Genomic DNA, 57671 nt, shown 5'->3' with positions numbered 1-57671 from the left:
GATCCGGGAATCCCGTCGTGGATCACTGATCCCCAATATGGGTTCAATCAGATGGTCTGCCAGTAGACTGACATCCAACCGAGCCACAGGATCATCTGCAGGTATCTTTGCAGGGTCGAGGCGCAGTCTGTACCACTGTTGATCCAGATACATACCGAATTCAGCCGGTTCTGCAGGCTTCACTGACTCCTGCCTCTGTTCCACTTCAAATGACGCCTCTATCCTGGCGAGAAAATCTTCCTTACTGAGACCATTCAGATCCTTGACTACCCGGTTATAGTCGAGAATCTGCATCTGATTGTGAGGAAAGATGACGGTCAGAAAATAGTTGTATGACTCTTCACCTGTATGATCTGGATTAGCCGATTTACGTGAAGCCCCTACCCGAGAGCCTGCCGCAGAACGGTGGTGACCATCGGCAACGTAGAGCGCCCCCATGGCATCGAACAAGTCGGTCAGTCGGGTAACCGTCTCTTCATCATCCATAACCCAAACTTCATGCCGTACCCCGTCAGCCGCTGTGACATCCATATCGGCAGCTCCTTCTGAAACCTGACTTAAGATCTGATCGACTTCCGGTGCACTTGGGTAGACCAGGAATACCGGGCCGGTCTGGGCATTCAGCGCATCAACCTGACGTACCCGGTCATCTTCCTTGGCTGGACGAGTAAACTCATGTTTCTTAATACGATTTGAATCATATGCTTCAACCGATGCCGCTGCAGCGAGTCCGGTCTGTACATGGCTGCCCATGGTCAGACGGTAGACGTAGTAGCAGGGCTTGGTATCACGAATCAAGACGCCCTGCTGCTGCATCCTAGCCAGATTCTCAGCCGCTTTTTTATAGACCTCAGGCGCATAGGGATTGGTTCCCTGGGGTAGATCTATTTCCGGCCTGGAGATGTGGAGAAAACTCCACTCCCGTCCTTTAGACATCTCCCGCGCTTCGGCCTCATTCATGACATCATATGGCGGTGCAGCAACATCGGCAGCACGGCCCTCGGCAGGACGGAGTCCAAGAAAAGCTCTGATCAGCGACATGGGGTTTTCCTCATGGTCAGGGTGTAGCCAAAATGGCCGGAATGATTTGCGAGGTGGGATTGTTTCAAAAGAGTCACAGGTGAATCAAGGGAGTCATTCAATCGATGTCAGAAAAATCCTACTTTAAAATGAGAACAAACCTGCATCTTAAATAAGGTTATTCACTTAGACTTTACACCGTCGCAGAGACGGAAGCCAAGGAAGACCCCCAGGTACATGGAGGTATAGGACTGATACCAATTGCCAACCAATCAGTGCGACACAAGATCCTGGTGCCCAAGGAGCGGGTGCCGGGGTTTTTTTATTCCGGGGTCTGAAAAGGCCTACAGCACCCCTTCCAGTAGCTATCCCATCACCAAATCAGAATAGAGCTAAAGCGCTACAGACTGCTTTGCAGCGGCATATCCACTTGCCAGAGTGGCTGCGCTGACTGATCGAAGGCCTGCCACAACTGCCGATAAGTTTTTCCTACCCGAGGGTGAAACTCTTCTCCTGCCACCTCAGACAGGGGGAGCAATACGAAGGCATAGCGCAAAATTTCATCTCTTGGAAGCTGCATTTCACCCTTATCGACAACCTCTGCTCCATAGGTCAGCAGATCGATATCAATGGTTCTGGCATCAAATTTATCCCCGCCTCGTTGTCTGCCATGTCTCTCTTCTATCCCTTTCAGCCGTTCGTTCAGAGTGACAGGCGACAACCGGGTATGAATACCCACTACCAGATTTATAAAATTATCACCCTTGAATCCCACTGCTTCACTCTCATATACCGGAGATATGCAGAGATCCCCGAACATCGCCCGCAAATCATCAATCGCCTTCGGAAGATGGCGCATGGGTGCCTGGTTACTTCCCAGGCTCAACCAGGCACGGACCAACTGACTGGATTGAGTCAATGCCTGGTTCTCTCAATAATCACCCCCACATCACGGGCAGCACTGACAGCCCCAATCTTGTTTAAGGTCAATCTTACCCAGGGAACCTGAAACTCATTTAGCACTATCTCAGCACATCGTTCAGCCAGCGTCTCTACCAGTTGGAATTTGCTCCCGCGCACAAAGGAGACCAGACGTTTGCTTACAGCCTTGTAATCCAGTGCATCCTCAATTGCGTCCGACTTCGCCCCCTTGGCAATATCGGCTCCCATCTCCAAATCGATTACCACCGTCTGTGTAATCTCTCTTTCCCAGTCGTAAATACCGATCACAGTTTCGATGCGCAGATCACGAATGAAGACGATATCCATAATTTCAGAACCATAGCTTGTAAAAAATGCCAATGGTAGTTGAGTATTGATGAAGAACAAACCCCTAATCAGATGGGGAGTTGATGAGTTGCCGTCCCTTTGCTTCTATCCGCTCAACTCAAATGGAGGTCGAGCGCCTATAAAACCCAGCTTGACCTGAAGCGGTGACAAAGGTTCAAATTAGGCCATGATCATCAATTCAATATTAATTTTCAGTGCCTATCTACTCGGTTCAATCTCCAGTGCGATCATCGTCTGTCGTCTGATGGGCCTACCCGACCCACGAAGCCAAGGCTCAAATAACCCAGGCGCAACCAATGTGCTTCGAATCGGCGGTAAGAAAGCCGCTGCGATCACCCTTTTCGGGGATATGGTTAAAGGGTTGATCCCGATGTTGATTGCCCATCTGCTGGAGGCACCACCTCTAATACTCGCACTCACAGGTTTCGCTGCTTTTCTCGGCCACCTCTACCCACTGTTTTTTAACTTTGCAGGGGGCAAAGGGGTCGCGACTGCGTTGGGTGTACAATTTGGCCTGCACTGGGGAGTGGGTCTCTCAGTAGCCCTGGTCTGGCTATTTACAGCCAAAGTCATCAATATCTCTTCTCTCTCAGCCCTGATCTCCATGGCGCTGGCCCCACTCTTTGTTTGGCTGATATGGCCTGAACCTGAACTGATTATTATGCAAATCCTGGTAAGCTGCCTACTCTTCTGGCGCCACCGATCCAACATAACCAATCTTATCTCCGGCGCCGAAAATAAGATCAGCTAGCGAGTCTACGATGAGCAACACCCGAACCCTGGAATACTCACACCAAATCACCTGTATCGACACGTTTTATCAGCGTCCAGGCCTGGCGGCCTGCTACCTGTTGGAAGCGGAAGGTGAAGCGGTCTTTATCGATACCGGAACCAGCAACAGCGTGCCCCATTTGATGGCGGTCTTGGAAGCAAAAGGGCTCTCACCTTCACAAGTCCGCTATGTGATACCCACCCATGTACACCTTGATCATGCCGGTGGTTCGGGCAAGTTAATGAGTCTACTGCCGCAAGCCTCATTGGTGATCCACCCTTACGGGGCAAAGCACCTTATCGATCCATCAAAACTGATTGCAGGGGCAACAGCAGTCTATGGAGAAGCGGCATTCGAGGAGCAATTCGGCCAGCTTGTGCCCATTCCGCAAGAGCGGGTGATCGAAGCACCAGACGGTTTTCGTTTGACCTTTGGCAATCGGGAACTGCTCTGTCTAGACACGCCCGGTCATGCCCGTCACCATATCTGTATCTTTGATGAGCAGAGCCGTGGCCTCTTTACGGGGGACACCTTTGGCCTCTCCTATGCAGAACTTAATGGCTCTCAGGGTTCGTTTATGATTCCCGCCACCACACCCATCCAGCTCGACCCGGATGCCTGGTACGAAACCCTTGATCGACTGATGGACTTAAAGCCGGAAAAAATATACCTGACCCATTTCGGCGAAGTCACTCAACCCGATCTCCTGGTCAAGCAATTACGCAAACATTTAGAGGAGTTCACCCAAATTGCACTTGCCTGCGAGGCAGAGCCAGGTAAAGCAAGAAAAGCCCAGATCCAGGCTCAACTACAATCCTGGTTACTGCAGAAACTTCAGCAAAATGGCTCTACCCTGCCCCCAGAAAAGATCGTCGAGTTGATGGAGATGGATCTTGACCTGGATGCCCAGGGCATGGAAGTCTGGTTGGCCCGTCGAGAAGAGGCCGCAGCAAGCTGACGGTCAGTAACAGAGGCATCTATTCGTGTTTAACGAATAGATGCCAGTTATCCGAAAACCCTTCAGATAGGTGTGGATCCGCTCTGCTCCCAGGCAAACGTGCAATCGAGGCGAGAGAGTACGTAGACCATACCCTGCTCTCCATCACCCATCATCATCGACAAAGGGCTTCGCTTATTGAAGAGGTGGTTGCGTTGCCGAAGCCAGCGTTTACCCATGCTTGAATTGGTAGGGTAAGTTGTACGCAGGGCATCGTTGATACGTACCAGATACTCGATACGCCTCATCACTTCAGGACTATCAGGGAGCGCCTTGTTATGGCGATATCGGGTTATGTGGCGTGGCTTGCCATTAATCTGGAGCAGCGACATCATCTCCTCGCTGTGTAACCCCCAACTGTCTAATAGATCCATTACTCCCCGGGTGATTGCCATTTGCTCACCCGCAGAACGAACTGTAGTTTCTGGTATGGTTTCGGTCATATCTGCAAATCCCTAGTGTTTAACTTGGTTTTTTCAGAGTCTAGCACGATTCGCGGCACCAAAACCCAATATAAATCGTGGTAATTAGCCCGGTACCTCAACAGCTATATTCAGCCTCCAAAGTCACCCCTGCCCCTTCCACAGGGAGTGCCACCAACGCTTACGGTTATTAGGCATCGCAATGGCTGGCAGATCAACGGGCTTTAGCTTACTCAGTATCCATCCCGGCAGTGGCGGATTATCGCTATAGCCACAAGAGACCCCGAGATTGTTAGGATCGTAAATCTTGATAAATGCGGGTTGTTTCAGATCATCCGCATAGACGATACCGCAATACTCTTCGTCATGCTCACTCCGCAATAACTCATCAATCCGATCAACAAAGATCAGCAACTCTGCATCGTCAGTTGATGTTTCTGGCGGAGATTCTCCAACAGCATAGATATACCATCCCCCTGTGGCATCCTCTTTCAATGCCTGCCAAAGATCATCCAGCTGAGGCCATCTAAGTGCTGAAGTGAAGCTGCCTTTGAAGGCCAGCATAAATTCGCTTTCTCTATTCATCACCACACCTGAAACGGAGTTAACCGTATAGGGAACCTCACAACGGGTCATGCTACAACATTTCAGAGGTTCATAAATCTATTCGATTGAGGATCGACATGAGTTTCATACCCGATCATGGGTATAATGACCCTTTACCTCAGCTGGTTACAACCCATGACGAACGACAGCCAAACTCTTTTCGAATCGAATCTGGACCTAAAGCTCCTCAATCGGGGAAAAGTACGTGACATCTATGAGATAGATGAGCAACACCTGTTGATCGTCACCAGTGACCGTCTTTCAGCCTTTGATGTGGTTATGCCACAACCAATCCCAGGTAAAGGTGAGGTACTGACCAGAGTGGCTAACTTCTGGTTTGATCGCACACAAGCCCTGATACCAAATCACCTTGCCACGCTCTCCCTTGATAATATTGTGCCTGATTCCGAGCAACGCCGAAGCCTCGGTGAACGCGCTATGATTGTTCGCAAACTCAAGCCGCTCCCGGTTGAAGCGATCGTACGGGGCTATCTGATCGGTTCGGGATGGAAGGACTATCAGGCAAATGGTTCAGTTTGCGGTATCCAGCTGCCTGAGCATCTCAAACAAGCCGATCGTTTACCGAATGCCATCTTCACGCCATCCACCAAAGCCGAGGTTGGTGACCATGATGTGAATATCGATTTTTCTCAGGCCAGGGATCTGCTTGGCAGCGAAATGGCAGAACAGGTCAAACAGGTCAGCCTGCGTATCTATACCGAGGCAGCAGACTATGCCTTATCACGAGGTATTATCATTGCCGATACCAAATTTGAATTCGGTGTGGATGATGAGGGTCAACTACATTTGATTGATGAAGTTCTGACACCGGATTCATCGAGATTTTGGCCAGCAGATTCATATCGACCTGGCACTAGCCCTGTCAGTTTTGACAAACAGTTTGTCAGAGATTATCTGGAAACCCTTGATTGGGATAAAACCCCACCTGGTCCAGAGCTACCACAAGAGGTGATCGATAAAACTGCAGAAAAATACAGAGAGGCTGAAAAGCGTCTCACTAGTGGGTGATGATTTAATTTAAAGAACAACCAACTGAAGCACTGTATAAAACAAACTAATGTTGGGAGCCCATTCGCAAAGAGTTCAGTTCATGAATCCTGTTCGCTTTGTAAGACTATTATTGAGCTATGATACTCAGCTTTAGTGGATTTATATTACACTTAGGGCCTGTTAACACTAATCGAATCGGCCCTGTTGTCCCTGAAAAAGCACCAATCAAGGCGCGAGGAGAGAAGTTTGGTCATTCCAAATGAACGACGAGCAACGCCGAGTGGCGTTTTTTCAGGGGTAACCCGAAGGGCTGAGGCTATTATTAGTGTTAACAGGCCCTTGTATAATGGTTCTGATTACTCTAGCTAATATGACCCGACTCAAGGTTGATTTAATAGGCCACATGAAACTGATTTATTGTCAGCATCTCATCAGTCCCACAATAAAACTATGCTGGCCCTATCACTAGCATTGGCATTAATATGAGTTTAAGGTCACAAGCTGAAGTAGAAATGACTAACCTGAAAAATAAAGCTGCCAGAGTAGTTATCTACACTACGTTGCGATGCCCCCATTGTGTTCACTTAAAACGTTGGCTGAAAAGAAACGATGTGCCCTTTCTCGATTTTAATGTGGCAAAACCGGGAAAGATCCAGAAAAAGTTCTTTGAGATTGGCGGTCAGAGCGTGCCGCTGATTCTTGTTGGTGAGCAAAAATTCGAGGGATTCAATCCCAATCAACTGAAAAAGGCTTTAGAGTTGGAAGGATTACTGTAAAAAAGAGCATCCTCTTCATCCTGCAAACTTCGAATACCCAAAAATAACAAGGGGGCCAGAAGCCCCCTTGATCAAACCGAACTGAAGATTAACTTATCAGTTGACCTTCGGATCCAGCTCTCCACTATCATAACGTCCCTGCATGTCTTCAAGCGAGATCGGTGCAATCTTATCCGCCATACCTGCAGAACCGAAGGCCTCATAGCGTGCCTTACAGATATCAGACATTGCTTTGGTCGCCTCTTTCAGGAACTTACGAGGATCGAAGTTGGACTTGTTGTCGTGAAGGTGTTTACGAACGGAACCAGTAGATGCCATACGCAGATCGGTATCGATATTGACTTTACGAACACCGTGTTTGATACCTTCAACGATCTCTTCCACTGGAACACCGTAGGTCTCACCCATATCGCCGCCATACTCATTGATGATTGCCAGCCAATCCTGTGGCACAGAGGATGAACCATGCATTACCAAATGGGTATCAGGGATACGTGCATGAATCTCTTTTACACGATCGATAGCCAGGATATCTCCTGTTGGTGGACGGGTGAACTTATAAGCACCATGTGAGGTACCGATAGCAATAGCCAAGGCGTCCACAGCAGTCTTTTTCACGAAATCTGCTGCTTCATCTGGATCAGTCAGCAGCTGACTGTGATCCAGAGTACCTTCAGCACCGATGCCATCTTCTTCACCAGCCTGACCGGTTTCCAACGAACCCAGGCAACCAAGCTCGCCTTCAACAGAGACACCACCAGCATGAGCCATCTCGACAACCTTGGCAGTAGTATCTACGTTGTACTCATAAGAAGAAGGTGTTTTACCGTCACTCATCAGCGAGCCATCCATCATTACAGATGAAAAACCTGATTGGATGGAACGCAGACATACTGAAGGTGAGGTACCGTGATCCTGATGCATACAGACCGGAATATGTGGATACATCTCGGTTGCAGCAATAATCAGGTGACGCAGGAAGGGTTCACCTGCATATGAGCGTGCGCCGGCAGATCCTTGCAGGATAACCGGACTTTTTGCAGCATCCGCTGCCAGCATGATTGCATGCACTTGTTCCATGTTGTTGACATTGAACGCCGGCAGGCCATAGCCGTGTTCCGCGGCATGGTCGAGAAGTTGGCGCAGGGAAATCAGAGCCATGATAGCCTCCTTAGTTTTCTGTTTATATACTCGTTACAACTAATGACACTACTCACCAGCAGTGTCTTCAATCTGACTTTCAGTGAGTACATGTTCGCCGACACGCATCACTTTCATAATATTTGTTTGACCCTCTACACCGGAGCGATCACCTTTGGTGATGATCACCAAGTCATTTTCTCTAACCTCTCCACGGCGCAGCAGCTCATCGATGACCTCTTCATTGACCTGAGCAATGTTGGTACTGGAGACATCGAAACTGACAGGATAGACACCACGGTAGAGTGTCACTTTTCGGCGGGTGTGTACATGCCGGGTCAAGGCATAAATTGGGATATCCGAACTGATTCGAGACATCCATTTAACTGTGGAACCTGATTCAGTCAACGCTGCAATCGCTTTTACCCCGAGATGGTTAGCGGTATACATGGTGGACATGGCTATTGCTTCATCCACACGACCGAAGACACTATCGAGGCGATGATCAGAGCGTCTTGCGGTTTGATGTTTTTCAGCTTCGACACAGACACGGTCCATTGCCTTAACGACTTTGTGCGGATACTTTCCCACTGAGGTTTCAGCAGAAAGCATCACTGCATCGGTACCATCGAGTACTGCATTCGCAACGTCAAAGACCTCAGCACGGGTTGGAATCGGACTCTCGATCATCGACTGCATCATCTGCGTTGCAGTGATCACCACCGAGTTCAACTGGCGAGCCTTCTTGATCATCATTTTCTGCACTGCTGGAAGCTCAGCATCGCCGATCTCGACCCCCAGATCACCACGGGCGACCATGATGGCATCGGATTCCTGAATAATCTCCTCTATGTAGTCGAGCGCTTCCGCACGTTCAACCTTGGCAATGATGCCACCTTGTCCACCCGCCTCTCTCAGCAGGCGTCGTGCTTCTCTGCAATCTTCACCATTGCGAACAAACGAAACAGCCAGATAATCGACATCGATTTCCGCAGCAAACAGGATATCTTCACGATCCTTATCGGTCAGTGCAGGTGCAGATAAGCCCCCCCCTTTTTTATTAATCCCTTTGTTGTTGGAGAGCTTGCCACCGACAACCACTTTGCATCGGACTTCACTCCCTTCAACCTCAGAGATCCAGAGTTCAATGGCGCCATCATCGAGAATCAGAGTATCGCCCCGGGAGACATCTTTAATCAGCTCCGGGTAGGTCAGGCCAACCCGCTCGTCATCGCCCGCACTCAGTGCTAACGCAGCATCAAGAGTAAACAGGCCATTCTCTTCTAGAATGGTATAACCTGATTTGAATTTACCTATGCGAATTTTCGGCCCCTGAAGATCAGCCAGCACACCAATCTGGCGGCCACAGGCACGGGCACGGTTACGTATCCGATCCGCACGTTGTCTTTGTGCGTCATGGACGTCATGTGAAAGGTTGAGGCGAACGATATCAACCCCGGCGTGAATGAGCTTATCGAGAACCTTAGGGTCATCCGTTGCCGGACCCAGGGTTGCTACTATTTTGGTTCTTCTTGGCATATCTATCCGCTTACATGCTTGCTGCACGTCTGATTGGGCCGGACCCCTGTCCGGCCTCTGGGTTGTGAACAGCCCCACTATTTGGCCGCACAAGCCTCCAACATCGCAACCGCAGGTAGTGTCTTGCCTTCCAGGTATTCCAGGAAGGCACCACCAGCAGTAGAGATGTAGGTGACTTTGTCATAGATGTCATACTTCTGAATCGCAGCAATGGTGTCACCACCACCCGCCAGGGAAAATCCTGCAGAATCGGCAATCGCCATAGAGACAGTTTTAGTACCCTCTCCAAACTGATCGAATTCGAAGACACCAACTGGACCATTCCATACAATGGTGCCTGCCTTTTTGATGATTTCAGCCAACTCATTGGCACTGTCAGGACCAATGTCGAAAATCATTTCATCATCAGCTACCTCGCCAGCAGGTTTCAATACAGCGGGCTCTTCTTCTGCGAAATTCTTGCCTACCACAACATCAGTAGCGATAGGGATATTCGCACCACGGGCCTTCATCTTTTCAACCAAAGCCTGAGCCGTGGGTACCAGATCATCTTCACAAAGGGATTTACCTACATTGTGTCCGGTCGCCTTTAGAAAAGTGTTTGCGATACCGCCACCGACAACCAGTTGATCAACCTTTTCTGAGAGGGATTCCAGTACAGTGAGCTTGGTCGAAACTTTGGAACCACCCACGATCGCCACCATTGGGCGAGCAGGTTTGGCGAGCGCCTTGGCCAGATTATCCAACTCATCAGCAAGTAAAAGTCCGGCACAGGCGACTGGAGCAAACTTACCAGCACCATGGGTAGAGGCTTGAGCACGATGTGCAGTACCAAAAGCATCCATCACATAGACATCACAAAGTGCGGCATATTTTTTTGCCAGCGCTTCGTTGTCTTTTTTCTCACCTGCATTGAAGCGAACATTCTCAAGCAGAACGACCTCGCCCTCTGCCAGGTCAAAGCCACCATCAAGGTAGTCTTTAATCAGGCGTACCGTAGTACCAAGCTTGGCAGACATGTCATCTGCGATCGGCGCCATGGAGTTCTCATCCGAATAGACGCCCTCTTCAGGCCGTCCACGGTGGGACATTACCATCACCTTAGCACCGGCCTTGACACAATGTTCGACTGTCGGCATGGAAGCCGAAATACGTGCATCCGAAGTTACCTTGCCATCTTTAACTGGCACATTGAGGTCAGCGCGGATTAGTACGCGCTTGCCAGCAAGGTCAAGATCGGTCAACTTGATAAAAGACATAACAGACTCCTGCGTCGATTTTAATTTTGATTTATGAATTCTGAGTTATGGATTTTGTTGTTTCCGGTTACAACAACCTAAAAAATACATAACTCAAGATTCACTATTGCGAAATCACGGGACAGCGATACCTGTCCCGTGAATATCAGAGCTTACTTGGAGACGTGCTCAACCACACGCAGCATGTTGCAGGTGTAGCCGTACTCATTGTCATACCAAGAGACAACCTTGACGAAGGTGTCATCCAGAGCGATACCAGCGCCAGCATCGAAAATCGATGGGTTAGAACAACCACGGAAATCAGTGGAGACCACTTTTTCCTCGGTGTAAGCCAACACACCAGCCAGATCGCCTGACTCAGAAGCCGCTTTCATAGCCGCACAGATTTCGTCGTAGCTGGCACCACTGTTCAGTTCAACAGTCAGGTCGACCACTGATACGTCAGAGGTTGGCACACGGAAAGCCATACCGGTCAGCTTGCCATTCAGTTCTGGCAATACCTTACCTACAGCTTTTGCAGCACCAGTTGATGAAGGGATGATGTTCTCCAGAATACCACGGCCACCACGCCAATCTTTCATGGAAGGTCCATCAACAGTCTTCTGGGTAGCAGTCGCAGCATGAACAGTAGACATCAGGCCACGCTTGATGCCCCACTTGTCATTCAGTACTTTGGCTACAGGCGCCAGACAGTTGGTGGTACAGGAAGCTGCTGAAACGATGGCCTGACCACTGTATTCATTGTGGTTTACGCCATACACGAACATTGGGGTAGCATCCTTGGAAGGCGCACTCTGTACGACTTTTTTGGCACCAGCGTCGATGTGCTTCTGACAAGTCTCTTCGGTGAGGAAGAAGCCAGTACACTCAATCACCAGATCAGCACCAATCTCGTCCCATTTCAGGTCAGCAGGATCGCGCTCTGCAGTCAGGCGGATCTTTTTGCCGTTGACCACCATGTTGCTGCCATCTACTGACACATCACCATTGAAATTGCCATGAACCGAATCGTACTTCAGCATGTAGGCGAGATAGTCAGGTTCCAGCAGATCGTTGATGCCAACGACTTCAATACCAGGGAAGTCTTTTGCGATAGCACGGAATGCCATACGGCCGATGCGGCCAAAACCGTTGATACCTACTTTGATAGTCATAGCGATTCTCCGTTAAACAGTTATAGAGTTTTCATTTATTAGGGTCGGATGGAGGCGCGTATAACGCGCCTCTCAATCATCTCAAGCGGTCACTTCATTGATCGCAGCAATCACATTTTCAGCAGTAAAACCGAACTCTTTGAAGAGTTCGCCAGCTGGAGCAGATTCACCAAAATGATCAATACCAATGACCTTGCCGTTGATACCAACATATTTGTACCAGCCGTCGGTGACTGCAGCTTCAACTGCCACACGGGCGGTTACAGCTGCTGGGAGTACAGACTCTTTGTAAGCCGCATCCTGTGCATCAAACAGTTTGGTGTTTGGCATCGAAACTACCCGCACCTTCTTGCCGGAATCTGCAGCCGCTTTGACTGCCAGATCAACTTCAGAGCCGGTAGCGATAACAATTGCCTCAGCAGTGCCGTCACAGTCTGCAACAACATAACCACCTTTGGCGATGTCTGCGATCTGGGCATCAGTACGATCCTGATGAGCCAGACCTTGACGAGAGAAGATCAGGCATGATGGGCCGTCACTCTTTTCGACAGCTGCCTTCCATGCGACTGCAGTCTCAACTGCATCACAAGGACGCCAGACATCCATATTCGGTACCATACGCAGGGTAGGAATCTGCTCGACAGGCTGATGGGTAGGTCCGTCCTCACCCAAGCCGACAGAGTCATGGGTATAGACAAAGATCGATTGAATCTTCATCAATGCCGCCATACGCAGCGCATTACGGGCATACTCGGAAAACATCAGAAAGGTGCCGCCGTAGGGGATGAATCCGCCATGCAGCGCCACGCCATTCATAATCGCGGACATACCGAACTCTCTAACACCGTAAGAGATGTAGTTACCATCGGTATTGCCATCAGTGATCGACTTGGAACCAGACCATGCTGTGAGATTTGAAGGGGTCAGGTCAGCAGAACCACCCAGGAATTCCGGCAGTAGTGGCCCATAACCATTCAATGCATTCTGTGATGCCTTACGTGTCGCAGGTGATTCTGCTTTTGCATTGACCTCTGCGATAAACTTGCTTGCTTCGCTTTCCCAGTTATCCGGCAGATCACCGCTCATACGACGACTGAACTCTGCAGCCAACTCGGGAAATGCAGCCTGATAGGCAGCAAACTTCTCATTCCAGGCAGTTTCAGATTCGCTTCCGGAAGCTTTTGCATCCCAACCCTGGTAGATCTCATCGGGTATAACGAATGCATCGTGTTTCCATCCCAGCTGCTCACGGGTAGCAACGATCTCTTCAGCACCCAGAGGTGCGCCGTGACAGTCGTGACTGCCAGCCAGGTTGGGAGATCCAAAACCGATCGTGGTTTTGCAGCAGACCAGGCAAGGCTTGTCACTATCGGCCTTAGCTGCCTCGATTGCCTGATTGATGGCGTCGGCGTCGTGTCCGTCAACACCACGAATCACCTGCCAGCCATAGGACTCGAAACGTGCTGGGGTATCATCGGTAAACCATCCCTCGGTTTCACCATCGATACTGATACCGTTGTCATCCCAGAATGCTATCAGCTTACCCAGACCTAGGGTCCCGGCCAGAGAGCAGGATTCATGGGAGATACCTTCCATCATGCAGCCGTCACCCATGAAGACATAGGTATAGTGATCAACGACATCATGTCCGGGCTGGTTGAATTGAGCCGCCAGGGTCTTCTCTGCCAGGGCCATACCCACCGCATTGGTGATGCCCTGTCCAAGTGGACCAGTGGTAGTCTCAACACCAGGCGCATAACCATATTCCGGATGACCCGGTGTTTTGGAATGAAGCTGACGGAAATTCTTCAGATCATCGATGCTCAGCTCATAGCCAGTGAGGTGAAGCAAGGAATAGATCAACATTGAACCATGACCGTTAGAAAGCACGAAGCGATCGCGATCGGCCCAATCCGGGTTAGCTGGATTGTGTTTGAGGTGGCTGTTCCATAATACTTCAGCGATATCGGCCATGCCCATGGGCGCACCCGGATGACCTGAATTGGCTTTTTGCACAGCATCCATACTTAGGGCACGAATGGCGTTGGCAAGTTCTCTGCGTGAGGACATTGACCCCTCCTGATTTATTAATGATTTGGTTATTTGTTTCGAAACTCAGCGGTGTATTAACACTGCGGATTTCAGCTAAATTTCTAAATTCTTTGTTCTGTAACCCTTTGGCTGCCCCTCTGTCTGTCACTCCCCTTTACTGAATAGGACAAATTCAAACCGGCTCGGGCAAAGGATCGCTATTCTGACTCAAGCAATGAGCTTAGGGCAAAGCAGCTGGCTTTAATGGCCGATAAGCTGGCTTGATGCATAATAAAATACCTGCAATTAGTTAACAATTTCAATGGGTTGAATATTACCGCCACTTAATGGAACAGCCCATACTGGGTATCTGATCCTGTGGCCCCCTACCCGTCTCAGCCACCTGTTTCATCGCTTCGAAGAGGTCACGACGCACCTTGGGATCAGCTGCTTCCTTCTTACTTTCATCCAATCTGCCCCGGTATTGCAGCTTCAATTCAGCGTTGTACCCAAAGAAATCAGGAGTGCAAACCGCACCATAGGCCTTTGCCACATGCTGTGTTTCGTCAATCAAGTAAGGAAAAGGAAAGTTCAGATTCTCAGCGATGAGGCGCATATTTTCAAAGGAGTCTTCGGTGTAATCTGTAGGATCATTCGACATAATCGCAACACAGTTGACACCCAATTCTGCCAGATCCTTCGCATCCCGTATAATTCGGTCTATAACTGCCTTGACATAGGGGCAATGGTTGCAGATAAACATCACCATCAACCCTTTTTCTCCGGCGCATTGCTGCAGCGACCACTGCTTGCCATCGACGCCGGGAAGAACAAAATCCGGAGCCTCGGCATCAAAGTCACAAATCGGTGTCTGTAGGGAGACCATTATTAGTACGCTCAATACATTGAATTGAATCAGGGTGGGGCATTATGCAAAAAGCAGGCTGGTGTGTAAAATCCGGTTTCGCCTTGTGTTGGCCCGTTCATACATAGCTGTATCATATAGTCAGTGATACCAATGACATACAAAATATCAGGTAAACCATGAGTAAAGACTTCATTTTCACCTCAGAGTCGGTCTCTGAAGGACATCCAGACAAAGTTGCAGACCAGATCTCCGATGCCATGCTGGATGCAATTCTGCAACAGGACCCCCATCCGGACAGGGCTCGCGTAGCCTGCGAAACCCTGATTAAAACTGGCGCTGTCATGGTGGCCGGGGAAATTACTACAGAAGCGTGGATCGACCTGGACGAACTGGTTCGTGGTGTGGTTTGCGATATTGGCTACACCAGTTCCGATGTCGGCTTTGATGGTTCAACCTGTGCCGTGATGTCCCTGATTGGTAAACAGTCTGCCAATATTGCCCAGGGTGTCGACCGCTCAGCCCCTGAAGAACAGGGTGCAGGTGACCAGGGCATGATGTTTGGCTATGCAACCAACGAGACGGATGTGTTGATGCCAGCGCCGATCACCTACGCCCATCGGCTGGTGCATCGTCAATCAGAAATTCGTAAATCAGGCATTCTGCCCTGGTTGCGCCCCGACGCCAAAAGCCAGGTAACACTTGAATATGAAGATGGCCAGGTGACCGGCATCGGCGCTGTGGTGCTCTCCACCCAGCACGATCCTGACATAGATCACAAGCAGCTTCAGGAAGCGGTGATGGAGAACATCATCCAGCCCGTATTACCAAAAGCGTGGCTGGACAAATGCCCCGCTGACAAGATCCACATCAATCCCACAGGCAGCTTCGTGATTGGTGGCCCGGTAGGTGATTGCGGCCTCACCGGTCGAAAGATCATCGTTGATACCTATGGCGGTGCGGCAAGACATGGTGGTGGCGCTTTTTCTGGCAAGGACCCCTCCAAGGTTGACCGTTCTGCGGCTTACGCTGGTCGTTATGTCGCAAAAAACATCGTTGCTGCGGGATTGGCTGATCGTTGTGAAATCCAGGTCTCCTACGCAATAGGCGTGGCTGAACCCACTTCAATCATGGTCGAGACTTTTGGCACAGGCAAAATTCCCGATGAGGCCATTGTCGCACTGGTTCGCCAACATTTTGATCTACGGCCTTATGGCATCCTAAAGATGCTCGATCTATTGAACACAGATACAATTAAATACCGCAAGACTGCTGCCTATGGCCATTTTGGTCGTGAGGACGAAGGTTTCACCTGGGAGAACACAGACAAAGCGGATATCCTCAGAGAGGATGCAAAACTCTAACCGAGATTATTAACAAACTTCCATTCCGAGGAGCGCTGCAACGGATCCAGATCCGCCAGGCTCGGAGTTGAAGTGTGATGAAATTAAAACCGCGCTCACTCACGATATTCAGGAGATGACTACCATGAGTGAGTTCACCGATTATAAAGTTGCTGATATTTCCCTGGCCGATTTCGGCCGCCGCGAAATTGCCATTGCCGAGACAGAAATGCCCGGTCTGATGGCAATTCGTGAAAAGTACGCCCCCCAACAACCCCTCAAGGGAGCCCGTATCACCGGCTCTCTGCATATGACCATCCAGACGGCTGTGCTGATTGAAACCCTGGTTGCCCTGGGGGCTGAGGTTCGTTGGTGTTCCTGTAATATCTTCTCAACCCAGGACCATGCAGCTGCTGCCATCGCCGCTGAGGGCATTCCGGTCTATGCCTGGAAAGGGGAGTCACTGGAGGAGTATTGGTGGTGTACAGAGCAGGTTCTCAACTGGCCTAATGGCGAATCCCCCAATATGATTCTCGACGATGGTGGAGATGCCACCCTGCTGGTGCATAAAGGTGTGGAGTTTGCTGACGCCGGTGCCGTGCCTGAGCCAAAAGCCGATGATGCAGAAGAGTGGCAGGTAATCCTCGGTGTTCTCAAGCGCAGTCTTGAAGAGGATCCAAAGCGCTATCACCGTATGGCCGAGTCGATCAAAGGGGTAACTGAAGAGACAACCACGGGTGTACATCGCCTCTACCAGATGATGGAGCAGGGCACCCTGCTGTTCCCGGCAATGAACGTCAACGACTCGGTCACCAAATCCAAGTTCGACAACCTCTACGGCTGCCGCGAATCTCTGGTTGATGGTATCAAACGGGCGACTGATGTGATGATTGCCGGAAAAATCGCACTGGTAGCCGGTTATGGCGACGTAGGCAAGGGCTGTGCCCAATCCCTGCGTGGTCTGGGTGCAACGGTATGGGTGACAGAGATCGACCCCATATGCGCCTTACAGGCGGCGATGGAGGGTTACCGGGTGGTTACCATGGAGGAGGCTGCACCTCTGGCCGATATCTTCGTCACCACCACCGGCAACTTCAAGATTATCACCCACGATCACATGGCTGCGATGAAAAACCAGTCTATCGTCTGCAATATCGGCCACTTCGACAATGAAATCGATATTGCCGGCATCAAACAGTACCAGTGGGAAGAGATCAAACCACAGGTTCATCACGTCATCTTTCCAGACGGTAAACGGATCATCATGTTGGCAGAAGGCCGCTTGGTCAATCTAGGCTGCGCAACTGGTCATCCCAGCTTTGTAATGTCCAACTCATTCTCCAATCAGGTGTTGGCACAGATCGAGTTCTTCACCCGTACTGGTGATTACGAAAACAAGGTCTATGTATTACCCAAGAAGCTCGATGAAGAGGTTGCCAGACTGCATCTCGCCAAGATCGGTGCGAACCTGACCACCCTGTCGGATGAGCAGGCAGACTATATTGGCGTACCTGTGGAAGGCCCCTATAAGCCTGCGCACTATCGCTATTAAACAACCTGCCTCTGTCTGTTACAGCGAGATGGTTGACCGGCTTGAATCGGTCAACCATCTTCCAAACTACTCTTGTTGCGGTAGCCGCTTGTCATGAATGATCAATTAAAACAGCAAATCTTCAGCTTCGAACTCTTCCCTGCAAAAACGGAAAAGGGGTTTGAAAACCTAAAAACAAATGTAGAAAAGTTACAAACACTCAATCCAGCTTTCTTTTCTGTCACCTATGGCGCTGGCGGTTCCACCCAACAGCGTACCTTCGATACCGTAGACTGGTTGGTAGAGAAAAAGATCGACACTGCTCCCCATCTCTCCTGTATCGGTGCCGACAAGAGTGAAATCATCGAACTCTTGGAACGCTACCGGGATCAAGGCATTCGTCGATTGGTGGCACTGCGTGGCGATCTGCCTTCCGGGATAGGTCTTGGCGGCCTGGGTGAACTCAATCATGCCAATCAATTGGTGGAACTGATCCGTGAGACCTTTGGTGACTATTTTCATATTGAAGTGGCAGCCTATCCTGAATTCCACCCTCAGGCAGCCACTCCGGAACAGGATCTACAACACTTCAAAGGAAAGGTCGAAGCCGGTGCAAACAGCGCGATCACCCAATATTTTTACAATGCAGATGCCTATTTTCGCTTCCTCGATGAATGTCACAGACTACAGATAGAGATTCCCATCGTACCGGGCATCATGCCAATCACTAACTTCACCCAGCTGGCCAGATTCTCCGATGCATGTGGCACAGAGATTCCCCGTTGGCTTAGAAAGCGACTGGAAGGCTATGGCGATGATCTGGAATCGATCCGCAGTTATGGGGCTGAAGTGGTGACCGCGATGTGCGAACGCCTGCTTGCCGGGGGAGCGCCTGGATTACATTTTTACACCATGAACCAATCAGCACACTGTCTAAAGATCTGGCAAGCACTGCAGCTCTAGTTTGGAGCTTCATACTAGTGAGCCGCGTAGCCCACTAGAGCTGAGAGTGAATTTGGTAACACTCTGAGCCATACTACAGGCCGAATGCGGGTTAACCGCGTTCAGCCTGGGGCTGGCAACCAGTGCTTGGCATCGGTTCGGCCATTGAGGTGGCGCTCTATGATGCTGTCCAACACCTCAGGCTCGACCGGTTTTGTGAGAAAACCATCCATACCAACCCGAATACATAGCTCCATCATATCCTCGACACTATTCGCAGTCAGGGCATAGATAGTCATATATCGGCTTTGGGATTCCCGCTCCCTGTAGAGACGAGTGAACTCTATGCCATCCACATCAGGCATACACAAGTCGATAAACGCCAGCTCATACTCTTTCTCATTAAGTGCCTGTAAAGCCTCCTTGCCGTTTCTGGTCACTTTGACCTGATGCCCACGCTGCTTCAGTAGAGTTGCCAACACCTTTGAAGCAATAACATTGTCGTCTGCAAGTAATATGTTAATGGCGCGATCATTAATACCTTGATCACGATTCTCACTGATATCAGAACTCTGTTCATAATAAGGGACTAAAAGATCCATCACTGTCTGAGCCAGATCCATACTGAGAAAAGGCTTAATCAAGACTGGCGTACTGATCGAGGCATAACTGAGATTTTCAGTACGATAGCCCACCAAAATCATTGGAATCGAAGGTTCTTTTGTGTTGACGCAGCGGGTAACCTGCTTGATGGCGTTGTCATTGAACGAATCACAAACCAATAGAAAATCTGGATTCTTATCAAGCTGTCGGCAAAAGCGGTTCAACTCATTTGCTGATAGTGCCTTCATACCAAGCTCATCAACAATCTGCAGGTGTATCTGCATGGCATTGGGATCCTGATCATAAATCAGTACTTTTTTATCTTTCAGCAGTGGGTATTTTTGTGCCATCGGCACTACTTCCTGATAGGCCTCGTTAGTAGTTTCATCTCCCAGCAAGGGCAAACGAACACTGAATTTAGTTCCTTCTCCCGGGCTACTGATGACATTAACCTGCCCCTTCATCAAACGTGTCAGATCCCGAATCACCGAGGTACCAAGACCCGCACCTTCAAAACGTTTCTGCTGATTGCTCTCATCCGCCTGCCAGTAGGCATTGAAAATCTCAGCTAATTTCTCCTCTGGGATACCTATCCCGCTGTCTTCAACCTCAAACAGGATATGGCGGGCTGGAACTTCAGCACTCCCTTCTGACAAATTGACCCGCAAACAGACATATCCTTGGTCAGTAAACTTTATTGCATTACCCACCATATTGAACAGAATCTGAGTGACTCTGAGTCGATCACCATACAATTGTTGAGGTAGTTCAGGATCGATCCAACAGTACATCTCCAGCTTCTTCCCTTGGGCTTCTGAGGCCAGACTTGAGGAGATATTCTTTACCAATTCGTAGATATCGAACCATTCGTTAGTCAACTCCAACTTGTTGGCATCTATTTTCGACAGATCAAGTACGTCGCTGATCATTGACCTGAGCAGTCTCACTGAGCCATTAATGGATTGCACATACTCCTTTTGTTCCGCATCCAGTGGTGTATTTTGCAGTAATCTGGCCATACCCATTACACCAACCAGTGGGGTACGCAGTTCATGTGTCATGGTCGCAAGGAAATTACCTCTCGCCTTCTTGGCCAACATAGCCTCGTGCTTAGCCTGGTGCAGTTGGCGCAACAGGGCGTACTGATAGGCTGGAATGACAAGTAGCAATAGTACAAAAACAAAGGCTTCCAGAATGTGTTGTTGCCACTGTTGCAGATAGATAAGAAGCATACTGTAGGAGATGAAACTCAGTACCGAAGCGATCAACAGCTGCCTGGCGCCATATCTGATGCCATATGAGATATAGATCCAGTGATAAATCAGATAGAAAGGGCTGAATGCATCTGATGTCAGGAATATCGCCAGACTGGTTGCACTGATATCAACTATAAGATCGACATCTACCCGGTAGGGCATTTTTGGCCAGATCACAATACTGATCAAGAGCAAAATAAAGTAGGTAAAATAGGTGGAATAGAGGGCAATAAGCAGTGGCAAATCAACTGAATAGTGATTCGTTTTAATTGCAAACCACATTGAGAAACAGCAAAAAAACCAGATACCCAGACGAACTAACGCCTGTTGATACTCCGAATTGGCTAGTAAGCTCTGTTCGAAGAATTTTTTAAACATGGCATGTCTTCCTTAAATGCAAGACAGAGCAGCTCCCTGACACTAACACCCTCTCTATAAACTCCGCTCTACATGCTTTGCAATATTTATTAACCCGGCACAATCTGTCTACAAACAGCAGAACATCATATCCAGACACTTCTTATGCTGCACTAAATTTAATATCTCGTTTAAGATTTAATTTCCACTTTTGGACTTAATGGAATCTTATTTGAGCTTATTAAACAGACGACCAAATAGTTAACTCTCAGCCGCAGTGAGCCGCGTCATGATCAAGAACATGCTTGAAGCTCTGAAAGTAATCTATTTGCTCACCGGGTTAATAGTAGGATATTCCGATTGTTTGATGAAGATCAATTATCCTTGATTGCAGAATCTCTATCAGCCACTATCATACAGTGAGAGTCGATCCAATCTGGTTGTCCTGTTCAATCAATTTCCGTCGACGATCCAGCCAAACCATATCACTGATCAGGTTTAAAAGATGTATATAAAAACGCCCACAGAGCACATCCATGCGAACGAGCTGAAGCCCGAAGACCGACGCACAGTTAAACGTCGCCACCTGATCTACTACCTGAGAGTTTGGAATTCAGAAAACAATACACCTTTGGGCCAAGTGGTTGATATCAACGCCCAAGGCATGATGTTGATTGGTGAAAAACCGATACCGACTGGCGAAAAACTTAGCCTCAAGATCAACCTCCCAGAGAGCGAAGATGAACTTAAATTTTTGAATTTCAAAGCAATATGCCGTTGGAGCTCAAAAGATATAAACACAGCATTTTATGACTCCGGACTCGAATTTATTGATCATTCAGAGGAGAAGATCGAGGCCTTAAAGCGTTTGATTGAAGACTATGGATTTAACGACTGAGACCAAAAAGTAGTGATACCGGCAATACCCTGAGCACCATTTGATAGCGCTTGAGGCAGGTCATCTGCTCTCATACCACCCAAAGCATAAACCGGCAGGTTAACCTGATCCACCCAGGCAGAAAAACTTGACCAGCCAAGGCTTGGAGCTGCCGGGTGTGAAGCGGTGACCTGAACAGGTGAAAGCAGTACATAGTCGAGCCCAAGGCTTTCTGCCTTTTTCAACTCATCCATCTGATGACAGGATGCACCAATCACCCCAGATCCTGATGGTCGCCGGGAAAGTGACATTAAATTCCTAGAGGTTAGATGGATACCATCCGCTTCCCCATGCCAATCCAAAACCCTTTCAGCGCGATTCAGTAGTAGCTTAACCTCTCTCGACCGACACATAGCAAGCGCTTCACTCATCAATTGCCGATAAGCCGCATCCGATAATTGATGGGCGCGCAGTTGTACAAGCTGAATACCTTGTGTTATCGCATCAGACAGACTTTGCAGAAAAGCCGTGGAATCACTTGGATCTGATCCAGTAATCAGATAGCGTTTTGGCAGTTGCAGTGCGGTGATGACTGGACGGTCTGCGGCAGGGAACTCTTCAGGCACCATCTCGTCAGGTAGCAGCCAACGCAGAGGCTGACCTTCCAACCCTGCTGCCTCACCCCGATAGGTCGCGACACGAAAAAAATCGAGTACTACCTCCCGCTCATCATAAGCATGTCTTATTCTGATCAGCGGCTCATATTCAGTGGGAATAATTCCGAGCTCTTCTTTGAGTTCTCTGGAAAGTGCAGCTTCAGCGCTCTCCCCTGGCTCTAATTTTCCGCCGGGAAACTCCCATAAACCACCCTGATGCGTATGCTCAGCCCGCTTACTGACCAATACCCTGCCACAGGTATCGAAAATTGCAGCAGCAGCGACTTGAATGACCATCGATGTTAACTCAGAGTGGAACCAGGTTGATAATTGTTAACGAAGCACAATACAGGCTAACGGAGATTTCCTGCTTCGGTATGCGTGCCATGCTGGTTACTTCCAAAAAACCTGTCAAGTCCTAATAAGAAAAAACTACGATGGTAATTTGGCGCTCCACATAAAACTTCTCATATTCTTGGAATATGGTGGAATATTTTTACGAGTGTCCCACATCTTTGCTTTATAAGGTAGCCTGGATGAGCTTTAAAAATGGGGCTTTTGGACCAGCTGAGGGTTACCGAACTTTCCACACTAGGTACGATATTCTGCATTAATTTTCACATAATCGTAGGATAGGTCGCAGGTCAGTACCTTTGTTGAGGCATCACCCCGAGCCAGCTCGACACGAATGGTAATGTTAGAACGCTGCATCACAGCTTGACCCGCCTCTTCCGTATAATCGGATGCCCGTCCACCCTGACGAACGATACAGAGATCATCCAGCCAGATCCTCACGTCATCAATCACCAGATTCTCGACACCGGCACGGCCTACCGCCGCCAGAATTCTTCCCCAATTCGGATCAGAGGCGAACAGCGCAGTCTTTACCAGAGGAGAGTGGGCTATGGTATAGGCCACATCCTCGGCCTCTTTCACGCTGCTTGCGCCAACAACCTCCACTTCAACAAGTTTGGTAGCACCCTCACCATCAGCAACGATCTCCCTGGCGAGTTCCATGCAGATTTCAAGCACCATCTGCGCCAGTTGTTGATAGACAGGTGACTGCTCATCTGTCACTGGAGGCAAAGAACTTGCGCCACTGGCAATCAGCACACAGGCATCATTGGTTGAAGTATCGCCATCGACAGTAATGCTGTTGAATGAGGGGGCTACTGCAAGATTGAGACAGTTTTGCAACAGATCCGGGGAGACCTTCAGATCGGTGGCCACATAGGCCAACATGGTGGCCATATCCGGACGAATCATGCCAGACCCTTTAGCCATACCGGTTACCTGGACCTTGACACCATCCACGTCAAAACTACGGCAGGCCAGCTTTGGCCGGGTATCCGTAGTCATAATGGTTCGAGATGCCGACTCCCAACCCTCTTTGGTCAATCCCTCTAGAGCATTTGGAAAAGCTTGCAGCATCCGCTCAACAGGTAGAAGTTCGCCAATTACTCCGGTTGAAAATGGCACTACTTGGTAAGTTTCACAACCAGCTAGATCAGCCAGCTCCTGGCAGCAGCGTACAGCGTCATCAACGCCCTGTTGGCCAGTTCCTGCATTGGCGTTTCCAGAGTTGATCAATAGCAGCCTGGGGGCGCCCCGCTGTAGATGATCCTTTGCCAGCTGCACAGGTGCAGCACAAAATGCATTACGCGTGAATACTGCCGCACACTCCGCGCCATCTACCAACTCGATGACTAACAGGTCATTTCGGCCTTGATAGCGAATTTCTGCAGCAGTTACTCCAAGCCTTACACCTGGAACTGAAAACCCTGAATCAACCATCTCAACTCAATCTGCCATGACACTGCTTATATTTTTTGCCTGAACCGCAGGGACAGGGCTCATTACGGCCAATCTTACGCCCATCACGAACAAAGGGCTGCTGAGATGGGTCGTGCTCCTGCTCCGCCTCTCCAGACTCAGATCCACCAGAGAGCCCTTCAAAAGTCTCATGTTTGAACTCAAACTCATCCGCTCTGGATTGCTGCTCCTGCAAGGCCAACTCTTCAGGCATCTGTACCTGAACCTTGGAGAGCAAGGTTGTCACCTCCAGCTTGATGCTATCCAGCATGCTGGAAAACATGGCAAAGGCTTCACGTTTGTACTCTTGTTTAGGATTTTTCTGAGCATAGCCCCGCAGGTGAATGCCCTGACGCAGATAGTCCATCGCCGCAAGATGCTCTTTCCAGTGGCCGTCCACGGTTTGCAGCATCATCGCCTTTTCAAACTGGCGCATATTTTCTTCGCCAACCAGTGCCTGCTTCTCCTCATACCCTGAGATCAGAGTCTGCATGATCTTCTGCTTGAGGGTCTCTTCATGCAGATCACTATCTTCATCAAGCCAACTCTGTATCGGCCATTCGCCACTGAATGCCTCAGCCAGAGCCTCACTCAACCCAGGTACATCCCACTGCTCTTCAATACTGTCACGGGGAATATGGGCATGGAACACTTGATCCAGCACATCTTCACGCAGAGCTGTAACGGAATCGGAGATATCCGAGGTATCCATCAACTCATTGCGCTGCTCATAGACCACTTTGCGCTGGTCATTGGCGACATCGTCATACTCAAGCAACTGCTTTCGAATATCGAAGTTGCGTCCTTCCACTTTGCGTTGAGCATTCTCAATTGCTCGGGAGACCCACGGGTGTTCGATCGCCTCGCCTTTTTCCATCCCCAGCTTCTGCATCAGACCACCCACTTTATCGGATGCAAAGATCCGCATCAGGTTATCCTGCAAAGAGAGATAGAAGCGGCTTGATCCGGGATCTCCCTGACGTCCGGAACGGCCACGAAGCTGGTTATCGATACGTCGGGACTCATGACGCTCAGTACCAATAACGTGCAGCCCACCCGATTCCAACACTTGTTTGTGAATCTTACCCCACGACTCGGTATGCGCTTTCACTGCATCACTGCCTGGCTCTTCACCCAAGTCTTCGAGTTCGGTCTCCAGGTTACCGCCGAGCACGATATCGGTACCACGGCCCGCCATGTTGGTGGCGATGGTCACAGCACCTGGACGCCCGGCCTGGGCGACAATTGCAGCTTCCTGCTCATGATGTTTGGCGTTCAGTACCTTATGCGGTACTTTCGCTTTCTCAAGCAGCTCTGAAACCAGCTCAGAAGACTCAATCGATGCCGTACCAACCAGAACCGGCTGCCCCCGCTTCACACAATCCTGAACATCCTCCAGAATCGCCTGATACTTCTCCTCGGGGGTGAGATAGACCAGGTCGCCCATATCCTTACGGATCATCGGTTGGTTGGTTGGAATAACCACCACTTCCAGACCGTAGATCTGCTGAAATTCAAAGGCTTCAGTATCTGCAGTACCGGTCATGCCGGAGAGTTTTTTATAGAGACGGAAGTAGTTCTGAAAAGTAATCGATGCCAGGGTCTGATTTTCATTCTGAATCTCAACCCCTTCCTTTGCCTCAACAGCCTGATGCTGACCATCCGACCAACGGCGACCGGGCATGGTACGGCCGGTAAACTCGTCGACGATGATTATCTGACCATCTTTGACGATATAGTCCACATTGCGCTGAAACAAGGCGTGTGCGCGCAGCGCCGCGTTGGCGTGGTGCATGAGAATGATGTTGCCACTATCGTAGAGACTCGCGCCCTCTTCCAGAAGACCCGCTTCGGTGAGCATCTCTTCTACATGCTGGTGGCCCTCTTCACTGAAATAGACCTGACGGGCCTTCTCATCCACTGAAAAATCACCAGGGCCAAAATCGGGTTTACCCTCTTCATTGGTGATCGGGTCCTGACGAGTCAGGCGAGGAATTATATGGTTGACTGCCTTGTAGAGCTCTGAGGAATCATCTGTAGGCCCAGAGATAATCAGTGGCGTACGCGCCTCATCGATGAGTATCGAATCAACCTCGTCGACAATCGCGAAAAAAGGTGGGCGCTGCACCCGCTGATCGGCACTGAAGGCCATATTATCTCGTAGATAATCAAAGCCATACTCATTATTCGTACCGTAGGTGATATCTGCTCCGTATGCCTCACGGCGGGTCGCTGGACGCAGATGCAGGTAACCACCATTTGAACCATCGTATTCAGGGTCGTAGATAAAGGATGAGCTATCCGGCCCCATGCCACCGGACGAGTTGATTACCCCAGTGCTCAATCCCAAATGGTGGTAGATTCTGCCCATCCAGGCTGCGTCTCTACGCGCCAGGTAGTCGTTCACCGTCACCACATGGACACCCTTGCCGGGCAAGGCATTAAGGTAAGCTGCCAGGGTTGCCACCAGGGTTTTACCCTCACCGGTACGCATCTCTGCGATCTTGCCCTGATGCAGCACCATGCCACCGATCATCTGTACATCGAAGTGACGCATCTGCATCACTCGCCGCCCAACTTCTCGGACGACGGCAAACGCCTCCTGCATCAGGCTGTCCAGTGAATCCCCCGCTTCCAGCCTGGCACGGAAATCCGATGTTTTCTGTTGCAGCGCCTCTTCCGAGAGCTTTTCAATTTCGGACTCCAGAGAATTGATCTGGGAGACCGTTTTAGTCATTCGTTTTACCAGTCGATCATTACGACTGCCGAAGATCTTTGTAAAGATTTTACTAACCATTAATCGGGGCTTCCGTCAGAATGCGAAATGTTTGCGATCATACAGCATGCAGTGGTGATGAAGAAGGACACGCTTTGTATTATTAGATCCATAAGTGGGGGTCAACGGCTGGCAATTCAACCGCTGGTCTGGGTTAACCTGTCAAAGAGTGCCAAATGAGTGGCCTATTACAGCCATCACAGCTTCAGGGAGTCGTAAAACCAGAGAGAAACCCTGAGAATCAACTTTTATTTCGTTTCGATAGAATATATTTTGTGGGATCGACAATTTTGCCGTTACGCACCACTTCAAAATGGACATGAGGCCCTGTTGAACGACCGGTGGAGCCCATTCTGGCAATCACCTGCCCCTGCTTGACCCGATCACCAATCTCTACCACCACCTCAGAATTGTGTCCATACCTGGTGATATAACCCTTACCGTGATTGACTTCGACCAATTTGCCGTAGCCATAGCGATCATCGGCCCAGGTGACAACACCCGCAGCCACAGCGACCACATCTGATCCATCCTTGCCAGCGAAGTCCATGCCTTTGTGCATTGCCCGCTTACCGGTAAAAGGATCATTACGCATGCCAAAGTAGGATGAGATCCAGCCTTTTTTCACTGGACGACCTGCAGGATGAAGCGAATCCTCAAGATTCGAATTCATAATCAGATCCTCGACCAGATTAAGCTGTTGATATCGATGGTCGATCATCTCTTCCAGCTGTGCCATCTCCAGCAAAAGATCCGGGAGTGCCGAAGCCTGACTGAGTGAGGATTTTGCGTCAGGTCCACCAAGTGCGGGCGCAATTTCAAAACTGAACTCACCCTTATCCAACCCACCAATAGTCACTAAACGTTCGCCGAGCGCATCTAGACGCAGCAACTGGGATTGAATCTGGCCAACCCGGATCGCCAATGCATCTATCCCACTCTGGGTATCCCGTTTAGCATCCTCCAGAAGCAGACGCTCCCGGTCGAAACTGTTCTTCAGACTGGTAACAAGCTGATGTTCAGGGAATTCAGTATCACTGACCCCCATTTGATAACCAGCCCACAACATTGCCATGCCAAACAGGAGAGCAAGTCCCAGAAAAACAGCAGGCAGGAGCCACCTGGAGGCCACCCCATAATCTTGTCCAGCACCACGTAAATATATGATTTTCATTACTAAATAATCATCAAAGTCAGACTGTTCTACTACACTTCTTCGGTCAAAAACCTTCGAACTTTACCACTTTCCAAAGAAAATGTGATGTTTTTTCTTTAAATCTGCTCTAAGCTCGCGCTATGAAATCGCTGAGAAACATCGTTGATCGCAGCTCGACCCCTGCGAAGTTAGGTCGGAAACTGGCTGATTACGACGCACTCTGCAAGCGAGTCAGGTCGAACCTGCCTGCACCTTTGGATCAACAGTTAAAGGCTACCGTGCTACAGGCAGGCACCCTCAGTCTATTCGTATCTTCCCCTGTCTGGGCGAGCCGGTTACGCTATGCCACACCACAACTGATTGCTCAGCTGAAAAGAGAGGGCTTGACGATTGAAAGGGTACGCACACGCATACTACCCAACCAATCTGCCGCTCCGTCGAGGCCAAAACAGAGGATGCGCTGCTTGAGTAGTGAAAACAGTGAAATGCTGCGCCATACAGCGGCTTCGATCAGTGACCCCAAATTGAGCGAGGCTCTGCTGAAGCTGAGCAGACATGGGGAGTAGCGTGACGGGAGGTTGATGCTATCAAGCCACCCAGGTTAAACACCGGAGAGGCTTGATAGCCTGGTTATTTAAGTCGCGGTCAAATGTGCAGGCTGCATGTAAGAGATCGGTGCATTTTCAGGCTCATCAAAGGTGATCTCCTCCCAGGCATCTTCCTGCAGAATCAACTCACGCAGCAGGCGGTTGTTCAAGGCATGTCCGGATTTGTGCCCGCTAAAGGCGCCAACCAGGCTGTGTCCCAGCAGATAGAGGTCACCAATTGCATCCAGGATCTTATGCTTTACGAATTCATCTTCGTAACGCAGACCATCTGTGTTCATTACCCGGTAGTCATCAACCACTACCGCATTGTCCAGGCTGCCGCCCAAGGCCAACTCCTTCTGCCGCAACATCTCGATATCACGTAAAAAGCCGAAGGTTCTCGCCCGACTGACCTCTCTGACAAAAGAGGTAGATGAGAAATCAATCGTGGCAAATTGAGAACGTTCCTTGAATGCAGGATGGTCAAAGTCGATGGAAAAAGAGACTTTGAAGCCATCAAAAGGTTCGAAACAGGCGCGCTTGTCGCCTTCCTGCACTTCCACTTTACGTTTAATACGGATGAACCGCTTGGCCTTGTTTTGCTCTTCGACGCCCGCAGACTGCAGCAGAAAAACAAAAGGTCCGGCACTTCCGTCCATGATCGGCACTTCTGCAGCGCTGACATCCACATAGGCATTATCGATACCCAGTCCAGCCAAGGCTGAGAGCAGATGTTCTACAGTGGAGACTCTCACCCCATTCTGAACCAGGGTACTGGAGAGACGCGTATCTCCGACATTTTCAGCACATGCACGAATCTCAACCGGCGGATCGAGATCTACCCTCCTGAAAATAATCCCTGTATCAGGAGCAGCAGGTCGCAGGGTAAGGTATACCTTCTCCCCGGTATGCAGCCCTACACCTGTAGCGCGTATCACATTCTTCAACGTACGTTGCCAAATCATCGACTCGCAGCTCCCATTAACGAAACCGGGTATTTGCCCCAGAAAAAAGCGCGAATGCTACCACAGGTGGGAGAACTGTAAAAACAGTTATATTCCCAACCTATTGAAACACGCGACCAAAACCTGTCATCTCACTGTAACCAGGAAGATTCTACACTAATCTGCCTGGCGACGTAAAAAGGCAGGAATATCCAGGTAGTCCAGGTTGCCATCTGCAGTTGCCACCGCAGCACTGCGACCGCTGTTGCCATTTCGCAACACTGTGGGTCGATCAAGCTCCCGATAGTCATCCGGAACCTGCTGTGGATCTTCGCTATCGATTAATTTGACTGGTGCCAGATCCTCTACCTTTGCAGGTTTTGGTAACTCCGTTGTGGCTCGTTCACCCATGCCCAGCCCGGTTGCCACAACGGTCACGCGCATATCATTCTGCATATCCGGATCGATTACCGTTCCGACCACCACAGTGGCATCGTCATCTGCAAATTCACGTACAGTTGTGCCGACTTCATCAAATTCGCCAATTGCCAGATTGAGTCCTGCAGTGATGTTGACCAGTATGCCTTTCGCACCGGCCAGATTGACATCTTCCAGCAGCGGACTTCGGATGGCTCGTTCTGCGGCTTCCCGTGCCCGATTGTCACCATTGGCTTCACCGGAGCCCATCATGGCAGCCCCCATTTCGGACATAACCGTTTTCACGTCGGCAAAATCCACATTGATCAGGCCAGGGCGGGTAATCAGCTCCGCGATACCCTGAACAGCGTGCAGGAGCACATCGTTGGCAGATTTGAAGGCATTCAGCAGACTCATCTCCTTGCCCAGAACCGCTAGAAGCTTCTCGTTGGGAATGGTGATCAGAGAGTCGACATGTTTTCCCAGGTCTTCCATACCCTGTTCTGCAATCCTCATCCGTTTCCCCCCTTCAAAGCCGAAGGGCTTGGTCACCACGGCCACTGTCAGGATGCCCAGATCCTTTGCCACCTGAGCTACCACAGGTGCAGCACCAGTACCTGTTCCACCCCCCATGCCGGCAGTGATAAAGACCATATCGGCACCATCAAGTGCCTCCTCGATCCGGTCTCTATCCTCCAGAGCAGCCTGTCGTCCAATCTCCGGGTTAGCTCCAGCACCCAATCCCTTGGTGATATCTGAACCCAACTGCAGCAAGGTACGTACTTCACTATTGCGAAGTGCCTGGGCATCTGTGTTAGCACAGATGAAATCGACACCCTCAATCTCTCCCGTTAGCATATGGTTTATAGCGTTTCCGCCACCGCCGCCAACACCAATTACTTTAATCACAGCATTTTGACTGTGTGTATCCATCAATTCGAACATGGTCTACCTCCGCGTCTGTCGCGCCTAACAGATGTCAATAAAAAATCTTAAAAATTGCCTTGAAACCAATGTTTCATTCTTTCCCAAATTGCTTTCAGGCTTCCCTCATTTGCCAACTCCCGTCCCCCTTGGGCCCGGTTTCGTTGACCGAACAATAACAATCCCACACCAGTCGAATAGATAGGATTCCGCACTACATCAGCCAATCCACTGACATATTGCGGCACACCCAATCGCACCGGCATGTGAAAGACCTCTTCCGCAAGATCAATCACCCCCTCCATTTTTGAACTGCCGCCAGTCAGCACTACACCGCCAGCAATAACATCTTCAAAGCCACTACGTCGCAGTTCGGCCTGGATCAGGGTCATCAATTCTTCGTATCTTGGTTCAACCACCTCCGCCAGAGTCTGACGGGATAACCTGCGCGGTGGTCTCTCTCCAATACTGGGCACCTCGATGGTCTCATCGCTGGTTGCCAGCTGGGTTAAAGCGCAGGCGTATTTAATCTTGATATCTTCTGCATGCTGTGTCGGTGTACGCAGGGCCACAGCAATGTCATTTGTCACTTGGTCTCCCGCGATGGGGATCACTGCGGTGTGACGTATGGAGCCGCCAGTGAAAACAGCAATATCGGTTGTTCCACCACCAATATCGACCAGGCAGACACCCAGCTCTTTCTCATCATCACTCAGTACCGAGTAGCTGGAGGCCAGCTGCTCTAAAATCAGATCATCAACTTCAAGTCCACATCGCCGTACACATTTAACGATATTCTGTGCCGCACTCACTGCACCGGTAACCATATGAACCCTGGCCTCCAGGCGTACCCCGGACATACCGACAGGATCCCGGATACCCTCTTGCTCATCGATGATGAACTCCTGGGGAAGGATGTGCAGAATCTTTTGGTCCGCCGGGATCGCAACTGCGCGAGCTGCGTCAATCACCCGCTCCACATCGCTCTGACTCACCTCTTTGTCTTTGATGGCGACAATCCCGTGAGAATTGAGACTGCGGATATGACTACCGGCAATGCCTGCATAGACCGAGTGAATCTCACAACCCGCCATCAACTCTGCCTCTTCTACGGCACGCTGAATTGATTGCACTGTGGATTCGATATTCACCACCACACCTTTTTTCAAGCCACGGGAGGGGTGGGAGCCGATTCCAATGATTTCGATTCCATTGTCCGCTTTAATCTCGCCAACAATTGCCACCACCTTTGAGGTGCCGATGTCGAGCCCGATAATCAGGTTTTTCTCACTTCGTTTTGTCATTACATCTACCCGTGACTTTCGCCCGTTGTCCTCAATTTGTAGTGGGAATCTGTACTGCTCGATATCGCACCATTCCCAATAGATCCCATGCTCTGCGCGGTCTGCTCTTCATCTGGCACCCAATGCACAGAAAAGCCGTTCGTATACCTCAAATCGACTTCACCTGGCTGACGACCCCGCTGGGCTATAAGATCCGGATAGAGACGCACAAAACGCGTCAGTCTCGGTATTACATCCCGCCGCCCCAATTGCAGAGTTACTTCATTGTCTGTTTTGATACGCCATGCCTGTCGTGCATCCACCCAGACATGGGTCAATTTCAATCCGATGGTTTCAAGCAGGGTGTGCATGCGTTGAAACTCCCGGGTTATGGTTTTGGCATGCTGGGCTTCACCCACCAGCTTCACCAAACCTTTCAATTCAGGCAGTAGTTCTGGTGTGAAGACCACTCCCAACTGGCTGACCATCGCCTCTTTTCCCCAATAGGCCAGTGGCGTATGCTCGGTGACCTGAACTCTCAGGGTATCGGGCCAGACCCGACGTACACTGGCACGTTTGACCCAAGGCATACGTTCGATATGTTCCTGCATGCGTTTTAAATCGACACTGAAAAAACTGCCATTCACTGCCTGCGCCACGACCTGCTCCAAACGCTCTCTTTTGATAAAGCGCATCTCTCCGTCTACACCCACTGTCCGCACAGGCATCACGCCAGGATCATTGAGTTGTTTGCCTCCCCACACAAGTAGCGAGAACACGATCAAAGTCATCAATGCAGGTTTCAGCCAAACCATGCTCTTCTCAGTGAGAGTGACCGTTTTTTGCTCTTTTGCTCTATGGCGCTTTGTATTCATCTCTATCGCTTCGCCTCAAGCGTGGTTTCAAGAATATGCAGCACCAACTCATTGAATGAGTATCCAGCTACTTTTGCAGACATCGGCACCAGACTATGGTCGGTCATACCGGGTATGGTGTTGACTTCAATCAGCCAGGGTTGCTGATCTTGATCAAGCATCAGATCCACCCTGCCCCAACCGCTGGCATCCACAGCATCAAAGGCCTGTCTGCAAAGTGCCTGAAGCTTTTTCTCCTCTGCTTCAGGCAGACCACAAGGACAGTGATAACTGGTGGTATCCGCAGCATATTTGGCTTGATAGTCATAAAACTGATGTGGCGTTTCCAAACGGATCAAAGGCAACATCTCATCTTTCAAAACCGCGGCAGTATATTCAGCACCTTCCACCCAGCGCTCAGCCAGCACCCGTGTGTCGTACTCCCGTGCTCTCTCCCAGGCCTGCTGAAGTTGATTCCGGTCTTCCACCTTGCTCATACCAATACTCGAGCCCTCAGCGCTGGGCTTTACCATCAACGGGTATCCCAGTGCATCGGCTCGTTCCAGGTCTTCACTCTGTTGCATCAACACTGCATCCGGGGTTGGCAGGGCCATACCCCGCCATAGTGCTTTGGTGCGATGTTTCTCCATTGCAAGGGCTGACCCAAGCACCCCTGTTCCTGTATAGGGCAGTCCAAGGATCTCCAGAGCACCTTGCATCAAACCATCCTCTCCACCCCGTCCGTGAAGCATGATGAAGACCCGCTCATATCCCTCATTTTCGAGTCTCTTAAGAATGTCTTTGTCTACATCAATGCCGTGGGCATCCACTCCACTGGATTGCAAGGCTGACAAAACGGCATTACCACTTTTCAGGGAGATCTCCCGCTCAGCGGAACCTCCTCCCATAAGCACTGCCACTTTGCCGAACTTTTCAATCATGCTGACCATCTATTCTGGCACCCCAATCCTGTGGACTTCAGTCACCAAATCAACACCAGCATGGACTGCGACTTCGCGCTGAACCAGTGCTATCAAGTTCTCAATATCGGCGGCTGTAGCCTGGCCGGTATTGATAATAAAGTTGGCGTGTTTCTCTGAAACCTGGGCACCCCCAAGTGTTCTCCCTTTCAGACCTGCTGTTTCGATCAGACGTGCTGCATGATCGCCAGGCGGATTACGAAAAACCGAACCGCAGCTGGGCAGGCTTGTTGGCTGAGTTGCAGAGCGTCGCTCCAGCAGGCCTTTGATCTTCTGCTGGGCAGCCTCCACATTCCCCTCTTGCAGAGAGAGTTCTGCGGCAAGAAACCATTCACCAGCTGGCCCCTTGACCTGGCGATAGCCAACCTCGAAGTCAGAGATTTGCCGTTGATGCACTTCACCGAAACGATCCACTGTCTCGACTTTAAACACACGCTGCCATGTCTCACCCCCAAAAGCGCCGGCATTCATTGCCAGCGCACCACCCAGGGTTCCGGGTATACCCGCTAGAAATTCGACACCACAGCGACCCGCTCGCGCTGCCATCCGGGCGATCTTCGCGCAGGAAACACCGGCCTCGCTATAGATCCGCTTATCATCCAACAGTTCGCACACCCCCAACGATCCCTGAGTGGCGATTACAGTGCCATTAAAGCCACCATCCCTGACCAGTAAATTGCTGCCCAATCCCAACCAGAAGAGCGGCTCATCACGATCCAGCTGACTCAGAAAAGAGATCAGGTCTTCTCTATCCGCTGGCCGGTAGAAGCGTTTTGCGGGACCACCAACACGCCAAGTGGTATGCCGCGAAAGGGGTTCATCCTTTCGCAGTTCACCACGCAGCTGTTGTGGCTCCATAATTGGCATCATCCCCAGAACCTCATGGGCTTTTGATCCACTCTGTTCAGTTTCTGCTTCTGGCTGCCGTTTCGTTGCTCTTGCAGACTTTCCTGGCTGCCGGTTTTGTTCATAATCAGCAGATCAAGCAGGTTGCACTGCAAAGACTCACCGCACCCATGGTGCAATCGTTTCATGTCAAAGATCTGTGCCATCAGTTGGCCTCCTCACAAAGTTGCGTGGGCAATTCGGCTGCTACTGCACCGATACTGCCTGCCCCTATGGTCAGAACGATATCCCCATCCTTGATTAATCCCTGCAACAGTTCCGGCAACTCTGTCACCGGTTCCATAAAGATTGGATCAACCTGGCCTCGCACTCTCACTGCACGACTCAAGTCACGCCCGGTTGCACCTTGAATGGGCTCTTCACCCGCCGCATATACCTCGGTCAAAACCAGAAGATCAGCTTTCGAAAGAACCTGCACAAAATCCTCGAACTGCTCCTGAGTTCTGGTGTAACGATGGGGTTGAAAAACTAACACCAGACGCCTCTCAGGCCAGCCTTCACGCACTGCTTCCAGGGTTGCCTGAATCTCTCTGGGATGGTGCGCGTAATCGTCCACAAGCATTACATTCTTGCCATTCACCCGGCAGTCGCCGCGTGTCTGAAAACGACGGCCAATACCTGCGAATTTATCCAGGGCAACCTGAATATCCTCTCCCTCAATGTTGAGTTCCAGCGCCACACTGGCTGCTGCCAGGGCATTCAAAACATTATGTCGACCGGGAAGATTGAGGGTCATCTCTAAAGGCTTTTCTAAACCATTTGCGTGCAGATTAAAGTGGGTTTTCAGACCTTCACTGCGAACATCGCTTGCCATTACATCAGCATCATCACTGAAGCCGTAGGTGGTGATTGGACGGGTCACCTCGGGCAACAACTCTCTGACCACAGGATCATCAACACACATCACCGCCTGGCCATAGAAAGGCAGGTGGTGAAGAAACTCCAGGAAAGTACCCCGCAGGCGGTTGAAATCGCCACCATAGGTCGACATATGGTCGGCATCGATATTTGTCACCACCGCCAGCATCGGTTGCAGATAGAGAAAAGAGGCATCACTCTCATCAGCTTCTGCCACCAGGTATTCACCCTCACCCAGCCGGGCATTGGCTCCGGCACTGTTGAGTCGCCCACCGATAACAAAGGTTGGATCGAGACCGGCTTGTGCCAATACACTGGTCACCAGACTGGTGGTGGTTGTCTTTCCATGAGTACCCGCCACAGCGATACCAAATTGAAAGCGCATGATCTCTGCAAGCATCTCAGCTCTTGGAACCACAGGAATTCGACCTTTCCTGGCCTCCACCACCTCGGGGTTATCCTCTTTCACTGCGCTGGAAGTCACGACAGCATCAACGCCTTGAATATTCGCTGCCTGATGCCCCAGATAGACATGAGCCCCGAGGGATGAGAGCCGACGGGTTACACCACTCTCTTTCTGGTCTGAACCTGATACCTGATACCCCAGGTTGATCATCACCTCAGCAATACCGCTCATTCCTGCGCCACCGATACCCACAAAGTGGATATGGCGCATGCGCCCCATGCTGTTCGGGTTGTGGCGACGTCGCAGCTGTTCACTCATGACTCAATGGTCTCCAGGCAAAAACGTCCCAGATTGGCAGCAGCATCCGGACGGGATTGTTGTCGCGCAGCCTGAGCCATCTGTAGCAGTGTGTTTCGGTCAGCGCCCAGATCAGCAATCTGTGCAGCAAGATCACGTGGATTCAGACTCGGTTGCGGCAGCAGTTGCGCCGCCCCAGCCTGAACCAGAAACTGTGCATTGTGGGTCTGGTGGTCATCCACTGCATGAGGGTAAGGCACAAGAATCGCCCCCAATCCGGCTGTCGCCAACTCGGTAACCGTCAGCGCCCCTGCTCGACATAGCACTAGATCAGCCCAGGCGTAAGCCTCGGCCATATCCTTTTCGAAGGCCTTGATCTCCGCTTCGACACCCTGGTCTCGATAGCATTCGATCGTCTCCTGCAACAGCTTCTCACCAGCCTGATGACGAACCACTGGACGACTCTCTTGTGGCATCAGCGCCAAAGCCTTGGGGAGTGTTTGATTCAGTGCGCGGGCACCCAGTGAGCCGCCCAGCACAAACAGCCTGATCGGGCCACTTCGCCCTTTGAAACGAACTTCTGGCGGCTCAAGATCAACAATCTCCTGACGTACGGGATTCCCCACAGTCTCAGCCTGGGCCTCAGCGCCAAAGCTGCCAGGAAAGGCCTCGAAAACCTTGTTGGCAAAGCGGGCCAGAATACGATTCGTCAATCCCGGAATAGCATTCTGTTCCTGAATCACCAAAGGAATCTTCATCACCCGTGCTGCAACACCCCCTGGACCGGTGACAAATCCCCCCATCCCCAACACCAGCTGCGGCTCAACCTGTCGCAACAGGCGATAAGCCTGGATGAACGACCGACCAACCACCCATGGCGCCATGAGCCGACGTTTGAAGCCACTACCACGAATACCTTTCACTTCCAGAGTCTGGAGGGGATAGCCATATTCAGGAATCAGCCTGTTCTCCATGCCGCCACTGCTTCCCAGCCAGGTAATCCTGCAACCGTGATCCTGCAACCATTTGGCAACAGCCAATGCCGGAAAAAGATGCCCTCCGGTACCACCTGCCATGACCATCACATGAGGCTCCATGATCGCCTCCCATTGGTGTTGCGTCCCACTGTGCGTCGGGACTCATAATCGATGCGTAACAATAGAGCGATCATCAAGCAGACAACAATAATGCTGTTACCGCCATAACTCATGAACGGGAGCGTCAAGCCCTTGGTTGGCAACATGCCGACATTCACGCCGATATTGATGAATGCCTGCATACCCAGCCACAAACCCAGGCCATAGGCTGTATAGGTTGAAAATCTTTGACCTGCAGCTTCCGCTCTGACACCAATCTGAAAGGCTCTCCAGGTAATGAAAGCGAACAGAGCAATAATCCCCAATGTGCCGAGCAGGCCGAACTCCTCACCCACCACTGCCATGATAAAGTCGGTATGAGCCTCTGGCAGGTAGAACTGTTTTTGGATACCGTTGCCAAGACCCACGCCGGACAACTCCCCTCGACCAAAGGCAATCAACGCCTGGGAGAGTTGAAAGTCGGTATTGAAAGGATCATCCCAGGGATTCAGGAAGGTGGTCATTCGCTGCCAGCGATAGGGTGAAAAAAAGATCAGTGCAAACCCGGATGCCAATGAGAACAGGATCAGAGTAACAAACTGATAGAGCACCACTCCGCCCAGAAAAAGCATACCCAGCGCTGTCGCGAACAGCACCACTGTGGTACCGAAATCAGGCTGCAGAAGAATCATCGCGCTGGTTACAATCAACAGCAGCATAGGCTTGGCAAAACCCCAGAAGGAACGAGCCACCTCATCCTGCCGACGCACAAGATAACCTGCGATATAGAGCACCATAAAGAGCTTCATAAATTCGGAGCTTTGTAGATTGAAGACACCCAAAGGCACCCACCGGGTGGCGCCATTGACTGTCTTACCCACCCCGGGGATAAGCACAATGATGAGTAGAATAATTCCGAGAAAAACCAACATCGGACCCGCTTTTCGCCACTGCTCCATGGGAACCCCAAAAAACAGTCCCGCACCGATCAGACCAAGCAGCATCGCAAACAGGTGACGGTAGACATAAAAGAACGGGGAGCCAGCCAGACGCTCTCCCACCGTCATCGAAGACGAGGCTACCATCACCAAACCAAATCCCAACAATAGTGCGGAGGCACCAAGCAGCCACCAGTCGAGGCTTGGTTCCGGGGATCTGCTGGCACGGGCATCCTGGGCCTGGGGACGCTTATCTGTCATTGGACAAACGCCTCCACCGCTTCTATGAACGCCTCACCCCGAGCTTCAAAACCGGTGAACATATCGAAACTGGCACAAGCCGGAGAGAGCAGCACCCGGTCACCAGGAAGAGCCAGTTTAGAGGCCTCAGCCACAGCCTCCGACATACTGCCTGCATTCACCAACTCAACCTGCCCTTGCAACACAGCCGCAAGCTCAGGCGCATCCCGGCCAATCAGCACTACACCCCTCGCAGTCTGCTTCACAACCGGAATCAGATCTGCAAACTCGGCGCCTTTGCAGTCACCGCCGGCAATCAACACAGTGCGACTATCTCCCTGCTCAGGATGAAGCCCGAGCAGAGCTGAGATGGTCGCACCTACATTCGTGCCTTTAGAGTCGTTGAACCAACGAAGTCCCTGTTTATCTGCAACCCACTGGGTCCGATGGGGTAAGCCTTTAAAAATACGCAGTGCTGCCAGCATATCGTTTTGTGGAAATCCTGCAGCACTGCCCAGGGCCAAAGCCGCGAGGGCATTGGCAGTGTTATGACGACCAGGAATCCGTAACTCACTGACAGGCATCAACGGACTATGTCCTTCACACAACCAGTTCACACCATCCAACTCATGCAGACCAAAGTCACTACCAGTCGGTGTGTTCAGCGTAAAACCGAGCAGCAAACTGTACTCTTCGGCCATGGCCATAACTCTTGGATCATCTCGATTGACGACCCGTATCTCGGCCTGTTGGTAGATCTTTGCTTTGGTTTCAGCGTAGTCATCCAGATCCCGATAGCGATCCATATGATCAGCTGAAACATTCAACACAACCGCAGCTCTGGGTTTCAGAGAAAAGGTACTCTCCAGTTGAAAACTTGAGAGTTCAAGAATGTAGAGCGCCACATCATCATCCAGCAGATCTAGCACTGGCTCTCCCAGATTACCGCCCACGGCAACTTTGATACCGGCAGTGCGGGCCATTTCACCTAGCAGGGAGGTGACTGTACTCTTACCATTTGAACCCGTGATCGCCACAACTGGTGCCTTCACAGCCCGGGCAAATAACTCCACATCACCGATCACTTCCACACCACGCTGCTTGGCAGCCTGAATAAGTGGATGATCCAGTGCCAACCCCGGACTCACTACCAGACGACTTGCAGCCTCAAAAACTTCTGCCTGGAAGCCGCCAAGAAACAGGGCCATGTCGGGTAGCTCCTGACGCAATGCCTCCAAACCGGGAGGCGACTCACGACTATCTGTCATCGCCAGTGAGACCCCCTGCGCAGCAAGATAGCGGGCACAGGAGAGCCCGGTCTTGCCCAGACCGACAATCAAAGTCTTTCCCTGCACTGTCGTTTGCTCTGACATCAACGTATCTTCAGACTCGCTAATCCGACCAACACCAGAATCACAGTGATGATCCAGAAACGAACAATGACCCGAGGTTCGGGCCAACCCTTAAGTTCAAAATGGTGATGCAGTGGCGCCATACGAAAAATCCGCTTACCGGTTAATCGAAAAGAGGCCACCTGTAACATCACAGAAACTGTCTCAATAACGAATACTCCACCCATGATGAACAGCACGATCTCTTGCCGTACTGCAACGGCCACCACACCCAATGCCGCACCCAGCGCCAATGCACCCACATCACCCATAAACACCTGAGCGGGATAGGTGTTGAACCAGAGAAAGCCCAAGCCTGCCCCGACCAACGCAGCACAAAACACCATCAGTTCACCAACACCCGGCAGGTGAGGAATCTTCAGATAGGTGGCAAAATCTGCATGGCCGGTGACATAAGCGATCACCCCTAGCGCACCACCCACCATCACAGTTGGAAGAATCGCCAGACCATCAAGTCCATCAGTCAGATTGACTGCATTTGATGAACCGACAATGACCAGATAACTGAAGAGAATGAACAACGGCCCCATGTCCAGGGAGACATCTTTCACATAGGGGATCAGCAGCGCTGTCTCTGTTGGTGAAGTCGCTGTGGTGAAGAAGACAATTGAAGCCCCCAGACCAGCCACCGACTGCCAGAAATATTTCCATCGGGCAGCCAACCCTTTCGGGTCGTTTAAAACCAATTTTTTATAGTCATCCACCAGACCGATCAGACCAAAGATCAGGGTCACTATCAGCACAATCCAGACATAACGGTTATCCAGGTCTGCCCAAAGCAGAGTCGCAATTGCGATCGCCACAAGGATCAGTGCGCCCCCCATGGTCGGTGTGCCTGCTTTGGAGAAATGGGTTTCGGGGCCATCATTCCTGACCGTCTGCCCAATCTGATGAAAACTCAATCTGCGAATCATTACCGGTCCCAGAGCCAGTGAGATCAGCAGTGCTGTCAGTACACCGAGAATGGTTCTCAGAGTGAGATACTGGAAGACACGAAAACCACCATCGAACTGAACCAGCCACTCGGTCAGATATAACAACACAATCAACCCCTCCCCATGTGCATTAAACGCTCTACCACCCGGTCCATACCCGCGCTACGCGATCCTTTGACCAGCACGGCATCACCACTACGGGTTTCAGCATCCAGTGCATCCACTAACTCACCCAAACTGGAGAAGGCAACACCCCCGTCACCGAAGCGCGCCACAGCGCTACGACTCAATTCACCAAGGGTGTAAAGGTGCTCCAGGCCAGCCTCTCTTGCCCGTTCACCAATCTCTGCATGAAGTACCACGGCATCGGCACCCAGTTCAGCCAGATCACCCAGTACCAGATAGCGCTCACCTGGTGCACTGCGAAGCACCTCAATCGCTGCGTCAACTGAGTCTGGATTGGCGTTGTAACTATCATCGATAAGGCGGTAGCCCGCTGAAGTGTCCAACAGACGCAAACGCCCTTCAACAGCTTGAACCGATGCGAGTCCCAGCTGAATATCCTCCACGCTACACCCCATCCCCAATGCCGCAGCAATTGCCGCAAGGGCATTCATCAGGTTGTGTCGACCAGCCAGTGAAATCTGCACCTCGAACTGCTGATCCAGATAGCGAACCTGCATATGATTCTGAAAGCCCTGATCTGTCCAGCGCATTTCAGCCTGGTTGAGATCACTCTGAACATCGGCTTTGGATGAGGTGCCAAATGAGATTATCCGACGTTCACCGGTATAGCCTCGCCATAGCGCGAAAAATTCGTCATCAGCATTTAAAACTGCAACCCCTGATGGTTTCAGTCCACTGAGGATTTCACCTTTCGCCTGAGCTACGCCAGAAAGATCACCGAACCCCTCAAGGTGTGCTGCCCCGGCGTTATTGATTAATGCAACATCAGGATGGGCAATCTGACTCAGGTAACCGATCTCTCCCGGATGGTTTGCACCCATCTCGACAACGGCGCACTGTTCATCCTGAAGCCGAAGAAGCGTCAGTGGCAGACCAATGTCATTGTTCAGGTTGCCTTTGGTGGCAAGAACCGTTCCTCTGATATTTAAAATTGCAGCCAGAAACTCTTTAACTGTAGTTTTGCCATTGCTGCCGGTAATAGCCACTAAAGGCACTTCAAAGCGGTCACGCCAATATCCGGCCAGACGCCCCAGACCAAGACGAGTATCTGCCACCTGCAGCTGAGCAATTTCAGAGTTCTGTGGAGTAGAGACCATTATCGCCACTGCACCTTTCTGAATCGCCGTTTCAACGAAACGGTGACCATCGAAATTCGGACCTGTCAGAGCCACGAAGAGATCACCCGGCTGGATGGTGCGGCTATCGGTACTGACCGATTGAAAGCTGACATCCTTCCCCTGATGCACAGCATTCAACTCATTCGCCACTTCTGAGAGGGAGAGTCTATTCATTAATCCCCCCAGGCCAGGAATCGAGGGCTGCAACAACCGCCTCCCGATCATCGAAATGTAAAACCTGATCCCCTATGAGTTGATAATCCTCATGACCTTTACCAGCAACCAGAACCAGATCATCAGCACTCGCGGATAAGACAGAGGTACGAATGGCACTTCCCCTGTCAGGGATCACCTTCGCCAAATCAGGTTTTGTCATGCCCGCTAGAATTTGTTCAAGAATCTGTTCACTTGACTCACTGCGTGGATTGTCATCGGTGAGATAACAGAGATCTGCCAATCGCTCTGCCACCTCAGCCATCATTGGCCGCTTACCGTGATCACGATCCCCACCACAGCCGAATACCACGAACAAGCGACCAGGGCAGTGCAATCTGAGGGCTTGAAGCGCCTTCTCCAACGCATCCGGGGTATGGGCGTAGTCAACCACAACCGAAGGTTTGCCTGCACCACCGAAGAGTTCCATTCTACCCGGCACTGTCGAAAGCCTTGATAGCACATCAATCGCTTTGGATAAGGGCCAGTTTTTATGCTGCAACACACTCAAAACCGCTAACAGATTGGCCGCATTGAAACGTCCCAACAAAGCACTCACTAACAACCCTGCGCCTTCATCTGTCTCAATTGAAATAGACAAACCCCGTTGTGAAGGCTCAACCTGCTTTGCAACAACCCAACCCTGCAATCCATCAGGAACTACGGTCTCTGATTCGACGGCATAGCCGAACACTGCCAACTTGTCGGATAGAGTTTCAGCCAGCTCCCTACCAAACGGATCATCCAGATTGATGACAGCAGCGCTCACTCCAGCCATTTCGAACAGCCGGCGCTTTGCCTCGGCATAATTTTCCAAACTACCATGGTAGTCAAAATGATCACGACTGAGATTTGTAAAAATGGCACAATCAAAGGCCAGCGCCTCTACCCGATACTGATCCAGGGCATGGGATGAGACCTCCATGGCCACCGAGCTGGCACCCTGTTCAAGCAAGTCAGCCAATAATTTCTGAACAGTTATCGCATCCGGTGTTGTCATCCCGGTAGTGGTCAATTGCCCTGGCAGACCAGCGCCGAGGGTTCCCACGATACCGCAGCATTCAACCGTTCCCAGCGCTTGAGCCAAAAGCTGACATATACTGGTCTTGCCATTGGTACCGGTAATGCCATACAGGGTCATTTGATGACTGGGATCAGCATACAGACGCCCGGCAATCTGACTCAAACATTTGGACAATTCGGCTACAGCGATCATTGGCACTGAAGCTTCAGCCAATTCAGCAGCAAGCTGAGCGGCATTATCACTACCCGACTCCCAGGCGATGGCAGCAGCACCTCCAGCAATCGCCTGCTCAGCGAAAACCAGACCATGCTGCTGAGTACCGGCACAGGCCAGAAACAGATCACCAACAACCAGCTTGCGGCTATCCAGGCAGAGTCCGTTGATATCCCGATCGAGATGCGGTGCAACATCTGCCATACCTGACAGCAATGTCGATAGACGATGTGTCTCTGGAATCTCTGTGGCCGTCATCATTCCTTCTCTCCAAGACGGGCCATCAACTTGTCATCATGCCAGGGCTTGTCAGGTGCAATATTCAGCAACCGCAAAGCACCACTCATCACTTTTGAAAATACGGGCCCGGCAACCTGACCACCGTAGTACTCTTCACCTTTAGGTTCATCAACGAAAACAGCCATTACCAGACGCGGGTGGCTGGCAGGTGCCACGCCGACAAACAGGGACAAATATTTATCCTCTGCATAACCACCGGCAACCGATTTTTTAGCTGTACCTGTTTTACCTGCAACCCGGTATCCAGGAACCGCAGCCATTGGGGCGGAGCCTTCGCGACTGACCACAGCCTCCAGCATGGTTACTACATTTCTTGCCGTGCTCTGGCGCAAAACACGTTCACCAGGAGGAGGAGACGCTTCCAATTTCAGAAGAGAAACCGGTAAGCGCTTGCCATCATTAGCCAATACCGCATAGGCCTGAGCCAGCTGCAGCGGGGTGACTGAAAGTCCATATCCAAAAGAGAGCGTTGCCTGCTCAAACGAGGACCAATCGGAAAAATGGGGCAGTCGTCCACTGGACTCTCCGGGAAACAGGCTCTCCGGGCTGGTACCAAAGCCTAATTTCGAATAGACACCCCACAAGGTCTCAGGAGACATTGAAAGTGCAATTTTACTGGCGCCGACATTACTCGATTTACGTAGCACTGTTGCCACGTCGATCATGCCGTAGTTGCGATGGTCACGTACAAGATAGCGACCGACCTTCATATAACCGGGAGAGACATCTATGGGTGTTGTCGGGTTGAAACCACCCTGCTCCATGGCCGCCGCCACAGCAAAGGGTTTAATGGTAGAACCGGGCTCAAAAACATCGGTCACTGAACGATTGCGCAACCGGCTTGAGCGGCGATCCTGCAAGTCGTTTGGATTGTAGGAGGGGCTGTTCACCATCGCCAGAATTTCGCCATTGCGGGCATCCAGAATCACCACCGAGCCGGAGCGGGCTCGATGTTTGGTCACAGCAGCTTTAAGTTCACGATAAGCCAGAAACTGCAGCCTGCGATCTATACTCAGAACCAGATCCTTGCCTGGAGCTGGACTCTGGATATTCTCGACCTGGTTAACCACACGGCCACTGCCATCCTTGATAACCCGCTTTGCACCAGCTGTACCACTGAGCCACTGATCATAGGCCAGCTCCATCCCCTCCTGCCCCTGATCGTCGATATTGGTAAAACCGACAATCTGCGACATCACTTCACTGCTGGGGTAGAAACGACGGTACTCGGAAAGCAGATCAATACCTTTCATCTGCAGCGCACTGACCTGTTCAGCCTGATCGGGATTAATACGACGTTTCAGATAGACAAAACTGCGATCACTCGAGAGCTGACGGCGCAGGCGATCAGGATCCAAATCGAGAATTGAAGCCAATGCACCAATGGTCTGACTGTCACTCTTCAGCACCCGCGGATTAGCCACCACACTTTTAACCGGTGTACTAATCGCGAGGGGTTCACCATTACGGTCGGTAATCATGCCTCGGCTGGCACTGACTTTCATAGTACGCAGATAACGGCGCTCACCCTGTTCCTGAAGAAAAGCAGTTTCAAACACCTGCCGATCCACTGATTGCCAAATCAGTGTGGTGTAGGCAAAAGCCAACATACCAAGCACAAAATATCGCCGTGCGCGATAGCTCGGTTGCCGGATAACCTCCGCTTGCTGTGCTTTTCTCTTTTTCCTGACAGCCATGTTCAGTGCTTAATGACTACGATTTCAGTAAAATCGGGTAGATGCATCTTCAATCTATCCCGCGCCTCTTGCTCAACCACGGAGTAGGTAGCCAAGGTGCTCTCTTCCAACTGCAACCTGCCCCACTCAACGCCAATGCGTTCCTCCTCCGCCTGTAACTCCTGCAACTCAACAAAATATTTGCGACTTAAATATTTGCTATAGACAACCGCTACCGCAGAGGTGATAACCGCCAGTATCAACATCGCAAACATAACCTTTCCAGTGCGGCTCATGAACATCTCTCCGCAACACGTAAAACCGCACTACGAGCCCTTGGATTAGCACCGGTCTCAGTCTCATCCGGGGTGATTGCCTTGCCCACCAAGCGCAACCTGGGCCGCAACTGGTCTTCAGTTACAGGCAATCCAGGCGGAAAATTGTCGCCCTTCGCCTGATCACGCATAAAGCGCTTCACAATACGATCTTCCAATGAATGAAAACTAATAACGGCTAACCTGCCCCCCAGGGCCAAAACATCAATCACACCACCCAATGTCTCTTTCAACGCATCCAGCTCGCCATTCACAAATATGCGAATCGCTTGAAAACTCCTGGTTGCCGGATGCTTGCCCTTCTCCCATGACGGGTTTGCTCGACTCACCAGCTCTGCCAACTGTCCTGTGGTATCGATACGCTGCTCAGCCCTCGCTTCAACAATTGCCCGCGCAATCCGTTTGGCGTGCCGCTCTTCACCATAGGTCTTCAACACCTGGGCAATCTCTCTGGCTTCTGCCTGAGCCAACCACTCTGCTGCCGAAATGCCATGGGTTGGATCCATGCGCATATCCAGAGGGCCGTTCTGGCTAAAGCTGAAGCCCCGCTGCGCTTGGTCCAACTGAGGCGAGGAGACACCAAGATCCAACAAGATCCCATTCACCTGCCCCATCACACCCTGCTGTACCGCGACCTGCGCAAGCATGGCAAAGTTCTCCTGTACCATTCGAAAGCGGCCATCTTCGCCAAACAACTGCTCACCATGAGCTACAGCCTGAGGATCCCTGTCGATAGCAATCAGCCGTCCCGCTACACCCAATCTTTCAAGGATCATGCGGCTGTGGCCACCCCGACCGAATGTGGCATCTATATAGATCCCCAGCGGATCAATCTTCAGCGCCTCAACAGAGGGCTGCAACAGTACAGAAAGATGTCTCTGTTCCATCAGATCGAAAGGGATTTAAACTCTGACGGTAAATCGAGATCTGTCAGATCCACCTTTTGCAGCCAGGTCTCCTGCTTAGACTTGTATGTCTCTTCATCCCATAACTCGAACTTATTGATCTGACCAACCAGGGCGACTTTTTTGTCGAGCCCGGCAAACCCGCGTAACTCCTGGGGCAACAAAATCCTGCCCTGACCATCCATGTCTATTTCAGTAGCGCTACCTATATAGAGACGTTGCAGATTCCGCGCCGCATCATCGAATGTGGGCATAGTCATCAGCTTCTTCTCTATTTCCAGCCAAGTGGGCTTGGGATAGATCAACAGGCAGTGATCCTTATCCGCGGTTATCACTAATTCGGAGGCGCAGACATCCACGAGCTGCTCGCGATACCGGGTCGGTATTGCAAGACGCCCTTTCGCATCCAAATTCAGTGATGAAATCCCTCGAAACAAATCAGTGCCCCTCTTTCGGCGATATTTTCCCTATTTCCCCACTTTATTCCACCTCTCCCCATATTAGGACTCACCTCAGCCTTCTGTCAAGGTAGATAATGTAAAAACTCGTTTTGGCTCAGTAGCTTACACACACCAAGCAAAGTGGTTTGAAGGGCACAAATATCCACTGGAAATACAAAAGCATGACCAGCAAACCTAAAGTAGATTATGAAGATTAAAGGGGCCCAGAAAGGGCATTGTGGGGCAAAGTGGAGGGAGTCGGCCTGTAAGCCGGGTTCTGTCAAGGACAGTCATTCATCTGGGATGTGTGTCACCACACACCTCAAGCAACCTACCCAGGAACAGTGGGGGCGCACTTGGCACAGTTAAAAAACCGGCCTGTTCCTCTATTTGGTCTTGCTCCGGGTGGGGTTTACCCTGCCATCACTGTTGCCAGAGACGCGGTGCGCTCTTACCGCACCATTTCACCCTTACCAATGACAAAGCCACTGGCGGTATATTTTCTGTGGCACTTTCCGTAGGCTTTCGCCTCCCAGGCGTTACCTGGCACCCTGCCCGCCGGAGCCCGGACTTTCCTCTGCATATCCTGAATCATCAAGCTACAGCGACTGTCTGGCCAACTCCCAGCGCTCACTTTAAAAGGTTATCAGCAGTGTGACAAGCCCCACAGTAAACAACTTTGAGCAATAGTCAAAGAGGATTATCCCACTCGAACAATTGATATTTTTCAATGCAGGAGATCAACTTATTCTATAACTTGCCGAAATAGTGGGCAGGGCCATTCATAATCACTAACCCGATAATGAACCCCAGGCTCCCATGGAGGGCATGATAAGAGTTATTGATTCAAGGAACATATAGAGTTGATTTCACCCTAGACTTTCTCAGGGTTCTGGCACATAGAAGTACCGGTATACCGATAGCAGTAATTAAGAGGTAACACCATGAAGACGCCATTTCGCGAATTCCTTTCAATCGATACACTGATTCTTGCCCTTGCAGGCATTTGGATGGTTTCTGTTCTGATCAATCTTGTCACCTGAGCAGGATCAATTATTGAGCACCCTATCGGACCTGGGAACAGCGTCTGGTAAGTAAAAAAAAACTTTTTTATGGCACCCAAGAGCAGGGATGCAGCAGATCTCACTCCGCCTCACGAATTTGATTGATGAAAGTATCAGCTTCGCAACGAGTGGATCTCAGCATAGTCTGAAGCGACACCCCCAACTTTTTTACGCCTAACCACTCTATTCAGCCTGTCACTGACATCAGCGGCTACGGTTATCTATCATCTCATTAATAGTGGCGCTGCCCCCCCTTCGACATCACCCTGACTCATCTGAGCCAGGGTGAAAGGCGCTGAGTACAGCATCAGTAATTTCATTGGCCAGGTCTTGATCCTGAACCGCTCGTGCCAATGTCACACCACCAATCAATAATGCAATATCGGCCCAGGCTTCACTCGATCGATTCCGCTCACTCTCTATAGAAAGACCTGAAGTAAAAGCCTGCTTCACCTTGAGTAGCCCCTGCTGATATGCCTCACGAGTCGACTCATCTGCACGGGCAACTTCAGGTGTCAGGCTCTGTAATGCACAACTGTTACCAAGTTCATCACAGCGCTTTTCACCAAGATAGAATCGTGCGAAGCGTTCTAGCCAGTCGTCACCATACTTTTCCTGGTACAACTCGACAGCCGATTGAAACTCACCAACACCCAGCACCACCGCTTCACGAAATGCATCAGCCTTCGAACCGAAGTGTTTATAGAATGCTCCCGAGGTGACTCCAGCCTCCTTCGCAAGACCATCAACGCCAGCACCATCGTACCCCTGACGTCGAAATTCACGGTGGGCAGCCTCTAACATCTTAGTTTTTGTGGCTTGTTTCTGTTCAGGATCGTGTCGCATCTGCACCTCGTATTCTCAATTCTACAACTATTATAGTTGACAAGATAACGATCGTAATCTAACTTATGGATAACGATCGTTATCTGCACAGACGGACTGGCCGTCTTTTTTTTGGCCCTTAAAGATAACGGTCGTTATCGATAGATTAAACACCCAAAACAGGAGAGTTCAAATGCCACTATCCCTGACCCTGACCGAAGGCGTACTAGCAGATGGCACTGAGACAATTGCTATACAGCGCATTACTGACGCAATGCTGAAATGGCACAGTCTGACCGGTAACAGCGTTATGACCCCAAATATCACTGCGATCCTTAATATCCAACCAAAGGGCACAACCTACTCTGGTGGAAATAAGTTTGATGGCGCCTGGGTGGAGTGGAAAGTACCTTCATTTGCCTTTATTGACCGCGAGGCACAGAAGGGCTTTTTCCAGGAAGCCACCGACATCATCCACGAGCTTTCCGGTGGAAAACAACCCAGAGATCACATCTATGTCAACGTGGTTCACACCGTCGATGGTGCCTGGAATCTTGATGGTAAGGCCATGACAAACGAGGAGCTTGGACAAGCCATTGCCCAGGGTTAACCAAGAATCCAGTCAATTCAGATTCGAAACTTGAGGAGAAACTTCCATGAATACAACAGCACTGATTGATCCAACCCCACCCAATGAAGAGCAAGAGTCTGTAAATGCTATTTTCAAAGCCATTGAAAACACCTTGGGCCTGATTCCGGACGGCCTGGCTCTATACGGTATAAGCCCGCCGCTGCTGGAGGCATTCGTTGATAGCTTCAGCTACTTTGTCCAGCATCAACAACTCAGTCCGGAGTTACTAGGACTGATCCGCTATCTGAATTCTAGTTCAGTAGATTGTCCCTACTGCATCGATTTCAACGCTGGCTTTCTAATAAACCTGGGTATGACACCGGAGCAACTTCAGGCCACAGTTAATAACATCAGCAATGCCCCCTTGAGCGATCAGGAGAAGGCACTGCTAAGCCTCACGATGAGGTCTCTTGAAGATCCAGAGGGCATCACTCAAGCAGACATCGAGGAAATTCGTAAACTGGGCTTTACCGACAGGGATATTTTCGACGCTATCGTTGCAGCAACGAGTAATCGCGCTTTTACAACTGTGCTCAAGACCTTTGACATCATCAAGCAGGGCGAGTCTTTTCCTAAAAAACAAGCCAATGCAGCTTGATCCAACTCGGTGTTAGTCAGTAGTGAGACTGGTACTCACAAACAACCCAAGCAGCTCAGGCGAAGTGTCTGATTCCACTTCGCCTGAGGTTAATCTTGAGAGTGTAATAGGGAAAGTACGATGATAGAAACCAGAATATTAATTTCACCACTCGGCATCAGTTTCCGCTACACTTCAGCCAACCCTGGTAAAATGGCATATTATGTACATCGCCATTTCACGAAATTGAAGGGGCGGTTATCACCACTAATTCTGCTGTAAAGCGAAAGCCATGTCAGACACTAATAGCGATAAAACCAGATCAGCATCCTCTATTCCGAAGAAGCCCCCGAAGAGACCAAAGCGTGATTACTCGGCTATGCCGCAGAAGCCGATCACACTCAAGCACCTGGAGAAAAAGCCAGTGCGTAATCAACAAAAAGCAGTCTCACAGCAACAGCAACCTAAAAGCAGACCTGCAACTAAGAAAAAAGCAGCCAATCCGTGGCACCTCGAAGGGATGTCAGCGGAAACCAAGGCCACTATAGCTGCCGCAGCGGAGAGTGAAGGTCTGACAATTGCCCAATACCTGGAGCAGCTGGTGTTGCAACATGAGAAAGAAGCAGCCCCCGTTCTGACTCCAGAGCCTGACAGAGAGACACTCAACAGAATCAGTGCACTTGAACAACGCTTGAACCAGATCGAAGAACAGCGGGGTTTTTGGGGCAGTTTTTGGGATAAGGTGATGAACTCTAAAGAGTAGTCTCTATCTAGTGTCCTATATTGTTTAAATGTTGTCTGGATGGAGGATCTCTCTCCAGGCCTCTCCATCGAACACCAGAATATCTTTCTCCCCGACAGACCAGAGCAATCCCTCCTTGGTAAACAATCGATTGGTTGTGATTGCTTTTTTCAGCCCTACATCAAGCGGGACTATCTCCTCTCCATCGACAACCGCGAGTGATTGATTGGCAGCCAGATAGATCTTCCCCTGGAAAGCTGCCATGCCATACCAATGGTCAGAAAAATCATCACTACGAATCTCTGCCCACTGATTGAAACTGCCACGAAGCACGACACCTTTGTTGCCCGCAATCCAGACGGTGCCATCCTCCAGGCAACAGACCGTGGAGAGATGGCTATTGGTCGGACTATCGTCCTTTAACCACCCCGATCCATTGTAAAAGTAGATCTCACCTTGCCAACCCACAGCATAGATATGGTTCCCATCCAGGCCATCCATATCAAAAAAACCGGTAGCTTTATCATGGGTCAGGATCTGATCACTGATCGAGATCCAGTCGTCGTCTACACGCTTGTAGACCTGTTTGCCATAGCCGCAGACATAGAGTTCATCAGCGATATTCTTGATGGTTTCAACATAGCCATAGGCATCTTCCCAGTTGAGGCCCGCACCGGGGATCTGCTCCAATTCAGTGCCACTCGAATTAACCTTGGCAACCTCACCATTTTTACCCAGTACCCACCATGCCCGAGTCTGTGCGGCCTGATTGATCAGATAGGAGACCGACTTCGCATCAAAATCCAAATCTGCGTGGCCCCACTGTCCATCCAGATGCATAAAGAAACGAGTGAAAACATTGTCACCGGGGAGCATGTCGGGGAATGCGGCAATCCCCAATAGCCCCTTTCTACCAGAGTAAGCATTTAAAAAGGTAACTGGAACCTTACCTGAACTCATACTGTTTCTCCCTTGATTGCGAGTCCGTTACTAATCTATTCCGACGGCAGGTGTCGCACCTTGAGGCACAAACCCTTCCGGTGTTCGATTACCACTTGAATCGGCTCTCAGCATTACCTTATCAGACTTGCCCTCACCCACATCCATTCCCATCTCTTTATGGGCTGCTTCGCACTGTTTCTTCATGCAGGCCTTGTCACAGGATTGCTTGACCAGTGTGACTGCATCGGACCCCTTCTCATTGGCCTGTTCAAAGCTCCAGGTGCCCGCGGTCTTCTTTACTGCTCTCTCCCCACCACGCATTTTCGGTTTACCCGTTTTTGTGCTGAGCTCTTCAACATTCATGAATTTATCTTCTTCGGCATCAACTATTGCATGCACCCGGCCATGCTCTTTTACCTTGCCACTGCTGTCTTTCTCACTTTTTGTACCACCCTCCAAACAGATGCATGGGGCTGTGGTGTCATCATAAGACTCAGCGCCTGGGTAGCGATCACCACTCCCCGCCTTTCTCTCTCCAGAGGGCATAAAACAGTGCGCCGGAATGACATGATGCGGGGTCTTGCCATCACAACAACCAAAGTCGAAGGGCACCAGATTGCAATCGAGCTGCCCTTTGCAATCATCATCAGCACACATATCCCGAGTTGCGCCCGCCTTATTGTAGAACGCCTTCTTACCTGCATCCTCTTTAACCAGGGCTTTCCAATCGACTTTTGAATCATCCTCCAACGCATCTTTTTGAGTGACATCCGCCACCTTGTGATCTTTGCGTTTTTGCTGCGTGGTGTTTTTCTTGATGTGCTTTTCCATGCAATCCTGGGTCTTATTTGACTCGGCTTTGCAATCTTCCGATGCAGAGGCAAGTGCCATCGAGTCCATATAGATCCAGGGGGGTGTCTGACCCGGCATGCTGGCATGGTTATGGGTGGTCAGATCGAGATGTCTGACCACATTCTTACCTTCAACTTTCACATCCATTGACCAGGCATTGAAGTAGACTTTGCCTTTGATTTTGCTGGTGATGATCCCTTTTTTAGGTGCACAGCCCGCTTCATCACCCATTGAGGTTTTAAAATGGGACTTATTCTTGAGCATGATCTCTTTGTCTGAGATCTTTACCTTTTTGCTCCCTTTGGTGGTGTCCTTGGCCATTCCAGTGTTCGGGTATGGGATAGGCACACCTGGCGGGGTTGCCGGGGTTTGTGGTGGCGTAAAGCAGACATCGGGAAAGGCACAGATCGCTTTACCATCTGCCTTTTTACAGGAGATCTCCCGCCCGTTGGCAAATACATTATTGGCCATTCTTACTCATCTCCCGCTGTCCAGATACATACCAATGACGACCGTTTACCATCGTCATTCCCCATATGCGCCAAGATCCTCTGCCCTTTGCTGTATCCCTTCTCACAGGCCGTCTTCAACACCGCCAGCATCACTGCCCCTTGAGCCGCTCCCACTTCACCGATGCAGTCGGCAGGATGCCAGATATCGAACTCCGGTTTTGGCGTTTTCAGAGTTCGACTGAGCGCCAGACTCGCCTCTTTAAAGTAGTACTGCTCACCGGAAAGATCAGTGATGCGAAAATCGAGATCACTCACCTGACAGCCCGCATCCCCCACTGCGTCTTTGATAGCAGCAGTCAACCCATCAGCCTTCAAAGGCTCGCCTGATTCAACGGCTGCGGCTTCGATGCCGAACCCCAACCCCTGACAACAGAGATAAGGTCCTTTTACCTGCCGGGGGGATTCGATGATCAATGCCACCGCTGCCTCACCCGGAATAAAACCATTTGAGTTTTGACTGGTCAGTAATCGCTCCTGCCGCTCCCAATGGCTCAACGACGAAGCAACCAGCAGGGTATCTGTGGCAACGATCAAAACACGCTCCAGCCCCCCCTGGTTGATCAGGTTATGGGCATGGCGCAGGGCAATCGCAACCGACACATGCCCGGAGGCGATAATCCGTGACTGCTCATGAAATTCCATCTCCAGCTCGGTTTGCAGATCGAGGAACAGCTGGTTGTCATCATCGATTATCCGTCCCGGCCGATCCTGTTCAGGCAGACAGAGCAGAAGGGGGGTCTGCGGGGCATCCAATGGAGTACCACACTGTAGTGATTCACGAATTGCGGAAGCTGCCATTTTGATCAGCTTGGTTCTACCCCGCCAGGGTTGATCCAGTATGACTTCACAACCCAGTATCCACTCCCCGGCACGATCGATGAACTGGGTCTCCTGAAAGTTATCTATCGCAGAGCGAATTGCAGCACAGCTGGCTGCCGTATCCAGCCCTACACCGGAGACCATACCGGTAGCTGTGATTGCAAGGGAGGTAGCCATTACCCCTCCTCCGATTCAGTTGCAGCGTTGCGCGATAGATGAGCCAGTGAGGGGTAGTAGATCTTTCCCAGCTCCCGCGCCCGCCACCAGGCGCGGGTTTTTCTTCCCACCAGAACCTGGGTCAGTTCAAAGATATTTTTCCTTAATGGCACCATTGCCCGCCAGGTCAAAGTGAACACGCCCTCATCCGGCTCCAGAACCAGGGTGTCGATGACAGCCTGCTGTCTGCTCTGTTCACCATTTTTATAGAAAAAGACCACTGGCATCTCAATCTGTGGCAGATCGAAAGAGGTCTGCCCCTCTGGGGTGAGATTTTCAAGAAACACCCGCTCTCCCCCTTGCAGATAGGGGATTTGTTGATCCTCCGGCGCCGCCTGATAGTAGGCCTCATTAAAGTCGCTGGGCAGAAATGGAAAACCATTCTCCTGCCACTCATCATCATAGGTACCGGCATACCGCTGGCGAGGCATCCAACCCCGACCAACCGGCCCAAAGGACATCGGCGCATAGTTACCGTTTGGCATCGTTACCGGGCGTTTCAACTCCTCTGTGTTGGGCATAGGTGAGCCATCAACCAATTCACGGGCAAGCTGCTGGTGGAATCCTCTGCCGACGGGATTTGACGCCAAGGCGGAGTGCTTGCGTTCATTCTCGTGAAAGTTATCCAAGCCACCAAAGGCGCAATCGTAACTGATCGGCATCTGTGTAAAGACGCCAGGATAGCCCGGACTGACCGCCAGATTTCCCGCTTCCCAAACACGCTCACCAGTAACTGCGAAAGACTTGTATAAGGAGCTTACTCTGAGGGTGACTTCCACCCTGGATACTGGCTGCCCAGCTGGGGCGTAAGCACTGCCATTCAACAACACATCACATCGAGGTTTGATGGGTGCATAATCGGTTTCATACACAGGCGCTGAGTGACCGGGTTCTCCACTGAAGCTATCCGCCTCAACCAGCGGCTTTTGTGCCTCGGCCAGTGAAACAGTCTGACGGGGTGGCGGTATCGTGAAGGTACCTTTGATCGCCACCACAAGCAGCTCCCGACCATCGGGTCGCATACCCATGGTAAAGCCAGCCTGCATTGCGGATGCATTGAGCAGTTCCATCGTTATTTTTTCTCATGTTGACAGCCTGATGATCCATCCCGGATGCTTCCAATAAAGAGGCCGGGTGCTATGCCCGGCTTTTCAAGGGTGTTTTTTCCTACCTCTGAAGCATAACCCCTTTTCGCACAGTTTCCAGCGAAATAGTACCGACTGTAATCTTAAACCTAAAAAGGTGGTTGGCGCACACCCTCTCCTCCAACCCATCTCCCGTCTGAGGGTGTCGCAAAATTCGTAGGGTGGGGCCATGCCCCACCATTAGGGGGTGAAACGTGCATTAACTTGCGTTCTTTTATGATCAAAATCTATTTACGAATATTCATAGCTTGCCTTTACAACACCCTCCGTCTAGGGCGGGGGTATAGTTATTCCCACAGGAAATAACATACCTGCACTGATGAGACACTACCAGTGAGTGGTCTTTGCTGACGTTGCGGATGCTTGAGCGTAGAGATACATGATTAAAGAAAGCGGTCACCTGGAGTCAGTTTCAACAATGCCCCCAACCGGCCAATGGCGAAAGATTGAACTATATCATGGTATGAGAAACCTAGAACTCAAAAGCAGATCTGCGATTTATGCGGCGCAATAGACTGCGAACGCAGACCATAGCGAACCTTCCTGCGAGCAAAATGTATATGATAGTCGCCCTCAAGAGCGGACATTAACCTTCAAGCTCATTGGCTGCCAAAACGGAGTGTCTTTTGTGCAATAGTAGAGCGACGCGGAATGCACAAAAGCCGCGTAGTTTTGGCTGTCCAATGGAGCTACTTGTTAGCGCTTTTCTGATGCGCAACATATTCATCAAGCAATTCGCGGATAATTTTTTGATACTGCATATGATGCTTTTTCGCCACATCTTTGAAGTACGTTACACTCTCTGTACTCAAAGAAATGGTTACCTTCGTATTTTTCTTTTTGAGTGCAAGTTCTTCTGGAGACGGCAGGAAGTCTGGAATTAGCCTGATTTCGTCAATTGATTCTTCGCTATATTGAATTTGTTTGCTCATATATCTTTTTACCCTTTCGCCAATAACCGGCACCAATAATTCGGATGCGACCAGAACGATATGTGAACCGGACTGTAAGTATTCCATTCTTTCCTTCGTTTAGCCCGAAACAGTAATATCGCTTTTCGTCCTGACTATGGGCTAGATCTTCAGCAATAACGCGGTTTTCGTCTAAAAAGGCATGCTGCGCTTCATAGAAGGTAACACCATGTTTTTGCTCATTTTCGAGGTTTTTTGCCTCGTTCCATTCGAAACCTGATTGACTCATTGACTAAGGATAGCTCAAATATGGCTATTTAGCCATATGCTTGATTTTTTGCGCTAACGCTTGGACTGGTTTATGCGCTGCCTTAATGAGCCGGTTGCCCGTATTGCCAATAAAGATGATGGTTTTACAGGTCGCTCTACAAATGACAGGCGCTGTTAGATGAGAAGGCCCTCGCAGCCTGTATGGCCTATGTGGATCTCAACCCGATTCGTGCAGGGCTGGCTGAGACGCCTGAGCAGTCCGAATACACCTCCATCAAAGAGCGCACCCATCTGTTCAAAGAGAATTCTGGTAGTGATAAAGAAACCAATACTCCCAGAGGTTTGCTACCTTTTGTTGGTTACCCGAGAAAAGATATGCTTAAGGGCGTACCTTTTCGTCTTGTAGACTATCTTGAGCTTGTTGATTGGACGGGGCGCGCCATCCTAGATAATAAGCGGGGTTACATACCTGACCATAAACCGCCTGTTCTCGATAGGCTACAGATC

The 57671-nt window shown here is 50.5% G+C and carries 53 protein-coding genes, 1 other RNA gene, 1 pseudogene and 1 riboswitch (1 of these 56 running past the window's edge); of the genes and pseudogenes, 13 read left to right on the top strand and 42 right to left on the bottom strand.

Translation table 11 applies throughout. The annotated features are described in order from the left end of the window. The 3 genes from AC4IFB_RS20705 to folB all read right to left on the bottom strand — a co-directional run. On the bottom strand, positions 1–1041 hold the 5' portion of the coding sequence (locus AC4IFB_RS20705; RefSeq protein ID WP_490781190.1) for a DUF1015 domain-containing protein. It extends 201 nt beyond the left edge of the window; 1041 of the gene's 1242 nt are visible here — the first part of the coding sequence; it begins with the start codon at positions 1039–1041; the stop codon falls past the left edge of the window. Positions 1042–1420: 379 nt separating this feature from the next. Further along, positions 1421–1939 (bottom strand): 2-amino-4-hydroxy-6-hydroxymethyldihydropteridine diphosphokinase, encoded by a 519-nt coding sequence (gene folK / locus AC4IFB_RS20700; RefSeq protein ID WP_490778106.1) that lies wholly within the window; start codon positions 1937–1939, stop codon positions 1421–1423. After that, positions 1936–2289: a dihydroneopterin aldolase gene (gene folB / locus AC4IFB_RS20695; protein WP_490778107.1), complete on the bottom strand. Its 354-nt coding sequence runs from the start codon at positions 2287–2289 to the stop codon at positions 1936–1938. The genes folK and folB overlap by 4 nt, the downstream gene beginning before the upstream one ends. Positions 2290–2476: 187 nt before the next feature. Between folB and plsY the strand changes: the two genes are divergently transcribed. After that, on the top strand, positions 2477–3061 hold the full coding sequence (gene plsY, locus AC4IFB_RS20690; protein WP_490778108.1) for a glycerol-3-phosphate 1-O-acyltransferase PlsY: 585 nt from the start codon (positions 2477–2479) through the stop codon (positions 3059–3061). Positions 3062–3071: 10 nt separating this feature from the next. Beyond that, positions 3072–4040, top strand: coding sequence for an MBL fold metallo-hydrolase (locus AC4IFB_RS20685; protein ID WP_490781189.1), 969 nt, complete (start codon positions 3072–3074; stop codon positions 4038–4040). Positions 4041–4102: 62 nt separating this feature from the next. On the opposite strand, the gene AC4IFB_RS20680 is transcribed toward AC4IFB_RS20685, so the two are convergent. Both AC4IFB_RS20680 and AC4IFB_RS20675 read right to left on the bottom strand, forming a co-directional pair. After that, positions 4103–4522: an antitoxin Xre/MbcA/ParS toxin-binding domain-containing protein gene (locus AC4IFB_RS20680; protein WP_490778110.1), complete on the bottom strand. Its 420-nt coding sequence runs from the start codon at positions 4520–4522 to the stop codon at positions 4103–4105. Positions 4523–4645: 123 nt separating this feature from the next. Continuing rightward, positions 4646–5086 carry a hypothetical protein gene (locus AC4IFB_RS20675; RefSeq protein ID WP_490778111.1) on the bottom strand — a complete coding sequence of 147 codons (441 nt, stop codon included), beginning with the start codon at positions 5084–5086 and terminating at the stop codon, positions 4646–4648. Between the two features lie 156 nt (positions 5087–5242). On the opposite strand from AC4IFB_RS20675, the gene AC4IFB_RS20670 reads away from it, so the two are divergent. Together AC4IFB_RS20670 and AC4IFB_RS20665 are read left to right on the top strand one after the other, a co-directional pair. Next, the gene (locus AC4IFB_RS20670) at positions 5243–6136 is read left to right on the top strand and encodes a phosphoribosylaminoimidazolesuccinocarboxamide synthase (RefSeq protein WP_490781188.1); all 894 of its coding nucleotides are present in this window, start codon (positions 5243–5245) and stop codon (positions 6134–6136) included. Positions 6137–6630: 494 nt separating this feature from the next. Beyond that, positions 6631–6894, top strand: coding sequence for a glutaredoxin family protein (locus AC4IFB_RS20665; RefSeq protein ID WP_490778113.1), 264 nt, complete (start codon positions 6631–6633; stop codon positions 6892–6894). Between the two features lie 96 nt (positions 6895–6990). On the opposite strand, the gene fba is transcribed toward AC4IFB_RS20665, so the two are convergent. The 6 genes from fba to AC4IFB_RS20635 all read right to left on the bottom strand — a co-directional run bounded on the left by fba (position 6991) and on the right by AC4IFB_RS20635 (position 14903). Next, the gene (gene fba / locus AC4IFB_RS20660) at positions 6991–8055 is read right to left on the bottom strand and encodes a class II fructose-bisphosphate aldolase (protein ID WP_490781187.1); all 1065 of its coding nucleotides are present in this window, start codon (positions 8053–8055) and stop codon (positions 6991–6993) included. Positions 8056–8103: 48 nt separating this feature from the next. Beyond that, positions 8104–9573 (bottom strand): pyruvate kinase, encoded by a 1470-nt coding sequence (gene pyk / locus AC4IFB_RS20655; protein WP_490781186.1) that lies wholly within the window; start codon positions 9571–9573, stop codon positions 8104–8106. Between the two features lie 77 nt (positions 9574–9650). Continuing rightward, positions 9651–10832: a phosphoglycerate kinase gene (locus tag AC4IFB_RS20650; RefSeq protein ID WP_490781185.1), complete on the bottom strand. Its 1182-nt coding sequence runs from the start codon at positions 10830–10832 to the stop codon at positions 9651–9653. Between the two features lie 152 nt (positions 10833–10984). Beyond that, positions 10985–11986 (bottom strand): type I glyceraldehyde-3-phosphate dehydrogenase, encoded by a 1002-nt coding sequence (gap, locus tag AC4IFB_RS20645; protein ID WP_490778117.1) that lies wholly within the window; start codon positions 11984–11986, stop codon positions 10985–10987. Between the two features lie 81 nt (positions 11987–12067). After that, complete coding sequence (tkt, locus tag AC4IFB_RS20640; RefSeq protein ID WP_490778118.1) at positions 12068–14056, bottom strand: transketolase; 1989 nt, start codon at positions 14054–14056, stop codon at positions 12068–12070. A gap of 295 nt (positions 14057–14351) precedes the next feature. Continuing rightward, the gene (locus tag AC4IFB_RS20635; RefSeq protein ID WP_490778119.1) at positions 14352–14903 is read right to left on the bottom strand and encodes a thioredoxin family protein; all 552 of its coding nucleotides are present in this window, start codon (positions 14901–14903) and stop codon (positions 14352–14354) included. Positions 14904–15061: 158 nt separating this feature from the next. Between AC4IFB_RS20635 and metK the strand changes: the two genes are divergently transcribed. The 3 genes from metK to metF all read left to right on the top strand — a co-directional run bounded on the left by metK (position 15062) and on the right by metF (position 18719). Continuing rightward, a complete protein-coding gene (gene metK / locus AC4IFB_RS20630; RefSeq protein ID WP_490778120.1) occupies positions 15062–16246 on the top strand; it encodes a methionine adenosyltransferase in 1185 nt (394 codons plus the stop codon). 21 nt (positions 16247–16267) lie between these two features. Then, positions 16268–16350, top strand: a riboswitch (S-adenosyl-L-homocysteine riboswitch). Positions 16351–16370: 20 nt separating this feature from the next. Next, positions 16371–17777, top strand: coding sequence for an adenosylhomocysteinase (gene ahcY / locus AC4IFB_RS20625; RefSeq protein WP_490778121.1), 1407 nt, complete (start codon positions 16371–16373; stop codon positions 17775–17777). Positions 17778–17870: 93 nt separating this feature from the next. Continuing rightward, a complete protein-coding gene (gene metF, locus AC4IFB_RS20620) occupies positions 17871–18719 on the top strand; it encodes a methylenetetrahydrofolate reductase [NAD(P)H] (protein WP_490778122.1) in 849 nt (282 codons plus the stop codon). A 101-nt stretch (positions 18720–18820) separates the two neighbouring features. Here the strand turns inward: metF and AC4IFB_RS20615 are convergent, their stop codons facing one another. Next, entirely contained in the window at positions 18821–20935 is a 2115-nt protein-coding gene (locus tag AC4IFB_RS20615; RefSeq protein WP_490781184.1) for a response regulator, read from the bottom strand. A 484-nt stretch (positions 20936–21419) separates the two neighbouring features. On the opposite strand from AC4IFB_RS20615, the gene AC4IFB_RS20610 reads away from it, so the two are divergent. Then, the gene (locus AC4IFB_RS20610; RefSeq protein WP_490778124.1) at positions 21420–21812 is read left to right on the top strand and encodes a PilZ domain-containing protein; all 393 of its coding nucleotides are present in this window, start codon (positions 21420–21422) and stop codon (positions 21810–21812) included. Here AC4IFB_RS20610 and AC4IFB_RS20605 read toward each other — a convergent pair. From AC4IFB_RS20605 to AC4IFB_RS20590, 4 genes are all read right to left on the bottom strand, one after another. Further along, positions 21794–22744, bottom strand: a complete 951-nt coding sequence (locus AC4IFB_RS20605; RefSeq protein ID WP_490781183.1) for a Nudix family hydrolase — start codon at positions 22742–22744, stop codon at positions 21794–21796. The two genes, AC4IFB_RS20610 and AC4IFB_RS20605, sit on opposite strands and share 19 nt — an antisense overlap. A gap of 294 nt (positions 22745–23038) precedes the next feature. Next, entirely contained in the window at positions 23039–24241 is a 1203-nt protein-coding gene (argJ, locus tag AC4IFB_RS20600; protein ID WP_490781182.1) for a bifunctional glutamate N-acetyltransferase/amino-acid acetyltransferase ArgJ, read from the bottom strand. Position 24242: 1 nt separating this feature from the next. After that, positions 24243–27056 carry a preprotein translocase subunit SecA gene (secA, locus tag AC4IFB_RS20595; RefSeq protein WP_490781181.1) on the bottom strand — a complete coding sequence of 938 codons (2814 nt, stop codon included), beginning with the start codon at positions 27054–27056 and terminating at the stop codon, positions 24243–24245. Positions 27057–27276: 220 nt separating this feature from the next. Beyond that, positions 27277–28209, bottom strand: a complete 933-nt coding sequence (locus tag AC4IFB_RS20590; RefSeq protein WP_490781180.1) for a M23 family metallopeptidase — start codon at positions 28207–28209, stop codon at positions 27277–27279. A 122-nt stretch (positions 28210–28331) separates the two neighbouring features. Here AC4IFB_RS20590 and AC4IFB_RS20585 point away from each other — a divergent pair, with 122 nt between their 5' ends. After that, on the top strand, positions 28332–28757 hold the full coding sequence (locus AC4IFB_RS20585; RefSeq protein WP_490778129.1) for a DciA family protein: 426 nt from the start codon (positions 28332–28334) through the stop codon (positions 28755–28757). Positions 28758–28825: 68 nt separating this feature from the next. Here the strand turns inward: AC4IFB_RS20585 and lpxC are convergent, their stop codons facing one another. The 20 genes from lpxC to AC4IFB_RS20485 form a co-directional block, all read right to left on the bottom strand. Next, complete coding sequence (lpxC, locus tag AC4IFB_RS20580) at positions 28826–29743, bottom strand: UDP-3-O-acyl-N-acetylglucosamine deacetylase (RefSeq protein ID WP_490778130.1); 918 nt, start codon at positions 29741–29743, stop codon at positions 28826–28828. A 156-nt stretch (positions 29744–29899) separates the two neighbouring features. After that, complete coding sequence (gene ftsZ, locus AC4IFB_RS20575; protein ID WP_490778131.1) at positions 29900–31084, bottom strand: cell division protein FtsZ; 1185 nt, start codon at positions 31082–31084, stop codon at positions 29900–29902. A gap of 47 nt (positions 31085–31131) precedes the next feature. Beyond that, complete coding sequence (gene ftsA / locus AC4IFB_RS20570) at positions 31132–32367, bottom strand: cell division protein FtsA (RefSeq protein ID WP_490778132.1); 1236 nt, start codon at positions 32365–32367, stop codon at positions 31132–31134. Between the two features lie 5 nt (positions 32368–32372). Next, complete coding sequence (locus AC4IFB_RS20565) at positions 32373–33221, bottom strand: cell division protein FtsQ/DivIB (RefSeq protein ID WP_490781179.1); 849 nt, start codon at positions 33219–33221, stop codon at positions 32373–32375. 2 nt (positions 33222–33223) lie between these two features. Then, on the bottom strand, positions 33224–34150 hold the full coding sequence (locus AC4IFB_RS20560; RefSeq protein WP_490781178.1) for a D-alanine--D-alanine ligase: 927 nt from the start codon (positions 34148–34150) through the stop codon (positions 33224–33226). Then, the gene (gene murB, locus AC4IFB_RS20555; RefSeq protein WP_490778156.1) at positions 34151–35047 is read right to left on the bottom strand and encodes a UDP-N-acetylmuramate dehydrogenase; all 897 of its coding nucleotides are present in this window, start codon (positions 35045–35047) and stop codon (positions 34151–34153) included. After that, a complete protein-coding gene (locus AC4IFB_RS20550; RefSeq protein WP_490778135.1) occupies positions 35047–35232 on the bottom strand; it encodes a hypothetical protein in 186 nt (61 codons plus the stop codon). Before AC4IFB_RS20550 ends, murB begins: the two co-directional genes overlap by 1 nt. Next, a complete protein-coding gene (gene murC / locus AC4IFB_RS20545) occupies positions 35232–36668 on the bottom strand; it encodes a UDP-N-acetylmuramate--L-alanine ligase (protein WP_490778136.1) in 1437 nt (478 codons plus the stop codon). Before murC ends, AC4IFB_RS20550 begins: the two co-directional genes overlap by 1 nt. Beyond that, a complete protein-coding gene (murG, locus tag AC4IFB_RS20540) occupies positions 36665–37744 on the bottom strand; it encodes an undecaprenyldiphospho-muramoylpentapeptide beta-N-acetylglucosaminyltransferase (protein WP_490781177.1) in 1080 nt (359 codons plus the stop codon). Before murG ends, murC begins: the two co-directional genes overlap by 4 nt. After that, on the bottom strand, positions 37729–38922 hold the full coding sequence (ftsW, locus tag AC4IFB_RS20535; RefSeq protein WP_490778138.1) for a putative lipid II flippase FtsW: 1194 nt from the start codon (positions 38920–38922) through the stop codon (positions 37729–37731). Before ftsW ends, murG begins: the two co-directional genes overlap by 16 nt. Continuing rightward, entirely contained in the window at positions 38919–40274 is a 1356-nt protein-coding gene (gene murD / locus AC4IFB_RS20530; RefSeq protein WP_490781176.1) for a UDP-N-acetylmuramoyl-L-alanine--D-glutamate ligase, read from the bottom strand. The genes ftsW and murD overlap by 4 nt, the downstream gene beginning before the upstream one ends. Continuing rightward, positions 40274–41356: a phospho-N-acetylmuramoyl-pentapeptide-transferase gene (gene mraY, locus AC4IFB_RS20525; protein ID WP_490778140.1), complete on the bottom strand. Its 1083-nt coding sequence runs from the start codon at positions 41354–41356 to the stop codon at positions 40274–40276. Before mraY ends, murD begins: the two co-directional genes overlap by 1 nt. A gap of 2 nt (positions 41357–41358) precedes the next feature. Then, the gene (locus tag AC4IFB_RS20520; RefSeq protein WP_490778141.1) at positions 41359–42726 is read right to left on the bottom strand and encodes a UDP-N-acetylmuramoyl-tripeptide--D-alanyl-D-alanine ligase; all 1368 of its coding nucleotides are present in this window, start codon (positions 42724–42726) and stop codon (positions 41359–41361) included. Next, the gene (locus tag AC4IFB_RS20515) at positions 42719–44263 is read right to left on the bottom strand and encodes a UDP-N-acetylmuramoyl-L-alanyl-D-glutamate--2,6-diaminopimelate ligase (RefSeq protein ID WP_490781175.1); all 1545 of its coding nucleotides are present in this window, start codon (positions 44261–44263) and stop codon (positions 42719–42721) included. The genes AC4IFB_RS20520 and AC4IFB_RS20515 overlap by 8 nt, the downstream gene beginning before the upstream one ends. After that, a complete protein-coding gene (locus AC4IFB_RS20510) occupies positions 44260–45999 on the bottom strand; it encodes a peptidoglycan D,D-transpeptidase FtsI family protein (RefSeq protein ID WP_490781174.1) in 1740 nt (579 codons plus the stop codon). The genes AC4IFB_RS20515 and AC4IFB_RS20510 overlap by 4 nt, the downstream gene beginning before the upstream one ends. Before the next feature lie 2 nt (positions 46000–46001). Further along, positions 46002–46274: a cell division protein FtsL gene (gene ftsL, locus AC4IFB_RS20505; protein ID WP_490778144.1), complete on the bottom strand. Its 273-nt coding sequence runs from the start codon at positions 46272–46274 to the stop codon at positions 46002–46004. Next, complete coding sequence (gene rsmH / locus AC4IFB_RS20500; RefSeq protein WP_490781173.1) at positions 46271–47200, bottom strand: 16S rRNA (cytosine(1402)-N(4))-methyltransferase RsmH; 930 nt, start codon at positions 47198–47200, stop codon at positions 46271–46273. The genes ftsL and rsmH overlap by 4 nt, the downstream gene beginning before the upstream one ends. Beyond that, positions 47200–47655, bottom strand: coding sequence for a division/cell wall cluster transcriptional repressor MraZ (gene mraZ / locus AC4IFB_RS20495; RefSeq protein ID WP_490778146.1), 456 nt, complete (start codon positions 47653–47655; stop codon positions 47200–47202). The genes rsmH and mraZ overlap by 1 nt, the downstream gene beginning before the upstream one ends. Before the next feature lie 253 nt (positions 47656–47908). Then, an RNA gene (rnpB, locus tag AC4IFB_RS20490) (RNase P RNA component class A) lies at positions 47909–48282 on the bottom strand. Between the two features lie 701 nt (positions 48283–48983). Continuing rightward, positions 48984–49568, bottom strand: a complete 585-nt coding sequence (locus AC4IFB_RS20485) for a TetR/AcrR family transcriptional regulator (protein ID WP_490781172.1) — start codon at positions 49566–49568, stop codon at positions 48984–48986. A gap of 172 nt (positions 49569–49740) precedes the next feature. Between AC4IFB_RS20485 and AC4IFB_RS20480 the strand changes: the two genes are divergently transcribed. The 3 genes from AC4IFB_RS20480 (at position 49741) to AC4IFB_RS20470 (ending at position 51518) form a co-directional block, all read left to right on the top strand. Then, positions 49741–50157: a hypothetical protein gene (locus AC4IFB_RS20480; RefSeq protein WP_490778148.1), complete on the top strand. Its 417-nt coding sequence runs from the start codon at positions 49741–49743 to the stop codon at positions 50155–50157. Positions 50158–50203: 46 nt separating this feature from the next. Then, a complete protein-coding gene (locus tag AC4IFB_RS20475; protein ID WP_490781171.1) occupies positions 50204–50776 on the top strand; it encodes a carboxymuconolactone decarboxylase family protein in 573 nt (190 codons plus the stop codon). Between the two features lie 271 nt (positions 50777–51047). Continuing rightward, a complete protein-coding gene (locus AC4IFB_RS20470) occupies positions 51048–51518 on the top strand; it encodes a hypothetical protein (RefSeq protein ID WP_490778150.1) in 471 nt (156 codons plus the stop codon). Between the two features lie 24 nt (positions 51519–51542). On the opposite strand, the gene AC4IFB_RS20465 is transcribed toward AC4IFB_RS20470, so the two are convergent. From AC4IFB_RS20465 to AC4IFB_RS20440, 6 genes are all read right to left on the bottom strand, one after another. Continuing rightward, positions 51543–52457 carry a beta propeller repeat protein gene (locus tag AC4IFB_RS20465; protein ID WP_490781170.1) on the bottom strand — a complete coding sequence of 305 codons (915 nt, stop codon included), beginning with the start codon at positions 52455–52457 and terminating at the stop codon, positions 51543–51545. A 30-nt stretch (positions 52458–52487) separates the two neighbouring features. Next, positions 52488–53762 carry a PAAR-like domain-containing protein gene (locus tag AC4IFB_RS20460; RefSeq protein ID WP_490778152.1) on the bottom strand — a complete coding sequence of 425 codons (1275 nt, stop codon included), beginning with the start codon at positions 53760–53762 and terminating at the stop codon, positions 52488–52490. A gap of 2 nt (positions 53763–53764) precedes the next feature. Then, entirely contained in the window at positions 53765–54799 is a 1035-nt protein-coding gene (locus AC4IFB_RS20455) for a hypothetical protein (RefSeq protein WP_490781169.1), read from the bottom strand. Next, entirely contained in the window at positions 54799–55908 is a 1110-nt protein-coding gene (locus tag AC4IFB_RS20450; RefSeq protein WP_490781168.1) for a DUF2169 family type VI secretion system accessory protein, read from the bottom strand. Before AC4IFB_RS20450 ends, AC4IFB_RS20455 begins: the two co-directional genes overlap by 1 nt. A gap of 764 nt (positions 55909–56672) precedes the next feature. Next, a complete protein-coding gene (locus AC4IFB_RS20445; RefSeq protein WP_490778155.1) occupies positions 56673–57002 on the bottom strand; it encodes a CopG family transcriptional regulator in 330 nt (109 codons plus the stop codon). Next, entirely contained in the window at positions 56893–57183 is a 291-nt protein-coding gene (locus AC4IFB_RS20440; protein WP_490781167.1) for a BrnT family toxin, read from the bottom strand. Before AC4IFB_RS20440 ends, AC4IFB_RS20445 begins: the two co-directional genes overlap by 110 nt. A 182-nt stretch (positions 57184–57365) precedes the next feature. Between AC4IFB_RS20440 and AC4IFB_RS20435 the strand changes: the two are divergent. Continuing rightward, positions 57366–57671, top strand: a pseudogene (locus AC4IFB_RS20435) (transposase); the annotation flags it as partial.

It is taken from the genome of Candidatus Thiodiazotropha sp. AKIB8 (assembly GCF_058244675.1).
This window is presented reverse-complemented; position numbering and strand designations above follow the sequence as displayed.

Coding starts and splice junctions, on each gene's coding strand:
- folB (WP_490778107.1), bottom strand. CDS start 2,289: ATGGATATCGTCTTCATTCGTGATCTGCGCATCGAAACTGTGATCGGT.
- plsY (WP_490778108.1), top strand. CDS start 2,477: ATGATCATCAATTCAATATTAATTTTCAGTGCCTATCTACTCGGTTCA.
- AC4IFB_RS20685 (WP_490781189.1), top strand. CDS start 3,072: ATGAGCAACACCCGAACCCTGGAATACTCACACCAAATCACCTGTATC.
- AC4IFB_RS20680 (WP_490778110.1), bottom strand. CDS start 4,522: ATGACCGAAACCATACCAGAAACTACAGTTCGTTCTGCGGGTGAGCAA.
- AC4IFB_RS20675 (WP_490778111.1), bottom strand. CDS start 5,086: ATGAATAGAGAAAGCGAATTTATGCTGGCCTTCAAAGGCAGCTTCACT.
- AC4IFB_RS20670 (WP_490781188.1), top strand. CDS start 5,243: ATGACGAACGACAGCCAAACTCTTTTCGAATCGAATCTGGACCTAAAG.
- AC4IFB_RS20665 (WP_490778113.1), top strand. CDS start 6,631: ATGACTAACCTGAAAAATAAAGCTGCCAGAGTAGTTATCTACACTACG.
- fba (WP_490781187.1), bottom strand. CDS start 8,055: ATGGCTCTGATTTCCCTGCGCCAACTTCTCGACCATGCCGCGGAACAC.
- pyk (WP_490781186.1), bottom strand. CDS start 9,573: ATGCCAAGAAGAACCAAAATAGTAGCAACCCTGGGTCCGGCAACGGAT.
- AC4IFB_RS20650 (WP_490781185.1), bottom strand. CDS start 10,832: ATGTCTTTTATCAAGTTGACCGATCTTGACCTTGCTGGCAAGCGCGTA.
- gap (WP_490778117.1), bottom strand. CDS start 11,986: ATGACTATCAAAGTAGGTATCAACGGTTTTGGCCGCATCGGCCGTATG.
- tkt (WP_490778118.1), bottom strand. CDS start 14,056: ATGTCCTCACGCAGAGAACTTGCCAACGCCATTCGTGCCCTAAGTATG.
- AC4IFB_RS20635 (WP_490778119.1), bottom strand. CDS start 14,903: ATGGTCTCCCTACAGACACCGATTTGTGACTTTGATGCCGAGGCTCCG.
- metK (WP_490778120.1), top strand. CDS start 15,062: ATGAGTAAAGACTTCATTTTCACCTCAGAGTCGGTCTCTGAAGGACAT.
- ahcY (WP_490778121.1), top strand. CDS start 16,371: ATGAGTGAGTTCACCGATTATAAAGTTGCTGATATTTCCCTGGCCGAT.
- metF (WP_490778122.1), top strand. CDS start 17,871: ATGAATGATCAATTAAAACAGCAAATCTTCAGCTTCGAACTCTTCCCT.
- AC4IFB_RS20615 (WP_490781184.1), bottom strand. CDS start 20,935: ATGTTTAAAAAATTCTTCGAACAGAGCTTACTAGCCAATTCGGAGTAT.
- AC4IFB_RS20610 (WP_490778124.1), top strand. CDS start 21,420: ATGTATATAAAAACGCCCACAGAGCACATCCATGCGAACGAGCTGAAG.
- AC4IFB_RS20605 (WP_490781183.1), bottom strand. CDS start 22,744: ATGGTCATTCAAGTCGCTGCTGCTGCAATTTTCGATACCTGTGGCAGG.
- argJ (WP_490781182.1), bottom strand. CDS start 24,241: ATGGTTGATTCAGGGTTTTCAGTTCCAGGTGTAAGGCTTGGAGTAACT.
- secA (WP_490781181.1), bottom strand. CDS start 27,056: ATGGTTAGTAAAATCTTTACAAAGATCTTCGGCAGTCGTAATGATCGA.
- AC4IFB_RS20590 (WP_490781180.1), bottom strand. CDS start 28,209: ATGAAAATCATATATTTACGTGGTGCTGGACAAGATTATGGGGTGGCC.
- AC4IFB_RS20585 (WP_490778129.1), top strand. CDS start 28,332: ATGAAATCGCTGAGAAACATCGTTGATCGCAGCTCGACCCCTGCGAAG.
- lpxC (WP_490778130.1), bottom strand. CDS start 29,743: ATGATTTGGCAACGTACGTTGAAGAATGTGATACGCGCTACAGGTGTA.
- ftsZ (WP_490778131.1), bottom strand. CDS start 31,084: ATGTTCGAATTGATGGATACACACAGTCAAAATGCTGTGATTAAAGTA.
- ftsA (WP_490778132.1), bottom strand. CDS start 32,367: ATGACAAAACGAAGTGAGAAAAACCTGATTATCGGGCTCGACATCGGC.
- AC4IFB_RS20565 (WP_490781179.1), bottom strand. CDS start 33,221: ATGAATACAAAGCGCCATAGAGCAAAAGAGCAAAAAACGGTCACTCTC.
- AC4IFB_RS20560 (WP_490781178.1), bottom strand. CDS start 34,150: ATGGTCAGCATGATTGAAAAGTTCGGCAAAGTGGCAGTGCTTATGGGA.
- murB (WP_490778156.1), bottom strand. CDS start 35,047: ATGCCAATTATGGAGCCACAACAGCTGCGTGGTGAACTGCGAAAGGAT.
- AC4IFB_RS20550 (WP_490778135.1), bottom strand. CDS start 35,232: ATGGCACAGATCTTTGACATGAAACGATTGCACCATGGGTGCGGTGAG.
- murC (WP_490778136.1), bottom strand. CDS start 36,668: ATGAGTGAACAGCTGCGACGTCGCCACAACCCGAACAGCATGGGGCGC.
- murG (WP_490781177.1), bottom strand. CDS start 37,744: ATGGAGCCTCATGTGATGGTCATGGCAGGTGGTACCGGAGGGCATCTT.
- ftsW (WP_490778138.1), bottom strand. CDS start 38,922: ATGACAGATAAGCGTCCCCAGGCCCAGGATGCCCGTGCCAGCAGATCC.
- murD (WP_490781176.1), bottom strand. CDS start 40,274: ATGTCAGAGCAAACGACAGTGCAGGGAAAGACTTTGATTGTCGGTCTG.
- AC4IFB_RS20520 (WP_490778141.1), bottom strand. CDS start 42,726: ATGAATAGACTCTCCCTCTCAGAAGTGGCGAATGAGTTGAATGCTGTG.
- AC4IFB_RS20515 (WP_490781175.1), bottom strand. CDS start 44,263: ATGATGACGGCCACAGAGATTCCAGAGACACATCGTCTATCGACATTG.
- AC4IFB_RS20510 (WP_490781174.1), bottom strand. CDS start 45,999: ATGGCTGTCAGGAAAAAGAGAAAAGCACAGCAAGCGGAGGTTATCCGG.
- ftsL (WP_490778144.1), bottom strand. CDS start 46,274: ATGAGCCGCACTGGAAAGGTTATGTTTGCGATGTTGATACTGGCGGTT.
- rsmH (WP_490781173.1), bottom strand. CDS start 47,200: ATGGAACAGAGACATCTTTCTGTACTGTTGCAGCCCTCTGTTGAGGCG.
- AC4IFB_RS20485 (WP_490781172.1), bottom strand. CDS start 49,568: ATGCGACACGATCCTGAACAGAAACAAGCCACAAAAACTAAGATGTTA.
- AC4IFB_RS20480 (WP_490778148.1), top strand. CDS start 49,741: ATGCCACTATCCCTGACCCTGACCGAAGGCGTACTAGCAGATGGCACT.
- AC4IFB_RS20475 (WP_490781171.1), top strand. CDS start 50,204: ATGAATACAACAGCACTGATTGATCCAACCCCACCCAATGAAGAGCAA.
- AC4IFB_RS20470 (WP_490778150.1), top strand. CDS start 51,048: ATGTCAGACACTAATAGCGATAAAACCAGATCAGCATCCTCTATTCCG.
- AC4IFB_RS20465 (WP_490781170.1), bottom strand. CDS start 52,457: ATGAGTTCAGGTAAGGTTCCAGTTACCTTTTTAAATGCTTACTCTGGT.
- AC4IFB_RS20460 (WP_490778152.1), bottom strand. CDS start 53,762: ATGGCCAATAATGTATTTGCCAACGGGCGGGAGATCTCCTGTAAAAAG.
- AC4IFB_RS20455 (WP_490781169.1), bottom strand. CDS start 54,799: ATGGCTACCTCCCTTGCAATCACAGCTACCGGTATGGTCTCCGGTGTA.
- AC4IFB_RS20450 (WP_490781168.1), bottom strand. CDS start 55,908: ATGGAACTGCTCAATGCATCCGCAATGCAGGCTGGCTTTACCATGGGT.
- AC4IFB_RS20445 (WP_490778155.1), bottom strand. CDS start 57,002: ATGGAATACTTACAGTCCGGTTCACATATCGTTCTGGTCGCATCCGAA.
- AC4IFB_RS20440 (WP_490781167.1), bottom strand. CDS start 57,183: ATGAGTCAATCAGGTTTCGAATGGAACGAGGCAAAAAACCTCGAAAAT.